At 66.4% G+C, this 46,476-nt stretch carries 42 protein-coding genes and 1 other RNA gene; 26 read left to right on the top strand and 17 right to left on the bottom strand.

The annotated features are described in order from the left end of the window. The first annotated feature begins 47 nt into the window (after positions 1 to 47). The 5 genes from pufB to pufC all read left to right on the top strand — a co-directional run bounded on the left by pufB (position 48) and on the right by pufC (position 3,438). Positions 48 to 272 carry a light-harvesting antenna LH1, beta subunit gene (gene pufB / locus P8X75_04295; protein ID MEJ1994422.1) on the top strand — a complete coding sequence of 75 codons (225 nt, stop codon included), beginning with the start codon at positions 48 to 50 and terminating at the stop codon, positions 270 to 272. 12 nt (positions 273 to 284) lie between these two features. Continuing rightward, positions 285 to 467 (top strand): light-harvesting antenna LH1, alpha subunit, encoded by a 183-nt coding sequence (gene pufA / locus P8X75_04300; protein ID MEJ1994423.1) that lies wholly within the window; start codon positions 285 to 287, stop codon positions 465 to 467. A 130-nt stretch (positions 468 to 597) separates the two neighbouring features. Continuing rightward, on the top strand, positions 598 to 1,422 hold the full coding sequence (gene pufL / locus P8X75_04305; GenBank protein ID MEJ1994424.1) for a photosynthetic reaction center subunit L: 825 nt from the start codon (positions 598 to 600) through the stop codon (positions 1,420 to 1,422). A gap of 13 nt (positions 1,423 to 1,435) precedes the next feature. Continuing rightward, positions 1,436 to 2,413, top strand: a complete 978-nt coding sequence (pufM, locus tag P8X75_04310) for a photosynthetic reaction center subunit M (GenBank protein ID MEJ1994425.1) — start codon at positions 1,436 to 1,438, stop codon at positions 2,411 to 2,413. Next, on the top strand, positions 2,410 to 3,438 hold the full coding sequence (gene pufC, locus P8X75_04315) for a photosynthetic reaction center cytochrome PufC (GenBank protein ID MEJ1994426.1): 1,029 nt from the start codon (positions 2,410 to 2,412) through the stop codon (positions 3,436 to 3,438). The genes pufM and pufC overlap by 4 nt, the downstream gene beginning before the upstream one ends. Before the next feature lie 168 nt (positions 3,439 to 3,606). Here the strand turns inward: pufC and idi are convergent, their stop codons facing one another. The 15 genes from idi to bchF all read right to left on the bottom strand — a co-directional run bounded on the left by idi (position 3,607) and on the right by bchF (position 20,895). Then, positions 3,607 to 4,182, bottom strand: a complete 576-nt coding sequence (gene idi, locus P8X75_04320; protein ID MEJ1994427.1) for an isopentenyl-diphosphate Delta-isomerase — start codon at positions 4,180 to 4,182, stop codon at positions 3,607 to 3,609. Further along, positions 4,179 to 5,390, bottom strand: a complete 1,212-nt coding sequence (hemA, locus tag P8X75_04325; GenBank protein ID MEJ1994428.1) for a 5-aminolevulinate synthase — start codon at positions 5,388 to 5,390, stop codon at positions 4,179 to 4,181. The genes idi and hemA overlap by 4 nt, the downstream gene beginning before the upstream one ends. A gap of 97 nt (positions 5,391 to 5,487) precedes the next feature. Further along, complete coding sequence (gene puhE / locus P8X75_04330; GenBank protein ID MEJ1994429.1) at positions 5,488 to 7,263, bottom strand: putative photosynthetic complex assembly protein PuhE; 1,776 nt, start codon at positions 7,261 to 7,263, stop codon at positions 5,488 to 5,490. Between the two features lie 32 nt (positions 7,264 to 7,295). Further along, positions 7,296 to 8,360 (bottom strand): magnesium-protoporphyrin IX monomethyl ester (oxidative) cyclase, encoded by a 1,065-nt coding sequence (gene acsF / locus P8X75_04335; GenBank protein ID MEJ1994430.1) that lies wholly within the window; start codon positions 8,358 to 8,360, stop codon positions 7,296 to 7,298. Continuing rightward, the gene (locus P8X75_04340) at positions 8,357 to 8,680 is read right to left on the bottom strand and encodes a hypothetical protein (protein ID MEJ1994431.1); all 324 of its coding nucleotides are present in this window, start codon (positions 8,678 to 8,680) and stop codon (positions 8,357 to 8,359) included. Before P8X75_04340 ends, acsF begins: the two co-directional genes overlap by 4 nt. Continuing rightward, positions 8,677 to 9,150, bottom strand: a complete 474-nt coding sequence (gene puhC, locus P8X75_04345) for a photosynthetic complex assembly protein PuhC (GenBank protein ID MEJ1994432.1) — start codon at positions 9,148 to 9,150, stop codon at positions 8,677 to 8,679. The genes P8X75_04340 and puhC overlap by 4 nt, the downstream gene beginning before the upstream one ends. A 27-nt stretch (positions 9,151 to 9,177) precedes the next feature. Continuing rightward, positions 9,178 to 9,897: a photosynthetic complex putative assembly protein PuhB gene (gene puhB / locus P8X75_04350; protein ID MEJ1994433.1), complete on the bottom strand. Its 720-nt coding sequence runs from the start codon at positions 9,895 to 9,897 to the stop codon at positions 9,178 to 9,180. Next, a complete protein-coding gene (gene puhA, locus P8X75_04355; protein MEJ1994434.1) occupies positions 9,894 to 10,667 on the bottom strand; it encodes a photosynthetic reaction center subunit H in 774 nt (257 codons plus the stop codon). Before puhA ends, puhB begins: the two co-directional genes overlap by 4 nt. 19 nt (positions 10,668 to 10,686) lie before the next feature. Next, entirely contained in the window at positions 10,687 to 12,132 is a 1,446-nt protein-coding gene (locus P8X75_04360) for a BCD family MFS transporter (GenBank protein MEJ1994435.1), read from the bottom strand. Further along, the gene (gene bchM, locus P8X75_04365) at positions 12,129 to 12,830 is read right to left on the bottom strand and encodes a magnesium protoporphyrin IX methyltransferase (protein MEJ1994436.1); all 702 of its coding nucleotides are present in this window, start codon (positions 12,828 to 12,830) and stop codon (positions 12,129 to 12,131) included. Before bchM ends, P8X75_04360 begins: the two co-directional genes overlap by 4 nt. Positions 12,831 to 12,855: 25 nt before the next feature. Then, positions 12,856 to 13,767, bottom strand: a complete 912-nt coding sequence (bchL, locus tag P8X75_04370) for a ferredoxin:protochlorophyllide reductase (ATP-dependent) iron-sulfur ATP-binding protein (protein ID MEJ1994437.1) — start codon at positions 13,765 to 13,767, stop codon at positions 12,856 to 12,858. Continuing rightward, positions 13,764 to 17,507, bottom strand: a complete 3,744-nt coding sequence (locus P8X75_04375) for a magnesium chelatase subunit H (protein ID MEJ1994438.1) — start codon at positions 17,505 to 17,507, stop codon at positions 13,764 to 13,766. The genes bchL and P8X75_04375 overlap by 4 nt, the downstream gene beginning before the upstream one ends. Next, positions 17,482 to 19,074, bottom strand: a complete 1,593-nt coding sequence (gene bchB / locus P8X75_04380; GenBank protein MEJ1994439.1) for a ferredoxin:protochlorophyllide reductase (ATP-dependent) subunit B — start codon at positions 19,072 to 19,074, stop codon at positions 17,482 to 17,484. The genes P8X75_04375 and bchB overlap by 26 nt, the downstream gene beginning before the upstream one ends. A 4-nt stretch (positions 19,075 to 19,078) precedes the next feature. Continuing rightward, on the bottom strand, positions 19,079 to 20,389 hold the full coding sequence (locus P8X75_04385) for a ferredoxin:protochlorophyllide reductase (ATP-dependent) subunit N (GenBank protein ID MEJ1994440.1): 1,311 nt from the start codon (positions 20,387 to 20,389) through the stop codon (positions 19,079 to 19,081). Next, positions 20,386 to 20,895 carry a 2-vinyl bacteriochlorophyllide hydratase gene (gene bchF, locus P8X75_04390; GenBank protein ID MEJ1994441.1) on the bottom strand — a complete coding sequence of 170 codons (510 nt, stop codon included), beginning with the start codon at positions 20,893 to 20,895 and terminating at the stop codon, positions 20,386 to 20,388. Before bchF ends, P8X75_04385 begins: the two co-directional genes overlap by 4 nt. A gap of 397 nt (positions 20,896 to 21,292) precedes the next feature. Here bchF and P8X75_04395 point away from each other — a divergent pair, with 397 nt between their 5' ends. From P8X75_04395 to P8X75_04445, 11 genes are all read left to right on the top strand, one after another. Continuing rightward, entirely contained in the window at positions 21,293 to 22,273 is a 981-nt protein-coding gene (locus tag P8X75_04395) for a cobalamin B12-binding domain-containing protein (GenBank protein ID MEJ1994442.1), read from the top strand. Positions 22,274 to 22,300: 27 nt separating this feature from the next. Beyond that, on the top strand, positions 22,301 to 23,719 hold the full coding sequence (gene ppsR, locus P8X75_04400) for a transcriptional regulator PpsR (protein ID MEJ1994443.1): 1,419 nt from the start codon (positions 22,301 to 22,303) through the stop codon (positions 23,717 to 23,719). Positions 23,720 to 23,828: 109 nt separating this feature from the next. Then, the gene (gene chlG / locus P8X75_04405) at positions 23,829 to 24,743 is read left to right on the top strand and encodes a chlorophyll synthase ChlG (GenBank protein ID MEJ1994444.1); all 915 of its coding nucleotides are present in this window, start codon (positions 23,829 to 23,831) and stop codon (positions 24,741 to 24,743) included. A 14-nt stretch (positions 24,744 to 24,757) separates the two neighbouring features. Then, positions 24,758 to 26,155 carry a BCD family MFS transporter gene (locus tag P8X75_04410; GenBank protein ID MEJ1994445.1) on the top strand — a complete coding sequence of 466 codons (1,398 nt, stop codon included), beginning with the start codon at positions 24,758 to 24,760 and terminating at the stop codon, positions 26,153 to 26,155. A gap of 4 nt (positions 26,156 to 26,159) precedes the next feature. Continuing rightward, complete coding sequence (locus tag P8X75_04415) at positions 26,160 to 27,368, top strand: geranylgeranyl diphosphate reductase (GenBank protein MEJ1994446.1); 1,209 nt, start codon at positions 26,160 to 26,162, stop codon at positions 27,366 to 27,368. Positions 27,369 to 27,392: 24 nt separating this feature from the next. Continuing rightward, the gene (locus tag P8X75_04420; GenBank protein ID MEJ1994447.1) at positions 27,393 to 27,659 is read left to right on the top strand and encodes a hypothetical protein; all 267 of its coding nucleotides are present in this window, start codon (positions 27,393 to 27,395) and stop codon (positions 27,657 to 27,659) included. A 228-nt stretch (positions 27,660 to 27,887) separates the two neighbouring features. Then, positions 27,888 to 29,477 (top strand): ABC transporter substrate-binding protein, encoded by a 1,590-nt coding sequence (locus P8X75_04425; GenBank protein MEJ1994448.1) that lies wholly within the window; start codon positions 27,888 to 27,890, stop codon positions 29,475 to 29,477. Between the two features lie 75 nt (positions 29,478 to 29,552). Continuing rightward, a complete protein-coding gene (locus P8X75_04430; protein MEJ1994449.1) occupies positions 29,553 to 30,566 on the top strand; it encodes an ABC transporter permease subunit in 1,014 nt (337 codons plus the stop codon). A gap of 4 nt (positions 30,567 to 30,570) precedes the next feature. Then, positions 30,571 to 31,476, top strand: a complete 906-nt coding sequence (locus tag P8X75_04435; protein ID MEJ1994450.1) for an ABC transporter permease subunit — start codon at positions 30,571 to 30,573, stop codon at positions 31,474 to 31,476. A gap of 16 nt (positions 31,477 to 31,492) precedes the next feature. Then, the gene (locus P8X75_04440; protein MEJ1994451.1) at positions 31,493 to 32,473 is read left to right on the top strand and encodes an ABC transporter ATP-binding protein; all 981 of its coding nucleotides are present in this window, start codon (positions 31,493 to 31,495) and stop codon (positions 32,471 to 32,473) included. Further along, the gene (locus P8X75_04445; GenBank protein ID MEJ1994452.1) at positions 32,466 to 33,473 is read left to right on the top strand and encodes an ABC transporter ATP-binding protein; all 1,008 of its coding nucleotides are present in this window, start codon (positions 32,466 to 32,468) and stop codon (positions 33,471 to 33,473) included. Before P8X75_04440 ends, P8X75_04445 begins: the two co-directional genes overlap by 8 nt. Before the next feature lie 10 nt (positions 33,474 to 33,483). Here the strand turns inward: P8X75_04445 and P8X75_04450 are convergent, their stop codons facing one another. Further along, a complete protein-coding gene (locus P8X75_04450) occupies positions 33,484 to 33,864 on the bottom strand; it encodes a carboxymuconolactone decarboxylase family protein (protein MEJ1994453.1) in 381 nt (126 codons plus the stop codon). A 197-nt stretch (positions 33,865 to 34,061) separates the two neighbouring features. Further along, complete coding sequence (locus P8X75_04455) at positions 34,062 to 34,442, bottom strand: DUF1127 domain-containing protein (protein MEJ1994454.1); 381 nt, start codon at positions 34,440 to 34,442, stop codon at positions 34,062 to 34,064. A gap of 272 nt (positions 34,443 to 34,714) precedes the next feature. Between P8X75_04455 and P8X75_04460 the strand changes: the two genes are divergently transcribed. The 10 genes from P8X75_04460 to mraY all read left to right on the top strand — a co-directional run. After that, positions 34,715 to 36,751 (top strand): aminopeptidase P family protein, encoded by a 2,037-nt coding sequence (locus P8X75_04460; GenBank protein MEJ1994455.1) that lies wholly within the window; start codon positions 34,715 to 34,717, stop codon positions 36,749 to 36,751. A 657-nt stretch (positions 36,752 to 37,408) separates the two neighbouring features. Continuing rightward, on the top strand, positions 37,409 to 37,882 hold the full coding sequence (locus P8X75_04465; GenBank protein ID MEJ1994456.1) for an autotransporter outer membrane beta-barrel domain-containing protein: 474 nt from the start codon (positions 37,409 to 37,411) through the stop codon (positions 37,880 to 37,882). Positions 37,883 to 37,943: 61 nt separating this feature from the next. Further along, an RNA gene (rnpB, locus tag P8X75_04470) (RNase P RNA component class A) lies at positions 37,944 to 38,333 on the top strand. A gap of 470 nt (positions 38,334 to 38,803) precedes the next feature. Further along, positions 38,804 to 39,271: a division/cell wall cluster transcriptional repressor MraZ gene (gene mraZ / locus P8X75_04475; protein ID MEJ1994457.1), complete on the top strand. Its 468-nt coding sequence runs from the start codon at positions 38,804 to 38,806 to the stop codon at positions 39,269 to 39,271. Next, entirely contained in the window at positions 39,268 to 40,233 is a 966-nt protein-coding gene (gene rsmH / locus P8X75_04480; GenBank protein MEJ1994458.1) for a 16S rRNA (cytosine(1402)-N(4))-methyltransferase RsmH, read from the top strand. Before mraZ ends, rsmH begins: the two co-directional genes overlap by 4 nt. Beyond that, positions 40,230 to 40,781: a hypothetical protein gene (locus P8X75_04485; protein ID MEJ1994459.1), complete on the top strand. Its 552-nt coding sequence runs from the start codon at positions 40,230 to 40,232 to the stop codon at positions 40,779 to 40,781. The genes rsmH and P8X75_04485 overlap by 4 nt, the downstream gene beginning before the upstream one ends. Next, on the top strand, positions 40,778 to 42,544 hold the full coding sequence (locus P8X75_04490) for a penicillin-binding protein 2 (protein MEJ1994460.1): 1,767 nt from the start codon (positions 40,778 to 40,780) through the stop codon (positions 42,542 to 42,544). The genes P8X75_04485 and P8X75_04490 overlap by 4 nt, the downstream gene beginning before the upstream one ends. Further along, entirely contained in the window at positions 42,525 to 44,006 is a 1,482-nt protein-coding gene (locus tag P8X75_04495) for a UDP-N-acetylmuramoyl-L-alanyl-D-glutamate--2,6-diaminopimelate ligase (GenBank protein MEJ1994461.1), read from the top strand. Before P8X75_04490 ends, P8X75_04495 begins: the two co-directional genes overlap by 20 nt. Next, positions 44,003 to 45,436 carry a UDP-N-acetylmuramoylalanyl-D-glutamyl-2,6-diaminopimelate--D-alanyl-D-alanine ligase gene (locus P8X75_04500; GenBank protein MEJ1994462.1) on the top strand — a complete coding sequence of 478 codons (1,434 nt, stop codon included), beginning with the start codon at positions 44,003 to 44,005 and terminating at the stop codon, positions 45,434 to 45,436. Before P8X75_04495 ends, P8X75_04500 begins: the two co-directional genes overlap by 4 nt. Positions 45,437 to 45,452: 16 nt before the next feature. Continuing rightward, a partial coding sequence (gene mraY, locus P8X75_04505; GenBank protein ID MEJ1994463.1) for a phospho-N-acetylmuramoyl-pentapeptide-transferase occupies positions 45,453 to 46,476 on the top strand: 1,024 nt, incomplete at its 3' end.

The raw sequence follows: 46,476 nt of genomic DNA on the forward strand, positions 1-46,476 counted from the left end.
GGGAAGATCGCGGTAACTGCCGGAAGGCAATAGCGGAGGTAGAGCCTATGGCCGACAACCGCTCCGAGACCCTTAGCGGTCTCACGGCAGATGAAGCCCAAGCATTCCACAAGTACTTCATGCAGGGTTTCATCATTTTCACGGTGGTCGCAGTCGTGGCCCATATCCTTGCTTGGATGTGGCGTCCCTGGCTGCCGTCCGTCGATGGCTACGCATCCTACATGGATGGCGTGAACAGTGCGCTGACCAGCGTGCAATCGTTCCTGGCTTAAGGAGGAAAGAAGATGTGGAGGATTTGGCTTCTCTTCGATCCCCGCAGGATGCTGGTTGCAATGGCGGCGTTCCTGTTTGTGCTGGCATTGCTGATTCATTTCATCTTGCTCAGCACGGATCGTTTCAACTGGATCGAAGGCCCGATGGCGAGCGCCACCGAGGTCCAGACTCAGCTGGACACCATGACGGGCTAACCACGCCCGTGACACGGTAGTGGGCACGGGGCGCGGTCCCCGACAAGGGACTAACTCCCGTGCCCTCCACCTCTCTAATTCGTTGCCCGGCGCATTGTGCGCGGGCGCTTACCGGACGGAGGATGAAGCGATGGTGATGCTGAGCTTCGAGAGGAGATATCGCGTGAGGGGTGGAACCCTGATCGGCGGCGATCTCTTCGATTTCTGGATCGGGCCGTTCTACGTCGGCTTCTTCGGGGTCACCACGATCTTCTTTGCCACGCTAGGTACGGCCTTGATCGTCTATGGCGCTGCACTGGGACCCACCTGGAATCTGTGGCAGATATCCATCGCTCCCCCCGACCTGAAATACGGCCTGGGACTGGCGCCCCTCAAGGAGGGCGGGCTGTGGCAGATCATAACGATCTGCGCCATCGGCGCGTTCGTGTCCTGGGCGCTGAGGGAAGTGGAGATCTGCAGGAAGCTGGGCATTCAATATCACGTGCCCTTCGCTTTCGGCTTTGCGATCTTCGCCTACGTGACGCTGGTGGTCATCCGCCCGCTGCTGCTGGGCGCCTGGGGCCACGGTTTCCCCTACGGCATCTTCAGTCACCTGGACTGGGTGTCGAACGTCGGATACCAGTTCCTGCACTTCCACTACAATCCGGCGCACATGCTGGGGGTGACCTTCTTCTTCACCACCACGCTGGCGCTCTCGCTGCACGGTTCGCTGGTGCTCTCCGCGGTCAACCCCGCCAAGGGCCACAGCGTCAAGACGCCGGAGCACGAGGACACCTACTTCCGCGACTTCATCGGCTACTCCATCGGCACGCTCGGCATCCACCGCCTGGGTCTCTTCCTGGCGCTGTCGGCGGGTTTCTGGAGTGCTGTGTGCATCGTGATCAGCGGACCCTTCTGGGATCGCGGCTGGCCGGAATGGTGGGGTTGGTGGCTCAACCTGCCGATCTGGTCTTAAGGGAGGGCGCGTCATGGCGAACTACCAGAATATATTCACGCAAGTCCAAGTCAGGGGCGCGCCGGAACTCGGCATTCCCCTCGGCAGGGGCGAAGGCGAGCGCATCGGCACGCCGGGCTTCAGTTACTGGATCGGTAAGATCGGCAACGCCCAGCTCGGCCCCATCTATCTGGGCTGGACCGGCGTCATCTCGCTGATCTTCGGGTTCATCGCGATCGAGATCATCGGCCTCAACATGTGGGCCTCGGTCGGCTGGGACCCTGTCGAGTTCGTCCGCCAGCTTCCCTGGCTGGCGCTGGAGCCGCCGCCGGCGGAGTACGGCCTCAAGGTTCTGCCCCCTCTCGCCGAAGGCGGCTGGTGGCTGATCGCGGGCTTCTTCCTGACGGCCTCCATCCTGCTCTGGTGGGTGCGCAGCTACCGCCGGGCGCTCGCGCTCGGCATGGGAACCCATGTCGCCTGGGCTTTCGCCTCGGCCATCTGGCTCTATCTGGTGCTGGGCTTCATCCGCCCGATTCTGATGGGGACCTGGTCGGAAGCGGTGCCCTTCGGCATCTTCCCGCACCTCGATTGGACCACGGCCTTCTCGATCCAGTACGGGAACCTCTATTACAACCCGTTCCACTGTCTCTCGATCGTGTTCCTCTACGGCTCGACCCTGCTGTTCGCCATGCACGGCGCGACGATCCTCGCGGTCAGCCGCTATGGCGGCGAGCGTGAAATCGAGCAGATCACCGACCGTGGCACGGCCTCGGAGCGCGCCGCTCTCTTCTGGCGCTGGACCATGGGCTTCAACGCCTCCATGGAATCCATCCACCGCTGGGCCTGGTGGTTCGCGGTCCTGACCCCGCTCACCGGCGGCATCGGCATCCTCCTGACCGGCACGGTCGTGGATGACTGGTACCTCTGGGCGCAGAAGCATGGGGTGGTGCCGGGCTATCCGGACATCTATCCGGGCGTGACCGATCCCAGCATGGGAGGAGCAGCACAATGAAACCCTATGTAATTGCAGGGCTGGCGGTCGTTGGCTCGCTACTGACCATCGCCATGGTCTTCACCTCCGGCTGGAACCTTCCGCCCGCGGAAAGCAGCCAGCTCGGCTACCGTGGCGTCGGCCTGGTCGAGACGGTGGACAAGGGCGGCAACGCCGCCACCGTGGCCGCCAACATGGCCCCGGAGCCGATCTACCCCTACGAGCCGATCGCCGACGAACCGCTGGCCAAGGACGTCTATGAGAACGTCCAGGTGCTGGGGGATCTGCCGGACTCTCAGTTCACGCGGCTGATGGCCCACATCACCGAGTGGGTCGCCCCGGAAGAGGGCTGCGGCTACTGCCACAATCTGGAGAACCTGGCCGACGACAGCCTTTACACCAAGGTCGTCTCACGCCGGATGATCCAGATGACCCAGCACATCAACGTGGACTGGACCGACCACGTCGCGGACACGGGTGTGACCTGTTACACCTGTCACCGCGGCCAGAACGTCCCGGCCGAGATCTGGTTCTCGGGCGACGGTCCGAAGGGCGCCAAGGGCATGGCGGGCTATCGCGGCGAGGGTCAGAACGTGGCCGGCGTCAACGTGGGCCTGACCTCGCTCAACTACGATCCCTTCACACCGCTGCTGCTCGAGGACGGACAGATCCGTGTCGCGACCGGGTCGGCTCTGCCGGCCGGCGCCAACACCTCGATCCAGCTCACCGAACGGACCTATTCCCTCATGATCCACATGTCAGAGGGGTTGGGCGTCAACTGCGCCTACTGCCACAACTCGCGCAACTTCGCGGATTGGGGTCAGAGCTCGCCGGCGCGCATGACCGCCTGGCATGGCATCCAGATGGTGCGGGATCTCAACAATGAATACTTGGTGCCGCTCGGCACGACCCTTCCGGAAAACCGTCTCGGCCCGGCTGGGGACGCGCCCAAGGCCTACTGCACGACCTGCCACAACGGGGTCAACAAGCCTCTGAACGGCACCAAGATGGTAGAGGACTTCCCCTCGCTCCGCCCGGCCAACTAGCTGGAAGGAGCGAACCAAACTCCGACCCTCACCGGAGTTCACCACCCATAGAGGAGGCCAAGAATCGGCCTCCTCTCTTTTTGCCTGGAATCCGGAAGAGGCGGAATAACGCAGCCGCCGCTAAGGCGGCGGTGGCGAAGCTCGATACTAAGGAGGAAAAGCGCCGCCCTAGCGGCCGATGTCGAGGTCGGGCCAGCGGCTGAGGTAGATGCGGAACCAGGGGGCGAGACCCTCGGGGGCTTCCGACAGCTCCCTGTGCAGTTCCTGGGCGTTGGCCCAGCGTGTCTCGCTGACCTCTTCGGGGTTTGGGGCCATGCGCGGGCTTTCGCTCTCCAGCCGTCCGACGAAGAGGTGGACGTGTTCGTTCTCGATCAGGCCGCCGCCGACCTCGGCTCGGTAGCGGGTCTCCCCGACCGCGCGCAGCGGCGCTGAGACGCCCAGTTCCTCGCGCAGACGGCGGTGGGCGCAGCGCTGCGGCTCTTCCTCCCAGTGGGGATGGGAACAGCAGGTGTTGGCCCAAAGACCGGGACAGTGGTACTTGCCGGCCGCCCTGCGTTGCAGCAGCAGCTTGTCTTCATGGAACAGGAAGATGGATACCGCCTGGTGGAGCTGGCCGCGCTCATGCGCCTCCAGCTTGCCCATCGGGTAGAAGCTGCCGTCCTCGGCGATGGCCGGGATCTTGGCCGTCAAGGAGCGGTCGAGACCGCCGTCCCGGGCCCGCTCGCCCGGTTTCGTGCGGATCATGCAGCGCGCTCCAGCCCCAACTCTCCCCAAATCATGGAGAGCGCGGTGACCAGCTTGTCCACGTCGGCGTCGCTGTGAACCGGCGAGGGGGTGATGCGCAGGCGCTCTGTCCCACGCGGCACGGTCGGATAATTGATCGGCTGGACATAGATCGCAAAGCGCGCCAGCAGTTCATCGCTGATCTGCTTGCAGAGCGTCGGATCGCCGACCATGACCGGCACGATGTGACTGGGGTTGTCCATCAGCGGGATGCCGGCGGCCATCAGGCGGCGGCGCACCAGCGCCACCCGCTCACCCTGGCGAAGGCGCTCAGCGGAGCTCTCCTTCAAGTGGCGGATCGAGGCGGTCGCGCCCGCGGCCACTGCTGGGGGAAGGGCGGTGGTGAAGATGAAGCCGGAGCAGAAGCTGCGCAGGAAGTCGCAGATCGCGGCCGAGCCGGTCACATAGCCGCCGACCACGCCGAAGGCCTTGCCCAGCGTGCCCTGGATCACGGTCAGTCGCTCGGCCACGCCCTCGCGCTCCGAGATGCCGCCGCCGCGCCGGCCATAGAGGCCGACCGCGTGGACTTCGTCCAGATAGGTCATGGCGCCATGCGCCTCGGCCACGTCGCAGATCTCGGCGATCGGGGAGATGTCGCCGTCCATGGAGTAGACGGACTCGAAAGCCACCAGCTTCGGGCGATCGGGGTCCAGCTCACCCAGTTGGCGGTCGAGGTCTTCCGGGTCGTTGTGCTTGAAGAGGGTCTTCTCGGCCCGGGAGTGGCGGATGCCTTCGATCATGGAGGCGTGGTTCAACTCGTCGGACAACACGACGCAGCCGGGCATCTGCGCTGCCAGGGTGGAGAGCGCCGTCCAGTTGGAGACGTAGCCAGAGGTGAAGAGCAGCGCTGCTTCCTTGTCGTGCAGATCGGCCAGCTCGCGCTCCAGCAGCACATGGTGGTGGTTGGTGCCGGAGATGTTGCGCGTGCCGCCGGCGCCCGCTCCGCAGCGGTCGAGAGCGGCGTGCATCGCGCTCAGGACCTTGGGGTGCTGGCCCATGCCGAGGTAGTCGTTGGAGCACCAGACCGTGACCTCGCGCTCGCCATCCTCGCAGTATTGGCAGGCTTTCGGGAAAGCGCCGTTGTGGCGTTCGAGCTCGGCGAAGATGCGATAACGCCCTTCGTCGCGGATCTGATCCAGCCGTGCCTGGAAGAAAGCTTCGTATTCCATGGTCCGTCTCCCCGTGGGTATTGGTCTTAAAACCTCGTTTCCCGTTCAAGCGGAGCTTTGCCGGCGTCCCCCGACGCCATTTGAAAGCCTCCGCCCCCTACTCGGCGGCCTGCAGCGCGCAGGCCTCCAAATCGCTTTTCAGGCGCTCGGGCGCGGTGATCTTGCCGATCGCCATGACCCTTGCGCGTTCTTCGCCCTGCGGCGCGAAGGCGGTCATGTAGCTGCGCCCTCCCGCCAGTTCGAAAAGAATCCAGCCCTCGCCGCTGTGGGCCAGGCCCTTGAGGCGGCGAATCTCGCCATAATCGCCGCGCGCCGCCGATGACAGCAGGCGCTCCAGGCTCTCGGCCTCATAGAAGCCGGACAGCGTCGTGCTCCAGGAGGTGAAGCCCAGCGTCTGCTCCAGGTCGTGATGATGCGCGTGGTCTTCGTGATGTTTGCCCGCCCCGTGGTCCTCGGCGTGGTCGCGGGCGTTGTCCTGGTCCTCTTCGGCCTTGGCGGCCGTCATCAGCGCGACCAGCGCGCGGTCGGGGTCCAGCGCTTCGTCCATCATGGAAAAGCGCGCGGTGACCACGTGGGCCCGGGGGTTCAGCATGCTGAGCGTCGAGCTGACCGTGGCCAATTCCGCCGAGCCCACCAGATCGGTCTTGTTGATCACGAAGACCGGCGCCACCTCGGCCTGCATCTCGAAGTAGTCGGGCAGGTTGGCGTAGTCCTTCAGGAAGGCCGCCGCGTCGATCAGGGTGTAGAGATGCAACTGGCCCAGCAGGGGGCGGATGTCCGGACGGTTCAGGACCGCCAGCAGAGAGGTCACGTCGGCCACGCCGCTGGGCTCGATCAGGATGCGCTCGGGCTGATAGCGCTTCATCACCTTCACCAGTTGCTTGGCGAGGTCGCCGCGCAGCGAGCAGCAGATGCAGCCGTTCGGCAGTTCCACGACCTCCGCGCCCCGGTTGCCCAGACGCGAGGCGTCGATCCCCATCTCGCCGAAATCGTTGACCAGGGCCACCGTGCGGCGCTCTCCCGCGCCCTGCATCAGGCGGCGCAGGAAGGTGGTCTTGCCCGCGCCCAGGAAGCCGGCGGCGATGGTGACGTCCACGGGCTTGCTGGCCTGTTCGCCGCGCGATTTCAGGCCCCAGTGCCACAGCTTGGCGGCGGGCAGCGGCACCACCAGGAACCAGTGCTCCAGGATCGCGAGGATCATCATGGTGGAGAGCAGGATCATGGCGACCGACTCGAAGGAACCGGCGGGCGCTGCGATCACGCTTTCGACCATCATGCCGGCGATCACGGTGGAGACCGTGACCGAGACCGGGAACAGCAGGTTCATGGACTTCTTCTTCAAGAAGCCGCGCAGGAACTGAAGGTGCTCGGGCAGGAACTCCTCGTTCAGGTTGCGCACGCCCAGGAAGACGTTGAGCTTGGCGCTCTGATGCATCCACCAGAGCACGATGAAGGTCCAGGTGCCGACCTGATTGGGCGCGCCCCAGGTCAGCCAGACCACGACAGCGCCGCTCGCGATGATCGCCAGCTCGTGATAGAGGCTGGTGCCGATGGCGTGCAGGAAGTGGCGCCAGCCGCTGCAACCCTCCTGGCAGACGGTCTTCCGCGGGCCGGTGACATAGCCCATGTAGAAGGAGATCTCCTGCCAGCCCCAGGCCAGAAGCCCGAAGGTGAAGGCCCAGTAAGCGCCGCTGACGCTGGCGTCCTGCGCGGTCGCGTGAAGGCCGTAGAGAGAGGCGGTGAGGATCGCCGTCGCGCCCAGCATCGACCATTTGAAGGTCTTTCTGGGCAGGCCGTCCAAATAGATGATCGCCCCGGTGGAGAACCACCAGACGAAGAGGGCGAAAAGGATCGGCGCGGCGTAGTCCCACATGGGATTATCGGTCCTTATTCAGTCGCCAGCCCTTACCAGGCCGGGCTCAGCCGGCTTTCCTCCGGCAGTTCGTTGCTCTTGGCGGGCAGGATGTAGAGCCGCCCGAAAACGGCGGCGGCGGCCAGCGCCAGCCCGCCCTGCTTCAGCTTGCCGAGGACCCCGCCCTGTTCCTGGGCGCGGCTCATGGCCTCGTTGATGCGGCGCAGGCGCTCCAGCCCCTTGGCGAAGCGCGGGTCGTCGAGGTCGAGCAGCACCGGGAAGACCTGCTTGGAAATCTCGGAGGTGATGCGGAAGACCTGCATGTCGTAGGCGGTCGGATCCAGGCCAAGCGCCTTGTGGAACTCCGGCCGGGCGTGGTCGCGCACGTACATGGTCGCGTAGACGGCCAGCTGGAAGAAGCGCACCCAGAGCTTGTTGTGGCCCTGGAGCAGCTTGGGGTTGGCGCGCATCAGCAGCGCGAAGGCCTCGCCATGGCGGAACTCGTCGTTACACCACTGCTCGAACCAGATGAAGATCGGGTGGAAGCGCAGCTCCGGATGCCGCTCAAGCTGGCGGTAGATGGAGATGTAGCGCGCATAGCCGATCTTCTCCGACAGGTAGGTGGCGTAGAAGATGAACTTGGGCTTGAAGTAGTGATAGCGCTTGGACTTGGTCAGATAACCCAGGTCCACGCCCATGCCATAGTCCTTCAGGGCGTCGTTGATGAAGCCGGCATGGCGCGATTCATCGCGGGCCATGTACTTGAAGAGCGCGCAGATGTCCGGGTTGGTGCCGCGCTTCTTCATCTCCGCGTAGAGCACGCAGCCGGAGAACTCGGCCGTCAGGGAGGAGACCAGGAAGTCGGTGAACTCCCGGCGCAGGCCGTCGGGCAGGTCCTCCAGCCGGGGCTGATCCCACTTATCGTTGCGCTTGAAGTGATGCTTGTTGGTGTCGGCTTCCAGCTCGGCGATCAGCACGTCCCATTCCTTGCGGACGGGCGTTACGTCCATCGCGTCCAGCTCGTCGAAATCGGTGGTGTAGAAGCGCGGGCTGAGAACCGTGTTCTCCTGCGCCATTTCCGTGGTTTCGCTTTTGAGCGAGAGCTGTTCGATGGTCATAGCTTCCTCCCGGAAGAAAAGCTCACCTCGAGGAGTTCGAGGGGTTGCATGTGGCCCGCCAGGCGGGCGAAGAGGCGCTCGAGCGCGCTTGCGAGCCGCACGTCCGCGCGGCGCGTGAAACTGGCGCTCTCGCCGTAAGGCACGGCGATCGGCTCGCCGTGAACGTGAATGCTGTCGCCGGGGCGCAGGGCGATCGGCTCATCGAGCTCGACGTGCGCCGCCAGGCTTTCGAACTTGTTGACCACTTCGATCCGGCAGCCGACTTCCAGGCTGCGTCCAAAGAGGGTCTGCATCAGGTTTGAGTGTGTCCGTTCGGTCATGGCTTCACCTGCGGGGTTCCCAGGAAGCGGGCGAAGACGCGGGCGTTGGTCACGCCGAAGGCGCCGAGCGCCACTTCCTGTCCGGTCACCGGGTCGATCAGCGACAGGCCGCCGTTCTCCCAGAGTTTCAAGTCGAAGGCGGCCTCCGGACCGGCGCCGGCCTTTTTGCGCTCCCCGGCCAGGCCGCGCATGGTCGCGCGCAGGAAGCCGTTGCTGGTCGGCTCCAGAATCTCGATCTCCTCGCCGCTCTTGGCGTCGCGCACGATGACCTCGCCGCTCTTGCCGTCTTCGAACTGGATGGAGCGGCTCATCACCTCGACGCGGTTCTCGGGCCTCTGACCTGCGTCGATCACCTCCAGGCGCACCAGGGTGGTGAAGAGAAGGGCGAGACCCACGACAGCGCCCGCGCCGATAAGGACGGGCTTGGGAAAGCGCTCCAGCTGCGGGTTATCGTGGGTTTCTGCCGTCATCTCTTCACCTATCCTCTGGGGTTCGCGTCAGCCGGCGGCCGCGCCGTAGCCCTCGCCCAGGTGGGCCGGACCGCGCTGCGGCTTTTCCTTGGCCGGGCCTTTGGCCTCGGTCGTGACGCTCTCACCTGTCTCTTCGGCCTGGGCGAGCAGCGTCTCCTTGGTCAGCGCCTCGGTCAGCAACTCGGCCACCGGGTCGACCTCGTCCAGCGCGCGCAGCATCGGCTCCGGCTTGGCCAGGTGCCAGGGACGCACGTTGGGCCAGAGCAGGCTGTAGTAGACGCGCTGCTCGGGATCGACCTTCATGGCGAGATCGCCGCTGCCGTCGGCGTTGCGGTTGAGGCGCGCGGCCTGGATCAGCTTCAAGGGGATGTTGATCGTGACCGGCAAGGCGACGCCGGTCCGGATGATGATCCGCTTGTTGGTGAGCGTGTAGATGGTCGCGCGCGCCATGGCCCAGGCGACCAGGGCGATGATGCCGAGGCCCGTGGCGCTCATGGTCAGGATCCAGGTGGCGCTGGAGAAGACCTCCGCGGGTGCGGCGCCCTCCAGGACCCGTGCCCCGACCTGCCAGACGAACAGAAGGGCGAAGTAAACGGCGATCTTCCGGATGTGGAAGGCGCGCCGCGCAAGACGGCTCCAGGCCGGTGCGCCCCGCCAGAGGATCTTCTCCTCCGGCGGCAGGCGCTTTGGCAGCCCGGGGATGGGCTCGAACGCAAAGTCGTCGTGCTGATGGTCCCTGGGGCTCATAGCAGCGACTCTGTGCGCTGGCGCGAGGCGTAGAGGGTGCCGGCGCCGTAGTAGGCGGTGATCCGGTCTTCCTCCAGCAGCGTCACCTGATCCGGGTTGGCGAGCGCGGGAACGCCGCCGAACTGATCGGAGAAGAGGGCGCTGACATGCACCTTGCCGCGACGGCCGTCGACCTTCGAGAAGGTCACCGGCAGCAGCACCGTGCCGCCCGCCTCGCCCCCGAGCTTCACCTCGAAGTAGCGGGCCAGCATCTCCATACGGTCGACCCAGACGTCGGTGATCTCACCGGCGACCTTGCCGTCGGCGCCGACCACCTTCATGCCGCGCGGATCGTGATCCTCTTCGGCGACCGAGAAGGACCCGGCGCTGCGCAGCGGCGCGATGCGGGGCTGACCGTGCAGGTCGGCGTCCGGCTTGTTGGACCGCTGGGCGTAGGAGCCCGGGCCGACACCGGCGCTGAGCGGGTCGCCGTTCGGCACGTAGGGCGCGCCGGACCAGACCGCCGTGCGGGTGGCGTTGATCTGCCGCTCCGGCTCGGGCGAGGGCGCCTGCTTGGTGCTGCCGTCGGGCAGATGGAAGGTCTTGGGATCGGGGATCAGAAGGCGGCTCGGCTTCGCCGGACGGCCGGTCTGAACGTCGTTCTCCAAGGGATAGCCTTCGCGGCGGTCTTCCTTGCGGATGTAGAAGATCAGCAGGAAGAAGAAGACCCAAAAGGCGTAGAGCGTCAGCTGAGCGACGTCGATGTAGTCATTAATAGCTCCGGTTTCCATTTTTCCCTCCGAAAGCTTGTTAATTCGGCATGTCCGCGAGGCCGAAACCCCGCTGCCGCCGGTCCAAAGCGCGCCCGTCGTTGTCCCGCTCCTGGTGGCGCGCCAAGGGCCCGATCGCAATAAGCGTCAGGAAGAGCAGGATGATCTCGATGTGATAGACCGCCGCGTAACCGGCGACGGAGTTCTGCAGGGCTTCGCCCAGATGTCCTTTGACGGCCAGGCCCGCGATCAGGTCGCGAAGGGCGCCGCCCAGCAGGAAGCCGAGGCCGGTCGCCGTGGCCTGCACCGCGCCCCAGGCGCCCAGCGCCAGGCCGCTGAAGCCCTCGCTGGCCAGCGCCATGACGGCGGTCAGGGTGCCGACGGCGAAGAGCCCGCCGCCAAAGCCGATCAGGAAGCTGCCGATGCGGAACAGCAGGGCCGATTCCACGGTGCCCGCGAAGATGACGGCTGAGAAGGCCCAGATTCCGGCCAGCAGCCCGATGGCCGCCAAACGGTGCGGCTCCGCCCCCGCCGAAAGCCGCCGGGCGGCCAGCATGAAGCCCAGAAGCGCACCACCGGCCAGGAAGGCGGTCAGCGCCGTGGTCTCGCCCACGGTCATGCCCAGGACCTCGCCGCCATAGGGCTCCAGCAGGACGTCCTGCATGGAAAAGGCGGCGCTGCCCAGGCCGATGGCCAGCAGCAGGCGGGTCGGATTGGACTTGCCCCGGAACTCGGCCCAGGCCTCGAAAAGGCTGGGACGCTGCGGTGCCTCGCCCCGCAGGGGAATGCGCGGCTCCTGCTTCCAGAGCGCGATCACGTTGAGGATCATGGTGAGGGCTGCGGCACCCTGGATCACCTGGATCAGGCGCTTGGGCGAGAAGGAGTCGAGCAGCAGGCCGAAGATCAGCGCGCTCGCCACCATGCCGACCAGCAGCATGACGTAGAGCAGCGCGACCACCCGGGGGCGGTCTTCCTCCGGCGCCAGATCGTTGGCCAGCGCAAGGCCGGCGGTCTGGGCGGTGTGCAGTCCCGCGCCCGCCAGCAGGAAGGCGAGCCCGGCGCCCAGCGTGCCCGCGAGCACGTTCTGGGTCGGGCCCTCGCCCAGCACCAGCAGGGCGAAGGGCATGATGGCGAAGCCGCCGAACTGAAGCAGCGTGCCGAGCCAGATGTAGGGCACCCGCTTCCAGCCCAGCACCGAGTGGTGATGGTCGGAGCGGTGGCCGATCAGGGCGCGGAAGGGCGCCGTCACCAGCGGCAGGGAGATCATCAGCGCGACCAGCCAGGCCGGGACGCTCATCTCCAGGATCATGACGCGGTTCAGCGTGCCGCTCAGCAGCACCACCGCCATGCCGACGGAAATCTGGAACAGCGAGAGGCGCAGGAGCCGGCCCAGCGGCAACTGCTCGCTCGCGGCGTCCGCGAACGGCAGGAAGCGCAGGCCCACCCGCGTCCAAAGATTGCTGACCCTGATCGGCGCGTCGGTCATCTCGGTAGAAGCTCCTCCGCGTGAGACATGTAAAATCCGGTCGTGATCCGGTGGTTGCGCGCGCAGCGCCAACCCGCGAGATCCGGCGAGGCCTCGATCAGGCCGCGCAGCTTGGTCTCCGCGATGGGCTCGATCGCCGGTGCGCGGTTGCCGCGCGGAAAGGCGCGTCCAACCGTGTGCATGACGGTCAGGGCCGGGGTGCGCGGCGCGAAGGTGAAGATCAGGGAGCCGCGGGTCCGCTCGGCCAGCCGCGCCAGCATCCCGGTCATATCCGCGGCGCGGTAGTGGATCAGGGAGTCCATGGCCACCACGTGGTCGAAGTGGCCCAGCTCCGGGTTCAACATGTCGCCCGCCAGGAAGGTGATCTTCGCACCCGGCAGGCGCTCGGCGGCGCGCTCACGCGCAAGGCCGACGAGAGTGGGGGAGATGTCGACCGCCACCACTTCCGCGCCGCGCGCGGCGGCTTCCATGGCCAGCGCACCCGTGCCGCAACCCGCGTCCAGCAGGCGCAGGCCCTTCATGTCGTCGGGCAGCCAGGACAGCAGGGTGGTGCGCATCTCGTCGCGCCCGGCGCGCACCGTGGCGCGGATGCCGCTGACCGGGGCGCTGGAGGTCAGACGCGCCCAGGCCTCGGCCGCGGTGCGGTCGAAGTAGGTCTCCAGTTCCTGGCGTCGAGTCTGATAGCTGGCGCTCTGCATGGCGGCTGTCCGTCTCCTTCCGGTCTTAGTCGAAGCCGAGGAAATCGAAGATCTCCCGGTCCTTCATGGGGGTGGCGTTCAGCTCTTCGGTGCCGGCCCAGAGGGTGGCGGCGAGCTTCATGTACTCGTTGCGGACCTGCTCCACCTCCGGCGAATCCTCCATCTCGAAGAGGGTGCACTTCTTGAGGCGGCTGCGCCGGATGGCGTCCACGTCCTGCAGGTGCGCGAGGCGCTTCAGGCCGACCGCCTCATTGAAGCGGTCGATCTCGTCGGTGTCCTTGCTGCGGTTGGCGATCACGCCGCCCAGGCGCACGTCGTAGTTCTTCGCCTTGGCCTGGATGGCCGCGACGATGCGGTTCATGGCGAAGATCGAATCGAAGTCGTTGGCGGCCACGATCACCGCGCGCTCGGCATGCTGGAGAGGCGAGGCGAAGCCGCCGCAGACCACGTCGCCCAGCACGTCGAACAGCACCACGTCGCTGTCTTCCAGCAGGTGATGCTCCTTCAGCAGCTTCACGGTCTGTCCGACCACGTAGCCGCCGCACCCGGTGCCCGCGGGCGGGCCACCGGCTTCAACGCACATCACGCCGTTGTAGCCTTCGTAGACGAAGTCCTCGGTGCGCAGCTCCTCGGTATGGAAGTCCACCGTCTCCAGGACGTCGATCACGGTCGGCACCAGCCGGCCGGTCAGGGTGAAGGTCGAATCGTGCTTGGGATCGCAGCCGATCTGCAGGACACGCTTGCCCAGCTTCGAGAAGGCCGCCGAGAGGTTCGAGGAGGTCGTGGACTTCCCGATGCCGCCCTTGCCGTAGATCGCGAAAACCTTCGCGCCGTCCACTTCCATGGGCACTTCCGAATGGACCTGGACGCTGCCTTCGCCGTCTTCGCGGCCGCTCTTGCCCGCTGCTGCGCGCAGTCTCTGGCTCATGTAGTTCATGCCGCTACCTCTCCGTTGATTCCTTCGACCCGGTCTTCCAGCTCCTCACCCGCTTCCTGCAGAGAGGCCTGCGTGGCCTCGTCCGGTTGCCAGTAGCGGCGCTCACTCGCCTCAAGAAGGCGATTGGCCAGACGAGCAGACGCGACCGGGTTCAGCGCCGCCATGCGTTTGCGCATGTCCTCGTCCAGTAAGAATTTCTCGGTCACCTTCTCGTAGACCCAGGGGGCCACGGCGTCGGCGGTCGCCGACCAGCCGAAGGTGTTCGTGATGTGGGCTTCGATCTGGCGCACGCCCTCGTGGCCGTGGCTCAGCATCGACTCGTACCACTTGGGGTTCAGGATCCGCGTGCGGGTCTCCAGCGCGACCTGCTCGGACAGGGTCCGCACCTTGCCGTCGCTGGTGTTCTGGTCGCCGACATAGACGTCCGGCGCTTTCCCGCGGGCCCGCGCCACGGAGCGGCTGATGCCGCCCAGCGTATCGAAGTAGTAGTCCAGCGAGGTGACCCCCAGCTCGACCGACTCCAGGTTCTGGTAGGCCAGATCGACGGAGGAGAAGAGGTCGGACATCAGCTCGCGCTGGCAGAGCGGCTTGCCGCCCATGCCGTAGGCGAAGGACTTGCGGGTCATGAAGGCGTTGGAGAGCTCGTCCTCCTCGTCCCAGGCGCCGCTGTCGATCAGATGGTTGACGTTCGCGCCGTAGGCGCCCTCGGCGTTGGAGAAGATGCGCAGCGCGGCGGTTTCCAGGCTGCAGCCCTCGTGCTTGGCCATGTAGGCCAGCGCGTGCTTGCGCACGAAGTTCTGCTCCTCGGGCTCCTCCGCGGCGGCGGCCAGATAGAAGGCCTCGGCCAGCAGCTTGGTCTGAAGCGGCAGCAGGTCGCGGAAGATGCCCGAAAGCGTCACCACCGCGTCGATGCGCGGGCGGCCAAGGCTCTCCAGCGGCAGCAGCTCCGCGCCGACCAGCCGCTTGTAGCCGTCGAAGCGCGGCTTGGCCCCGACCAGCGCCAGGGCGATGCCGATGGGCGTGCCTTCCGACTTCAGGTTGTCGGTGCCCCAGAGCACCAGCGCCACCGACTCCGGCAGGCTCTTGCCCTCGTCCAGGTGGCGCTGAAGGATGCGCTCGGCCTGACGCGCGCCCTGCGCGACGGAGAAGGCGCTGGGCAGGCCGTAGGGGTCGAAGGCGTTGATGTTGCGGCCCGTCGGCATGATCTCCGGCTTGCGCAGCAGGTCGCCGCCCGGCGCGGGGCGGACGAACCCGCCGTCCAGCGCATGCATCAGGGAGGGAATCTCACGGTTCTCGGCCAGCAGGCCGGAGATATGCGCCAACGCGGCCAACCGCTCGCGGTCACCCGCGCCGCCGCATTCCAGATCCTTCCGGCGCGCGGCTTCCAGGCCGCCGCCGTCGACCAGGATTTCCAGCGCGGCGCGTGACACATGGGCGTTCCGCCCCGGCTCGCCGCCCGGCTCTTCCAGGGCGTCCAGCAGCTCGATGCGCTGCTCGCGGGCGAAGGGCTCGCCCAGGGTGTGCATGTCATAGGGGATCAGGGTTTCTTCCAGCTCTCGCAGCTTGGCGCGCAGCAGGTCGATTCCGGCCTCGGGGTCCCCGGCCCAGTCTTCCCCGGCCCAGTCTTCTCCCGCCGGGACCAGGTCCAGCCCGGCGGCCTGTTCGGCGATCAGCGCGGCCAGCTCGGCCAACTCCTCGCTCTGCGTGGGCTTCAGGTGGCGGCGCGTCTCGATGGAGGCCTTCAGGTCTTCCAGTTCCTTGTAGAGCCCCGCCTTGGCGACCGGCGGCGTCAGGTAGCTGACCAGCGTCGCGCCGGACCGGCGCTTGGCGATCGCACCCTCAGAGGGATTGTTGGCGGCGTAGAGGTAGAAGTTCGGCAGGCTGCCGATCAGGCGGTCGGGCCAGCAAGCGCCGGAAAGCGCGGTCTGCTTGCCCGGCATGAACTCCAGCGCGCCGTGGGTGCCGAAGTGCAGCACGGCGTCCGCGCCGAAGTCCTCGCGCAGGTAGTCGTAGAAGGCGGCGAAGGCATGGGTCGGGGCCATGCCCCCTTCGAACAGCAGGCGCATCGGGTCGCCCTCGTAGCCGAAGGCGGGCTGCACGCCGACCACGACCTTACCGAAGGACGCGCCCAGCACGTGGATGGAAGCGCCGTCGCTGTTGTGCTTGCCGGGGGCCGGGCCCCAGGCGGCCTCGATCTCCTTCAGCCAGGGCTGGCGGCGCAGGTGGGTGTCGGTCGGAATACGCTCCAGCACGTTGGCGTCCGCGCCGAAGGTGGCCGCGTTGCCCTTCAGGATGGTCTGGCGCAGCGCGTCCAGGGACTCCGGCAGATCGACGTCATAACCCTCCGCCTTCAAGGCTTTCAGGGTGTTCATCAGGGAGGCGAAGACAGAGAGGTAGGCCGCCGTGCCGGTCGAGCCGGAGTTGGGCGGGAAGTTGAACAGCACGATGGCGAGCTTGCGCTCGGCCTTGGGCGTCTTGCGTAGCCGGACCATCGCTTCGATGCGCGCGGCCAGCTTCTCGGCGCGCTCCTCGTGGACCGTCATGTCGCGGCTGCGGCCGTCCGCCGCGGCATCGCTGCGCCCACCGAAGATCATCGGCGAGATCGCGCCGTCGAGCTCGGGGATCGCGACCATCATGGTGGCCTCGACCGGGGTCAGGCCGTGGGTCGACTGGTCCCAGGTCTCCAGGCTCTGGAACTCCAAGGCGTGGGCGGCGACGTAGGGAACGTCCAGCCCGGCGAGCGCTTCCTCGGCGGCCTGCTTGTCGTTGTAGGCGGGGCCGCCGACCAGCGAGAAACCGGTGAGCGAGAGCAGCGCATCGACCGTCGCCTTGCCGTCCTTCATGAAGAAGCGTTCGATCGCCGGGCGTGCGTCCAGACCGCTGGCGAAGGCGGGCACGACCTTCAGGCCGCGCGCCTCCAGGGCGGCGATGACGCCGTCGTAGTGCTTGGAGTTACCGGCCAGCACGTAGGAACGCATGATCAGCAGCCCGACCGTGCCCTTGAGCGGGCCCTTGGGCTTGGGCAGATCGGAAAGGCGTTCGGTGATGCGCGCCTTGCAGCGCGGGTGATATAGCCCCGTGTCCGGCCAGATCTGCGGTTCGCCGGCGTTCAGCGCGCCCTTGAAGTGCGCGCGCTCGCCCGCGGCGTAGCGGTTCAGCAGGAAGCGGACCATGTTGGCCACGTCCTCGTCGCTGCCCGACATCCAATATTGCAGCGTCAGGAAGTAGGCGCGCAGGTCCTGGGCGGTGCCGGGGATGTAACGCAGGATCTTGGGCAGGCGGCGCAGCATGGCGACCTGCTGGGCGCCGGCGCCGCCGCCCTTCTTCTTGGCGCCGCGCAGGCGCTTCAGCAGGCCGACGATGCCCTTGGCCTCGCCGTCCATCCTGAGGTCGCCCAGACGGGTCAGCTTGATGACGTCGCCCGCCGACATGCAGGCGACCATGGCATCGCAGCTGTCCCGGCGGGCTTGGAGCGCGGGCAGGACCGACTGGATGTGGTCCTCCATGAACAGCATGGTCGCCAGCACGATGTCGGCCTTTTCGATGTCCTCCAGGCAGCGCTCGCGCGCGTCGGGATCGCCGCTCCATTCCGCCAGGGCGTGCAGACGCAGCTCAAGGCCCGGCAGCTCGCGGCGCAGCAGGCGCTCGGCGCGCTGCACGGCGCTCGCCAGGTGACCGTCCAGGGTCACGATGGCGACGCGTACCTTTGTCGCGTCAGCGGCTGAAGTGGGCCTTGGCATCGTACAGCGTCTCTACGGTTATGAGGTTCACGCCCTGATCGGCGGCGAATCGTTCGGTGTTGCGGCGCGCCTTTCCGCGCACGAAGAAGGGGATGCGGCCCAGCTCGCGCTCGGCCTCCTTGTCCCAGGAAAGCGCGCCTTCCGAGGGTTCGGACGGCGCTTCCTTGGGCTGTGTTTCTTCAGACTGAGTTTCTTCCCGCTTGGCGCTCGCAACGGCGCGGCCATGCTCGCTCGCCAGGTGGGAGGGCGCGGCGCCGTCGGTGAACTCGAAGTCCTCCTGGAACATGCGCAGAAGGTGTTCTTCCAGGCCCATCATCAGAGGGTGGACCCAGGTGTCGAAGATCACGTTCGCGCCTTCGAAGCCGGCCTGCGGCGAATAGCGGGCGGGGAAGTCCTGCACGTGCACGGGGCTGGAAATCACCGCGCAGGGCACGCCCTGGCGCTTGGCGATGTGGCGTTCCATCTGCGTGCCCAAGAGCAACTCGGGCTGCAACTCGGCGACCGCCGCCTCGACCTCCAGATAATCGTCGGTGATCAGCGCCTCCAGGCCCAGAGCCTCGGCGGCTTCGCGCACTTCGCGGGCCTGTTCGCGGCTGTAGGTGCCGAGGCCCACCACCTCGAAGCCCATCTCCTCGTGCGCGATGCGCGCAGCGGCCAGGGCATGGGTGGCGTCGGCGAAGATGAAGACCCGCTTGCCGGTCAGGTAGGTCGAGTCGATGGAGCGCGAGTACCAGGGCAGGCGCGAGTCCAGCTCGTCGCTCGGCGCGTCGATCCCGGCCAGCTCGCAGACCTCCTTGATGAAGTCGCGGGTGGCCCCGACGCCGATCGGCACGGTCTTGGTCATGGGCTGGTGGAAGTTGCGCTCCAGCCAGCGTGCCGCCGTGGCCGCGATCTCGGGATAGAGCACGACGTTGAAGTCGGCCTCGCCGATATGGGTCAGGTCCTCGGGGCTGGCGCCCAGCGGGGCGATCAGGTTGATCTCGACGCCCAGACGCTCCAGCAGCTTCACCACTTCCGTGACATCGTCGCGGTTGCGAAAGCCGAGCGAGGTGGGGCCCAGGACGTTGCAGCGCGCCCGCGTTCCCGGCTGGCGCTCCGGGCGCTTCTCGCCCGGCGCCGGGCGGAAGGGCGAGGCCAGGGTGCGGATCAGCTGATAGAAGGTCTCCGAGGCGCCCCAGTTCTCCTTGCGCTGGTAGGCCAGAAGTTCCACGCCGACCACCGGAATCTCAAGGTCCAGCGCCTTGGCGAGCCCCATGGGGTCGTCCTGGATCAACTCGGCGGTGCAGGAGGCGGCGACCAGCAGGGCGGAGGGCTTGAAGCGCTCATAGGCCTCCTGACAGGAGGACTTGAAGATGCTGGCGGTGTCGGAACCCAGGTCGCGGGCCTGGAAGGTGGTGTAGGTCACCGGCGGGCGCTTTTCGTTGCGCTCGATCATGGTGAAGAGAAGGTCGGCGTAGGTATCGCCCTGCGGCGCATGCAGCACGAAGTGCAGGTCGCGCATGGAATTGGCGATCCGCATGGCCCCGACGTGGGGCGGTCCTTCGTATGTCCACAAGGTCAGCTGCATTCCTCTAGACCCTCAAAAGCGTCTGCCGGTGCAGCGGGCGCACGAAAAGCTCGGCGAGGTCGCCGGCCTGGTCGTAGCCTTGCGTGGGCGTGAACAGCAGCTCGATGGACCACTTGGTGCGCAGGCCCTCGGCCTCGAGCGGGTTGGCGAGCCCCAGGCCGCAGACGGCCAGATCGGGGGCCGCTGCGCGGCAACGGTCGAGCTGCCTGTCGACGTGCTGGCCCTCGCTGAGCTGCAGGCTCTTGGGCAGCAGCGAAAGCTCCTGCGCCAGCAGCTGGCGGTTCAGATAAGGGGTGCCGACCTCGATCGGCTCCATCTCCATCTCGCGCTGAAGAAAACGCGCCAGCGGCACTTCCAGCTGTGAATCGGGGAAGAAGAAGATGCGCTTGCCGGAGAGCGCCGCGCGGTGGCGTTCCAGGCTGCGGCGAGCGCGCTCTCGGCCCGCGGCGGTGGCCTCCACGAAGGTCTCGTCGGAAACGCCGAACGCCTTGGCGGCGGCGCGCAACCACTCGGTCGTGCCTTCCTCGCCATAGGGGAAGAGCGCGGGGATGTGCTCGGCGCCGCGCTCGTCCAGCACCCGCTGGGTGTCGCCCAGGAAGGGCTGGACCATCAGGTAACGGGTGCCGGGCCCGATCGCCGGCATCTCGGAGGAGCGGCGCGGCGGAAGGAAATCCACCTTCTCGATCCCCATCTTGGCGAAGAGGCGGCGGAACTGCTCCTCCACCACATCGGCGAGACAGCCGACCACCAGGAGCGACTCGGCGCTGTCCTGCTTTTCGGGGGCCTCGGGGACCAGCGCGGCAAGGCAGGCGTCCTCGCCTTGGGTGAAGGTGGTCTCGATGCCGCTGCCCGAATAGTGCAGGACGCGGCAGTCCGGGGTGAACTGCTTGGAAAGGCGCTGGGCGGCGCGGCCCAGGTCGAGCTTGATCACTTCGGAGGGGCAGGAGCCGACCAGGAACAGCAGCTTGATGTCCGGGCGGCGCTCCAGCAGGCGGGCCACCTCGCGGTCCAACTCCTCGTTCACGTCGGCCATGCCGGCCAGGTCTCGCTCTCCCAGGATCGCGGTCGCAAAGCGCGGCTCGGCGAAGATCATCACGCCCGCCGCCGACTGGATCAGATGCGCGCAGGTGCGCGAGCCGACCACCAGGAAGAAGGCGTCTTGAATCTTGCGGTGGAGCCATACGATGCCGGTCAGGCCGCAGAAGACCTCGCGCTGGCCGCGTTCGCGCAGGACCGGGCGTCCGGTCTCGACCGGGCTCTCGGCGCTGTCGGTCAGGTCGGCGTAACCGCCGGGGTTGAGGTCGTCAGGCGTCATGAGCGGCTCGGCTCCATCAGGCCGGGGCTGGAGGCCGGGCGGTCGCGCCGGGCCATGCGGAACTTGATCAGGAACTGGGCGGCATTGACGGCGTAGGCGGCATAGGCCGCCAGCGCGATGGCCATCTGCATCTCGGGCGTGAACCAGCCGAGCGCGAAGGCGGCCAGGTAGAGCGTGTGCAGCGCCAGCACCAGCATGGAAACCATGTCTTCCCAGAAGAAGGCAGGCGCGAAGAGGTAGCGGCCAAAGACCTTTTTCTCCCAGATCGAGCCGGTAACCATGATGACGTAGAGGATCAGGGTCTTGGCGACGATCGAGAGGGAGGCTGCGAGGAATCCCTCTCCGCTCATCAGATAACGGAGCACCAGAGCCAAGCTGACCAGGAACACCACGAACTGAATCGGCGCCAGAATGCCCTGAACCAAGGTCCAGGGCGTCTCGTCTCTGCGTTGCCGCTCCGCCTCGCTGTAGAGGCCGCCTTGGAGCGCTGTGCCGGGATCTTGCAATGTCTTTCCCCGTTCCTGCCGGACTTTCCGCTCTCCGCCGCCGTTTCGACCCATCGAAGGGCGGCTTTCGAATGCGCGGGAGCCGGCATAAGAATTAAAGACTCTGGGAAAGGGGTCTGTCAATCAAACTTGACGTCATTCTAGATTTACAAATGATGGCGAAGCGGTCATGCTGAAAGTTCTCAGCGGTACCGTGGAAAGCCGTGTACAGTAGAGAGCATGTTTCCGGATCGGCGGTTTGAAAGGTTCCGCGGACCCGGCGGAAGGTAAGGACCTGATACTCGGATATATCGAGGCTCCTGATAAATCTTGGCACCTGGTCCTCATGGAAGAAGACGCCTGCTAAAGAGCAATAAGCAGAACGGGAGGCGTCTCGGTTCTCAAGGGAGGGACCAACATGCCCAAGCTAAGGGAAACGGAGAAATCCAAGGGTTCCGGCAGGTATGTCGCTAACAAGACCCCGGCGGGGAAGACGATCCGCCCGAAGAATCCAACGCCGCCAGAGCCCGCTGAGGGCAGGGCGCTAACCACAGGGGGCAAGGAAGCCGGATCGAAACCGATCGAGGGCTTCCTGAAACTCATAGAGGGCGAGATCATCCCTCGACTGATGCTGGCGCATCGTACGCGCCGGCTTGATCAGGACCCCGGGGAGGGTAGTGGAGTGATTGTCGGCGAAGACGAGGTGGAACGACTAACGAACTTGACACTTGGTTCGAGTTACGAGACTTGCTTTGAGTTCGTCATGCGCCTAAGACGGCGCGGCGCGGAGAGCGACCAGTTGCTGATGCATCTCCTCGCCCCGGTCGCCCGGCGTCTCGGCGAACTGTGGGAAACGGACGAAAGCGATTTCGTCTCGGTCACGGTCGGTCTTGGACACCTGCAGACCATCATGCGCGAGTTGGGCCGCATGGCCGCGCCGCCGATGGTCAAGACGGGCGCAAAGCGCCGGGCGTTGCTTTCGACCGTGCCCGGAGAACAGCACACCTTCGGCCTGTTGGTCATCGAGGATCATCTGAGGCGCGGGGGCTGGGAAGTGGAAGGCGCCATGGCCACGGCTTATGCCGAGGAGCTGGTCGCCAGAGTGAAGAAGGAGTGGTTCGCGGTAATCGGCCTATCGATGAGCGACAGCCGCTGGCGCGACTCGGCGCGCTCGGGCGTTCTGGCGCTCAGAAGAGCATCACGGAACCGGGATATCTTCGTGCTCGTCGGCGGCCTCGCCTTCCAGAAAGAACCCGATCTGATCGAAGAGGTTGGCGCCGACGCCGCCGCGCAAGGCGGCCCCGAGGCGGTCTACCTCGCTGAGAAATACCTTGCGGGCGCTGGCCACGTCGACTACCAAGGCGCGCTAGGTAAGCAAATGGGAAACCAAATTAATTAGCCTTCTCTTAAATTTCTTGGAGCGACTGTGAAGCACTTCAATGCCCCTGAATCGTCGTTAGGCGATATTGACGCGGAAAAGGCTGCCGCTCTGCTGGCCGCCGCCTCGGACATATCGCTGATCATCGATCAGGAAGGCATCGTGCGCGACCTGGCGATCAGCAACGACGGGCTGGACATAGCCGGGTGCCAGGAGTGGGTGGGCAAGCCCTGGATCGACACCGTCACCACGGAAAGCAAGCCGAAGATCGAGATGCTGATGCGCGATGCGGGGCAGCCCGATCTGCGCAAATGGCGGCAGGTCAACTACGCCTCGAACGAAGGGGCCGACACGCCGATCATCTATTCCGCCGTCCGGCTTTCGCCCGATAATCAGATCGTTGCCTTCGGGCGCGACCTCCGCTCCCTGGCGGCCTTGCAGCAGCGCCTCCTGCAGGCGCAGTACGCGATCGAGCGCGACTACGCGCGCCTGCGCCATCTTGAGACGCGCTACCGTCTGCTGTTCCACGTCGCCGGCGAGGCCGTGCTGATCGTGGACGCGGGCAGCCGCCGCATCATCGACGCCAACCCAGCCGCGGTCGCCGCCCTCGGCAAGAACAACAACCGCCTGGTCGGCTCCACCTTCCCGCGCGAATTCGAGAAGGCGGACAACGAGGCGATCCGGACCATGATGGACCGGCTCTCGGCCACGGGCACCTCCCAGAAGCTCAACGTCCTGGGCGTGGACAAGAAGACCCGTTACGCTCTTTCCGCCTCCCTGTTCCGTCAGGACAGCGACGTCTTCTTCCTGATCCGCCTGGAAGAGATGGAAGGTGCGGGCGAGGGGGCGCCCAAGACCACGGAAGAGACCTCGCGCCTCTTGAGCGTGCTCGAACAATCCAGCGACGCCCTGGTGATCACCGATCCGTCGGGCGTCGTTCAGTCGGCCAACCCGGCCTTCCTGGAGATGTCTCAGTGCGCCACCATGTCCCAGGTCATCGGCCAGTCGCTGTCGCGCTGGCTGGGGCGGCCCGGCGTCGATCTCAACCTCGCGCTCTCCAACCTTCAGGAGCGGGGAAGTCTCAGGCTCTACCGCTCCACCTTGAGCGGTGAGCTGGACAGCGAGCGCGAAGTCGAGATGTCGGCCGTCTTCGTTCAGAACGGCGAGCAGTCCTGCATCGGCTTCCTGATCCGCGATGTCAGTCAGCGCCTGCTGAGCGAACCCAGGAGCGAAGTCGGCATTACCCGCTCGGCCAACGAACTCGCCAATCTTGTGGGCCGTGTGCCCTTGAAGCAGATCGTCCAGGAGACGACCGAGGTGATCGAGCGGCTCTGCATCGAGACGGCGCTGACGCTGACCAGCAACAACCGCGCGCTCGCCGCGGAAATGCTGGGCGTCAGCCGCCAGGGTCTCTACATGAAGCTGCACCGTCACGGCATCAGCGAGAGCGAAGCCAACGACGATTGAGCCGAACGGCTCCCCGGGCCCTCGAGCGCGGACTTCCGGCCTCCCAAAATACGCCTGCTAAGTGTCAACAAAAGTTGACGCTACCTCCTGTCGTGTCTAAGATTTTCCGATGGTGAACACGGTCGGAACTGCTGGTCGTTCAACGCGCGCCTCCCCTGGCGTCGTGCTGGAACTCTTGAAGCCGATCACCTGGTTCGCCCCCATGTGGGCCTACGCCTGCGGTGTCATTTCTTCTGGACAGTCTTTGAGCATCCACTGGATGGGCGCGATCGGCGGCGTGATCCTCGCGGGCCCCTTGATCTGTGGCTGCAGTCAGGCGGTCAACGACTGGTTCGACCGTCACGTGGACGCGATCAACGAGCCGCAGAGGCCCATTCCCTCGGGCCGCATCCCAGGCCGCTGGGGGCTTTACATCGCGCTGATCTGGACCTTGCTGTCGGCAGGCTTCGCCTGGCTTCTGGGGCCGTGGGTCTTCGTGGCCGGACTGGTCGGCCTGGCGCTCGCCTGGGCCTACAGCGCGCCGCCCTTGCGCTTGAAGATGAATGGCTGGTGGGGCAACGCCGCCGTCGGCGCCTGCTATGAAGGGCTGCCCTGGTTCACCGGCGCCGCCGCGGTCAGCGCCGCGCTGCCCGATCCCAAGATCATCACGCTCGCGGTTCTCTATTCCATCGGCGCGCACGGCATCATGACCTTGAACGACTTCAAGGCGGTCGAGGGCGACCGGCAGCTCGGCATCCGCTCCCTGCCCGCTGCGCTCGGGGTCGAGCGCGCGGCCTGGGTGGCCTGCGTCGTCATGGCCCTGCCGCAGGTGGTGGTGGTCGGGCTGCTGCTGTCCTGGGACCGGCTCTGGTTCGCCGGAGGCGTCGGCGTCCTGCTCGCCGCGCAGATCGCCTTGATGCCCTGGCTCATGGCCAAGCCGAAGGAGCGCGCCGCGCCCTACAACGGCACGGGCGTCCTGTTCTACGTTCTCGGCATGCTGGTCAGCGCCTTTGCGGTGCGCGGCCTCATGACCGGCGGATACTGAAGGGGGCGGGGTCCATGGCGTCTGCGCTGACTTCCGCGCCTCCCCTCGGCTGGGTCGGCATCTTTCGCCTGGGTCTGGTGCAGACCGCCCTGGGCGCGATCGTCGTGCTCACCACCTCGACCATGAACCGCGTCATGGTGGTGGAGTTGGGTCTGGCCGCCTCGCTTCCCGGTTTTCTCGTCGCTTTCCACTACGCCGTTCAGATGCTGCGGCCCCGCTGGGGACATGGCGCGGACGTCGGCGGGCGGCGCTCGGTCTGGATCCTGGGCGGCATGGCGGTCCTGGCCCTGGGCGGCGTCGGCGCTTCGCTCGGCACCGCGATGATGGGCGAGATGCAGGCGACTGGCATCGCGGTCGCGGTGGTTAGTTTCTTCCTGATCGGCGTCGGAGTCGGGGCCGCCGGCACCAACCTCCTGGCGCTTCTGGCAACGCGGGTCGAGGCCAAGCGGCGCGCACCGGCGGCCACGGTGGTCTGGCTGATGATGATCGCGGGCTTTGCGGTCACCGCCGGACTGGCGGGCCATTTCCTGGATCCCTATTCGCCGGAGCGGCTTGTCATGGTGACAGCGGTCACCGCGGCCGGCGCGCTCACCCTGACGGTCCTGGCGCTTTGGCGGGTCGAAGGACGCGCCCCGGTGGCAAGCGCTGCTGTGAATAGCGCAGAAACCAGGCAGCGCCCGGCCTTCGCCGACGTCCTCAAGGAGGTCTGGGGGGAGGAGCATTCGCGCCGCTTCACGGTCTTCGTCTTCCTGTCGATGCTGGCCTACAGCGCTCAGGACTTGATCCTCGAACCCTTCGCGGGTTTGCGCTTTGGCATGACGCCGGGCGAGTCGACCCAGCTCTCCGGCGTGCAGCATGGCGGCGTTTTCGTCGGCATGATCCTGGCGGCGGTGCTCGCGACCCGCTTCGGGCAGGGCCGGGCGGAGGTCTTGCGTCTCTGGACGGCCGGCGGTTGCCTCGCCTCCGCCGTCGCGCTCTATCTGCTCGCCACCGGCGGGGTCATGAGCGGGGCCTGGCCGCTTAAGACCAACGTATTCTTCTTGGGCGCGGCCAACGGCGCCTTCGCCGTCGCCGCGATCTCCTCGATGATGGCGCTGGCCGGACGCGGCGGTAGGCGCCGGGAGGGTCTGCGCATGGGCCTCTGGGGCGCGGCCCAGGCGATCGCCTTCGGGCTCGGCGGGTTTCTGGGCGCGGCGAGCGTCGACCTCGCGCGCCAGTTCCTGCTGGCGCCCGGCGAGGCCTATGCCATCGTCTTCGCGCTGGAGGCGACGCTCTTCCTGTTCTCCGCCCGGCTCGCCCTCAAGCTGACCCGCCCTTCGCCTGCCACGCCGGAGCCCGAAGCGGAGACCGGCACACTCCTTCCCAGCGGTCCGTCCGGCGCAGCCGCGCCCGCCGCGCAGCAGAGGTTGTAGCCCCATGCCGAAACTAGCCCGTTATGACGTCGTGGTGGTCGGCGGCGGCCCCTCTGGCGCCACAGCCGCCGCCCTGCTCGCGGAACAGGGCCACAGCGTGTTGCTGCTGGACAGGGCCGGGCGCATCAAGCCCTGCGGGGGCGCCGTGCCGCCGCGCCTGATCCATGACTTCGCGATACCCGAAGAACAGGTGGTCGCGCGCATCCGCTCGGCGCGCATCGTCTCGCCGACCGCCCGCTCGGTCGACATGCCGATCCAGGAAGGCGGCTATGTCGGCATGGTGGACCGCGAGACCTTCGACGAATACCTGCGTGAGCGTGCGGCTGGGAAGGGCGCTGAGCGCCTGACCGGCAGCTTCGTCTCCCTGGAACGGGACCGCGAGGGGGGAGCCGTGATCCGCTACCGCGCCGGAGGTGGGGACAAGGATGCGGTTGAGGAGGTCGCTGCGCGGCTCGTGATCGGCGCGGACGGCGCCCGCTCCAAGCTGGCGCGCCAGGCCTTCAAGGAACCCGAGCCGCCCTCGGTCTTCGCCTACCACGAGATCGTGCGGTCCCCCGAGGGGCAGTCAGCGGCGAGGCCGGGGCTGTTCGACGCGGAACGCTGCGACGTTTACTACCAGGGGCGCATCTCGCCCGATTTCTATGGCTGGATCTTCCCGCACGGCGGCGTCACCTCGGTCGGCGTCGGTTCCGCGGAGAAGGGCTTTTCCCTGCGCGGCGCGGTCGATGCGCTGCGGGCGGAAGCGGATCTCTCCGGCTGCGAGACCCTCCGCCGTGAAGGCGCGCCCATCCCGCTCAGGGCCCGCAAGCGCTGGGACAACGGACGTGACCTGCTGCTGGCGGGCGATGCCGCCGGGGTCGTGGCGCCGGCCTCCGGTGAGGGCATCTACTACGCGATGCTGAGTGGCGAGCTGGCCGCCGAGGCGGTGGCCGAGTGCCTCAGGAGCGGCAACCCCAAGGCCCTGGCGGGCGCGCGCAAGCGTTTCATGCGCGACCATGCCAGCACCTTCTGGATCCTGGGCGCGATGCAGAACTACTGGTACCGCACGGATGGCCGCCGGGAGCGTTTCGTCAGCATCTGCGGCGATCCCGATGTGCAGCACCTGACCTGGGATTCCTACATGAACAAGCGCCTGAGCTTCTCCAATCCGATGGCGCATCTGCGCATCTTCTTCAAGGACCTGGCCCACATGACGGGACTGGTCGCCCCTTAAAGTCGCTTGAAAGGGAGGGCGGGGATGGAGACCCTCAAATCCTCCGCCTGGATGGTCGATCTCGTCCTGGCGATGATCGTCGCGGAGGCCTTGGCCGTTGCCCTTTATCTCTGGACGCGCGGGCGTCTGCGCCAGGGCGCTTCGCTGCTGGCGACCTTGGCGTCGGGTTTCAGCCTGGCTCTGGCGCTGCGTCTTGCGCTGGCGGACTCATCGCTCGCGATCATGGCGCTTTGCCTTCTGGCGGGGCTGCTCTGTCATCTCGGCGATCTGGTCTTGAGGCTGCGGCGCTGAGGCGGGCTGACGACGTCGAAGCGGGAAGGGCTCAATTCGCTTACAAAAGATTGCGTATTTTCCATTGTTTCGCGCCCCGGCTGGAACTTATCCGCTGAGCTTGACACCATAGGAATAAGAAGAGCTAAGCTGTGGACCGTTGGGAGAACGATTGAGCCGGTCCGGAAGAAGATCGGGAAGAAACGCTGGGATTATTCAAAATAAACCAAACACTTGGGAGTACTTCCGTTGAAAAAAACCTTACTCGCCGCTTCGCTCGGCGTACTCGCCTCTGCCGCGCTGATCAGCGTCGCGTCGGCGAAAACTCTGGTCTACTGCTCCGAGGGCAGCCCCGAGGGCTTCAACCCCTCGCTCTACACCGCGGGCACGACCTTCGACGCCTCGTCGCGTCAGATCTATAACCGCCTTGTCGAGTTCGAGCGCGGCACCACCAAGATCGTGCCTGCGCTGGCGGAATCCTGGGACGTCTCCGACGACGGCCTGACCTACACCTTCAACCTGCGCCGCGGCGTCAAGTTCCAGTCGACCTCGGATTTCACCCCGTCGCGCGACTTCAACGCCGATGACGTGATCTACAGCTTCGAGCGTCAGCGCGATCCCGACCATCCCTACCACATGGTGTCGGGCGGTCAGTACGAGTACTTCCAGGCCATGGACATGCCCGGCCTGATCAAGGAAGTGAAGAAGGTCGACGACTACACCGTTCAGTTCATCCTGAACCGTCCGGAAGCGCCCTTCATCGCCAACATGGGCATGGACTTCGCCTCGGTCCTCTCGGCTGAGTACGCCGATCAGATGATGAAGGCGGGCACCCCGGAGAAGGTCGACCTGAACCCGGTCGGCACCGGCCCCTTCCAGCGCGTCATGTATCAGAAGGACGCGGTGATCCGCTACAAGGCCCACCCCGGTTACTGGAAGGGCAAGGCCCCGATCGACGACCTGATTTTCGCCATCACCCCCGACGCTTCCGTCCGCTGGCAGAAGCTCCAGGCCGGTGAGTGCCACGTCATGCCCTATCCGAATCCCGCGGATCTGGAGGACATGGCGGCGCATGACGAGATCAACCTGATGGAACAGGAAGGCCTCAACGTCGGCTATCTCGCCTTCAACACGGAAAAAGAGCCCTTCACGGACAAGCGCGTCCGTCAGGCGCTGAACATGGCCGTGAACAAGCAGGCGATCATCGACGTGGTGTTCCAGGGCGCCGGCAAGGCGGCCAAGAACCCCATCCCGCCGACGATCTGGTCCTACAACGATGACGTGCAGGACTACCCCTACGATCCGGAGAAGGCCAAGGCGATGCTGGCCGAGGCGGGCGTTTCCGGCCTCAAGACCAACATCTGGGCCATGCCCGTGCAGCGTCCCTACAACCCGAACGCCAAGCGCATGGCCGAGCTGATCCAGGCCGACTGGGCCAAGGTCGGCGTCGAGGCGGAGATCGTGTCCTTCGAGTGGGGCGAGTACCTGAAGCGCTCCAAGGACGGCGAGCACGAGACCGTGCTGCTGGGCTGGACCGGCGACAACGGCGATCCGGACAACTTCCTCTTCGTCCTTCTGGGCTGTGAGGCGGCGTCCGGGGCGAACCGCGCGCGCTGGTGCTATCGTCCCTTCGACGACCTGCTGGTCGAGGCCAAGCAGACCGCCGACGTGGCGGAGCGGACCCGTCTCTACGAGGAAGCTCAGGTGATCTTCAAGGAGGAAGCGCCTTGGATCACCATCGCCCACTCCGTGGTCTTCAAGCCGGTTCGTAAGGAGGTCAAGGACTTCCGGATCGATCCCTTCGGCGGCCACGTCTTCTATGGCGTCGACATCGAGTAGTTGACGGGCCCAAGGGCCAATGGGATAGGGACGGGTGAGCGCTTCGCCCGTCCCTAGTTCCTTTTAAGGGGTTCCATGTTCCGGTTTCTCGTCTCCCGACTGGCGATGCTCGTACCGACCTTCCTGGGCGTCACGGTCATCTCCTTCATGCTCATCCGGGCGATTCCCGGAGACCCCATCGAGCTGCTTTCGGGCGAGCGCGGCATGGATCCCGAACGGCATGCCGAACTGATGAAGCAGTTCGGTTTCGACCGGCCGCTCTACGAGCAGTATTTCAGCTATCTGGTCGGCATCTTCCAGGGCGACCTCGGCAATTCCATCACCACCAAGCAGCCGGTCCTGAACGAGTTCCTGACGCTGTTCCCGGCGACGCTGGAGCTCTCTCTCTTCGCCATCGTCTTCGCCATTGCGCTGGGCTTGCCCATCGGCGTGCTGGCCGCGGTGCGGCGGGGCTCGGCCTTCGACCACTCCTCCATGACCTTCGCGCTGGCCGGATACTCCATGCCGATCTTCTGGTGGGGCATCCTCTTGATCATGGTCTCCTCCACCTGGTTGGGCCTGACCCCGGTTTCCGGGCGCAGCGACCTGATCCGTTTCTATTACGAGAACGTCACCGGCTTCATGGTGATCGACGCCTATCTCTCCGGGCAGGACGGCGCGGTCCTGGATGCGCTGCATCACCTGGTCCTGCCGACCATCGTGCTTGGCACCATTCCCATGGCCGTGATCGCGCGGCAGACGCGCTCGGCCATGATGAACGTCCTGAACGAGGACTATGTCCGCACCGCGCGCGCCAAGGGACTGTCCGGCTGGCGCGTCATCGGTCTGCACGCGCTGAGGAATGCCTTGATCACCGTGGTCACGGTGATCGGTCTTCAGGTCGGCGTGCTGCTGGCCGGGGCGATCCTGACCGAGACGATCTTCGCCTGGCCGGGAGTCGGCAAGTGGATGGTCGATTCCATCAGCCGCCGCGACTACCCCTCGGTCCAGGGCGGGCTGCTGCTGATCGCCACGCTGGTCATGGTGGTCAATCTCATCGTGGACCTGCTCTACGGCCTCATTAACCCCAGAATCCGGCACGCGAGGTAGCGGCATGGCGCAAGCGAGCGAAACCGCGGGCGGCGCCGCCGTCAAACCGGTCCACCCCATCGCCGAGTTCTGGTTTTACTTCCGCGAGAACAAGGGCGCGGTGGTCGGGCTTGGCTATCTGGTCTTTCTGGTCTTCGTCGCCCTCTTCGCGAACGTCGTGGCCCCTCACGATCCCATCGAGCAGTACCGCGACGCGCTTCAGCTGCCGCCCTTCTGGGTCGAAGGCGGTCGCGCGGAGTACCTGCTGGGCACCGACGCCACGGGCCGCGATATCCTCTCGCGCATCATCCACGGCTCGCGCTATTCGCTTTTGATCGGCTTCATCGTGGCCGGCATCTGTCTGAGCAGCGGGATCGTCCTGGGCCTGCTGGCCGCCTTCTTGAAGGGCGTATTCGACACCATCATCACGCGCGTCATGGACATCATCCTGGCCGTGCCCAGCCTGCTGCTGGCGCTGGTCGTGGTGGCGATCATCGGCCCGGGGCTGGAGAACGTGATGATGGCCGTCGCCATCGTCTACATCCCCCACTTCGTGCGCCTGACGCGCGCCTCGGCCATGAGCGAGCTGTCGCGAGACTACGTGACGGCCAGCCGGGTGGCGGGGGCGGGCCCGCTGCGGGTCATGTTCATCGTGGTGCTGCCCAACTGCATGGCGCCCCTGATCGTGCAGGCGACGCTGGCCTTCTCCACCGCGATCCTGGACGCCGCGGCGCTCGGCTTCCTGGGGCTTGGCGCCCAGCCGCCGCTGCCCGAATGGGGCTCTATGCTGGCCGACTCGCGAGAGTTCATCACAAGCGCCTGGTGGATCGTCACCTTCCCCGGCCTGGCGATCCTGATCACTGTGCTGGCGATCAATCTCATGGGCGACGGGCTGCGCGATGCGCTCGACCCGCGCCTGAAGCGCAGTTGAGCGGGGAGGGACGGTCATGGCGCTTTTCGAGATACGCAATCTGACGGTCGAGTTCCCGACCTCCGCCGGTCCCTTCAAGGCGGTGGACGGCATCGATCTGACCGTGAACGCCGGCGAGGTTCTGGGCGTGGTCGGCGAGTCCGGATCGGGCAAGTCGGTCACCATGCTGGCCGCCATGGGCTTGCTGCCGCCCATCGCGAAGGTCAGCGCCGACCGCCTGACCTTCGACGGCAAGGAACTTTTGGGGTTGAGCGCCAAGGCGCGGCGGAACATCGTCGGCAAGGACCTGGCGATGATCTTCCAGGAGCCCATGACCAGCCTCAATCCCTGCTTCACCATCGGCTTTCAGGTGGGCGAGGCCATGAAGGCGCACATGGGCCTCTCGCGCAAGGAGCGGCGGGCGCGCACGCTGGACCTTTTGGACCTGGTCGGCATTCCCGATCCCGAGCGCCGCATCGACAACTTCCCACACCAGATGTCGGGCGGCATGAACCAGCGCGTGATGATCGCCATGGCGATCTCCTGCGATCCCAAGCTGTTGATCGCCGACGAGCCGACGACGGCCCTGGACGTCACCATCCAGGCGCAGATCCTTGACCTGCTGGTGCGCCTGCAACGCGAGCGCGACATGGCGCTGGTTCTGATCACCCACGACATGGCGGTGGTGGCCGAGACGGCTCAGCGCATCTCGGTCATGTACGCCGGCCAGCAGATGGAGGAGCAGAGCGTGGAGCGGCTCTTCAACCGGCCGAGCCATCCCTACACCGCCGCCCTGCTGGACGCCCTGCCCGAACGCGCGGGCGACGCCCGCCGCCTGCCGACCATCCCGGGGGTCGTGCCCGGCGCGGGCGACCGGCCAAAGGGCTGCCTCTTCAGTCCCAGATGCAGTCACGCGATCCAACGCTGCCGGGAAGAGCGGCCCGCGCTCAGCGAGCACGAGATCGGCAAGCTGCGCTGCTTTTGCCCCCTGAACGACATGGAGCGGGCCGATGGGTGAGATGATCCTGAAGGCGCGGGAACTGGCCCGCCATTACGAGGTCCGCAAGGGCTTCCTCGCCGGTTCTGCCACCCTGAAGGCGCTCTCCAGCGCCAGCTTCGAGCTGGAGACCGGGCGCACCCTCGCCGTGGTCGGGGAGTCCGGCTGCGGCAAGTCGACCCTGGCGCGTCTCGTCACCCAGATCGAGCCGCCCACCTCGGGCATCCTGGAGATCGACGGCGAGGACGTGGCCGGCGCGGATAAGAAAACCCGTGAGCGTCTGCGCGAGGAAGTGCAGATCGTCTTCCAGGACCCCTACGGATCGCTCAACCCGCGCAAGAAGGTCGGTACGATCCTGGAAGAGCCGCTGGTCATCAACCGCAAGCTCTCGGCGGCCGAGCGGCGCGAGCAGGCGCAGGAGATGCTGTCCCTGGTCGGTCTCAGGGCCGAGCACTACAACCGCTATCCCCACATGTTCTCCGGCGGGCAGCGCCAGCGCATCGCCATTGCCCGCGCGCTGATGCTGCGCCCGCGCATCCTGGTCGCCGACGAGCCGGTCTCGGCCCTGGACGTCTCGGTCCAGGCGCAGGTGCTGAACCTTCTGATGGACCTTCAGGAGAAGTTCGATCTCGCCTACCTCTTCATCTCCCACGACCTGAGCGTGGTGCGCCACATCGCCGACGAGGTCATGGTGATGTACCTGGGCCGCGTGGTGGAAAAGGGGGAGAAGGAGGCGGTCTTCAGTCAGCCGACCCATCCCTACACCCGTGCGCTGCTTGCCTCGACCCCGGCGGTCGATCCCGCGCACCGCCACGAAAAGGTGCCGCTGAAGGGCGAGTTGCCTTCACCGCTCAACCCGCCTTCGGGCTGCGCCTTCCACCGCCGCTGCCCCTTCGCCACCGAACGCTGCTCCGCCGAGCGCCCCGAACTACGCGAGATCGGCGGCCACCTGGTCGCCTGCCACCACGGCGAAGGCGTACTGGACGGCACGGCGGCGAAGAAGGTGGAAGAGCTGGCGTGACGGACGCGGCTTAGAGTTCGCCCGCTTCTTCCAGGACCTTGCGGGCCACCCGGAAGCACTCCAGGGACTGGGGCACGCCGCAGTAGATCGCGACCACGTGGATGGCGGCGCGGATCTGTTCCTTTGTGACGCCGTTCCTGAGCGCGCCGCGGCAGTGGATTTCCCACTCATGCATCTTGCCGAGCGCACCGATCATGGTCAGGTTCATCAGGCTGCGGGTCTTGGGGTCCAGGGACTCGTCGCCCCAGCCGAAGCCCCAGCACCACTCGGTCATCATCTCCTGGAAGGGGCGGGTGAAGTCGTCGGCCGCCGCCAGGTTCTTTTCCACGTACTCAGCGCCCAGGGTCGCCTTGCGCTGGGCCAGGCCGGTTTCGAAGCGTTCCTTGTCCATCGGTCTTCTGCTCCTTCGTCGATGAGATCAAAAAGGGCCCCGATGGTCGTCCGCCCGCTGCTTTCCGGCAAGCTGAAACGACAAACGGCCCCGCCTGGGAGGAAGGGGCGGGGCCGTTTGCATTTCACGAGGGGCGCTTCTCTGGGAGGAGGGGAGGCGCGCCCCCCGTGGGTTCTTGGTTTCGGTGGGCCTTGTCCTTAGGCGGCCTTGCGGCTGCCGTCGTTCGAGTTGGCGGCCAGGGCCTCCACGGTGATGGGCGAGCCCATCGCCTGTGCGCTGGTCAGGAAGCTGGGGCGTTCCACGCCGCGCTTTTCCTGATCGAAGGCATGGTCAGCGGCGGCGTAGGCGGCGCGGCGCAGCGAACCGGGATGCAGTCCGATGTCGGACAGCACGCGCGGGTCCAGCTGCTCAAGCGCGGCGAGGGTGCGGCGGCGCTGGTAGTAGCGGCGCAGGCCCTCGGGCAGCGTCTTGGTCAGCAGAGCACCGAAGCCGGTCAGGGTTTCACGAATCATCTGGCCGCGCATGTAGCGGGCCTCGAGGATGTACTTGTCCACCTGCATTTCAGACAGGGTCGTCATTTGGTCACCTTTAGGTTTTGCTCTGGGCTCCAGGAGCCGTCAGAATTACTTCCATAATTGGCGGTGGGTCTTTGGCGTCGCATAACTGGCGTCATAGGCTCTCGCCGCCGCTCACGATGGAGAAGATGGCGCTGCCCCTTCACCGGAAGAAGAGCCAATGCTGCACCGCAGCAATGCATGGCGAGCATGGCTCATAAAGTACTGTTTTTGAACCAGTTCTAGGAAACAAAAGAAGCTTGCACAGGGCTTATGGCGGGAAGAGAGAGGCAAATATGAACGAGCTTGCTGGCGCGGATGACCGGGCCCTGGACAGCCTTCTGGCGGCTGAGGCCCCCGGCTTCGACCGCGCCGCGCTGGACGCGCTGATCGAGGGCGTGCTGGCCGCGCCGGAGCCCTCGGACCCGGCCGCCTGGATGGCGCTGGTCGCGGAGAGACCCTCACCGGCCCTGGCCGAGGCGCTGGGCGAGCGCAAGCGGGCGCTGGCGGCGGCGCGCGCTCCAGCGCCGCAGCTCTCTGCGGCGGAGCGGCTTTCGCGGCTGCGCGGCGAGCTTGAGCGGCAAGGCGTCCAAGGTTTCGTGGTACCGCGCGGCGACGAGCATCAAGGGGAGTACGTTCCGGCGAACGCCGAGCGGCTCGCCTGGCTGACCGGGTTCACCGGGTCGGCGGGCACGGCCATCGTTCTGTCGGGGCGGGCAGCGGTCTTCTCGGATGGCCGCTATACCCTGCAGCTCCAGAACCAGGTGCCCGGCGACCACTTCGACCGGCGCCACATCACCGAGGAGCCGATCGGCGAGTGGCTGGCCGAGCATCTGAAAAAGGGCGAGCGCCTGGGCTTCGATCCGCGCCTGCACGCGCCCTTGCAGGCGCGCCAGCTCAAGACCTGGGCCGAGGCCGCCGGAGCGGAACTCGTCGCCCTTGAAGAGAACCCCCTGGATGCGGTCTGGGAGGGGCGCCCGCCTGCGCCGCTCTCTCCGGCGGTGCCGCATTCCCTCGACTACGCGGGCGAGGCCAGCGAGGAGAAGCGCGCGCGGCTGGCCGACGACCTGAAGAAGAAAGGGTTGGCCGCCGCCGTGCTCACCCTGCCGGAGTCCATTGCCTGGCTCTTGAACCTGCGCGGCGGGGACGTGCCGCACACGCCCTTCACGCTCTCCTACGCGATCTTGAAGGCGGATGGCTCGCTCGACTGGTTCGTGGATCAGCGGAAGGTGACCCCGGCGCTGAAGCGCGCCCTGGGCAACAGCGTGACGATTTCGGCGCCGGAGAGTCTCGGCGATGCCTTGAGAGCCTTGGGGGCGGGCGGTCGTAAGGTGCTGGCGGATCCCTCCAGCGCAGGGGTCTGGGTTTTCGACCGGCTGGAGGAGGGCGGCGCAACGCTGGAGCGTGCGCAGGATCCCTGCCTGCTGCCCAAGGCGACCAAGAACCCCATAGAGGTAGAGGGCGCGCGCGCCGCCCACCGCCGCGACGGTCCGGCGGTCGCAAGCCTTCTGGCCTGGCTCGACCGCGAAGCGCTCGCGCGCCACGCGGCGGGGGATCCGGTGACGGAGATGGAAGTCTCCGAGCGGCTCTTCGGCCTGCGCCGGGCACTGCCAATGTTTCGCGACCTGAGCTTTGCCTCCATCACCGGGGCCGGGCCCAACGGCGCCATCATGCACTACCGCGTCACCGAGGAGAGCAGCCGCGCGCTGGGCCCCGGCGAACTCTTCCTCTTGGACAGCGGCGGCCAGTTCCCCGACGGCACCACCGACATCACCCGCACGGTCGCCATCGGCGAGCCGAGCGAGGAGATGCGGACGCGCTACACCTTGGTTCTGAAGGGGCATCTTGCCCTCAGCCTGCTGCGCTTTCCCAAGGGCACGACCGGAAGCCAGATCGATGCGCTGGCCCGCCAGCCGCTCTGGCAGGCGGGGTTGGACTTCGACCACGGCACCGGTCATGGCGTCGGCAGCTACCTCTCGGTGCACGAGGGGCCGCAGCGCATATCGAAGGTCCCCAACAGCGTCGCGCTCAAGCCGGGAATGATTCTCTCCAACGAGCCCGGCTACTACAAGCCCGGGGCCTATGGCATCCGCATCGAGAACCTGGTGACCGTCACCGAGGCGCGGCCCCTGGAGGGGCAGGACCGGGAGATGCTCTGCTTCGAAACGCTCACCCTCTGCCCCTATGACCGGCGCTTGATCGTCACAGGGATGCTGAGCGAAGAGGAGCGGTCCTGGGTCGATTCATATCATGCGATGGTATTCAAAGCCCTCTCTCCACAGATGCCTGAAGAGGATCAGGGTTGGTTGAAGGAAATGACTGCCAGCCTTTAGTTTCCGCACGTGTCGGTTGACACGAAGTATAAATCAATCGGAAAAAAATCAACAAATGAGTGCATATGCCTGTTGTGCGGCGTATGCCGATTCACTAAACTCCGCGCTGCAACCAGAGCGGCCATAGAGTCGCATGAGTTTATATCCTTGAGCGCGGCTCTATGGCCGCGTCTTGACGGGAAGAAGAGTTTGGGGGCCAGGACATGGCGCGACGGAATCGCGCCCGCTATTTGGCGGGCGCCTCTTTCTTAGCTTTATCTCTCACCATGGGGACACAGGCTGGCGCCGCGCTGCAGGATGCCGCCCCCGATGGTGAAAAGCGCAGCGACCCCAAGGGCCTCGTTAAGGAGAATAAGCAGCAGCTGCCGGCGGTCGCTCCCTTTCGCGACCTGCTGACCGTCGCCGAGAGCACCCCGACGCTCGAAGGCGTTATCGCCCAGTCCGTCGACAGCTTGAAAGTAGAGACCCTGGCGGTCGCGCCGCTCTCCTCTCTGACCGCCTTGCCGCGCGTGGCCGCCAACTACAACGACGCCACGGTCGCCAACCTGATCGTCAATGCGCCTCCCGGCAAGTCCGATCCCGTTGGGATCGACGCCAGGAATTCCGGTGGCGGCTATTTGCAGATCAATTCTCAAGGCGTAACCGGCACGGCCAGCGATGGTATTTACACCATACGCCTTCGACGTGGGCGGTGGCTTCTCCATCGTGCCGCGCGGCTCTCTTGCCTACCTCACGGTGCACCGCGACGGTTATACCGAGACCGGCCTGGGCGCCAGCAACCTGACGGTCGGCGATACGACGGCAGACGCCCTCCGGGCGGGCGGTGAGATCGCGCTGGAGTACCAGACGGAGGTCAGCTTCGGCGGCGGCATGCGCACCTTCTCCTCGGAGATCCGGGGCGGCGCGCAGCAGGAGTTCGCCCTCGACGACCGGACGGTCGGCGTTTCCAACCCGCTCCTCGGCACCGCCGCGGTGCAGGGCGCCGACGACGACGAGACGCAGCTGACCCTCGGTGCGGGCATGAGCCTCGAGGTCAGCGACAGCGCCGTGCTCTTCATGGGCTACGACGCGGAGATCGGCGGCGACCAGCGCTCGCACATGGTGAACCTCGGCGTGCGCTTCTCCTGGTAAGAGGCAATGCGCCCCGGGCCTCTTGCGGCCCGGGGCAGCTCTCTCTACCTTCTCGAACGGGTCAGACGGCCGGATGACCGCTGCCGCCGCCTTTGCGCGGCGGGGGAGGAAAGTCCGGGCTCCACGGAAACAGGGTGCCGGGTAATTCCCGGCGAGGGCGACCTTAGGGAAAGTGCCACAGAAAGCAAACCGCCCGGCATGGCTTCGGCCCGCCGGGTAAGGGTGAAAGGGTGCGGTAAGAGCGCACCGCGCTTCCGGCAACGGCGGCGGCAAGGCAAACCCCACCCGGAGCAAGACCAAGTAGGAGCGGCTGGGCTTCGCGCCCAAGGTGTGTTTCCGCACCGCCGTTCGGGTCGGTCGCGCGAGGCGTCCGGTAACGGGCGTCCCAGATGAATGGTCATCCCCAGGCCTCGGCCTGGGACAGAACCCGGCTTACAGGCCGTCTGACCCCTTCTTCCCACCGTTCGATGCAGCGGACGGCAGCCTTTGCTCCGCCTCTGTCCAGCGACCTATCGTCGTAGGGCTTTTCAGGAAACACGCTTGCCGTGCTGAAAGTCTCATTCCCTTCAAATAGAACGTAAGTAGAACAAACAAGAGGCCTCCAGGCTAAACCCCTGGCTTGCCGCGGCTTTGCCATTTTCCCATCGCTCCATCGGCATAAAGCCGCCGACTTCATCCTTTACTTTAAGTTCGATCCTCTAGTAGGGCCGGTGATTCCTCTGGCAAAGGTTACCCAATCATTAATAAAGCCTTGCTCCACCTAGCTTTTTTACTTCAGTTTCGATTGACGCCCATGGTTTCCCATGATATCCCATGTAATCCCAATAAGGCTTATGCCGGGGATATTGCGTTAGTGCGCCCGTCCGAAGGGCGTCATCTGGGGAGTAGCAGCGCGTCGAAAGACGCAAGGGGAGCAAGGCGTTGGCCACCTTTCTCGGGACCTACGAGAACAGGATCGACAGCAAGGGGCGGATCTCCGTGCCCTCGCTGTTCCGCGCGCAGCTGCCCGAGCTGAACGGCATGAGTGTCGTGCTGTTCCCCTCCTACCGCGCGAACGCGGTCGAAGGCGCGGGCATGGACTTCATCGAGCAGCTCGGCGAGCGGGTCAACGAGATCGACCTCTTCTCCGACGAGCAGGACGACATCGCCACCTCGCTCTTCTCGGACTGCCAGCCGCTCTCCATGGACAAGGAGGGGCGGGTGGTCCTGCCCTCCAGCCTGATGGCCCACGCCGGCATCACAGACAAGGCCTGCTTCGTCGGCAAGGGCCCGCTGTTTCAGATTTGGGAGCCGACGGCTCTCGCCGCTCACAAGAGCGAGGCGCGTCAGCGCGCTAAGACCAAAGGATTGACCCTCCCCGTGAAGCCGCGCGGCGGAGGTGAGAGATGACCCACCAAGCGAAGAAGGTCATGAGCCCGCATCTCCCCGTCATGCTGAACGAGGTCCTCGAGACTCTCGCTCCGCATGACGGCGGGCTTTACTTGGACGGCACCTTCGGCGCGGGTGGTTACACCAAAGGCATCCTGGAGGCGGCCGACTGCCGCGTGATCGCCATCGACCGCGATCCCGAGGCCGTCGCGCGTGGCCGCGAGCTGGCTGAGGATTACGAAGGCCGGCTGGTCATGCTCGAAGGCCGCTTCGGCGACATGGAGCAGCTGCTGGAGAGTGCGGGCGAAGGCCCGCTCGACGGCGTGGCGCTCGACATCGGCGTTTCCTCCATGCAGATCGACGAGGCCGCTCGCGGCTTCTCCTTCCAGAAGGACGGCCCGCTCGACATGCGCATGGGCGGCGAGGGGCCGAGCGCCGCCGAGGTGGTCAACGAGACCGAAGAGGGCGCTCTCGCCGACATTATCTACCGCTACGGCGAGGAGCGGCAGTCGCGCCGCGTCGCCCGCGCCATCGTGCGCGCCCGCGCCGAAGAGCCCATCACCCGCACCCTGCAGCTTGCCGAGATCGTGCGCGGCGCGATCAAGGGCGCAGCGGCCCAGTCCATCGATCCGGCGACCCGCACCTTTCAGGCGCTGCGCATCTACGTGAACGACGAGCTGGGCGAGTTGGAGCGCGGGCTGGAAGCAGCCGAGCGTCTGCTGGCCCCCGAGGGCCGCTTGGTCGTGGTCGCCTTCCACTCCCTGGAAGACCGCATCGTGAAGGCCTTCTTCAAGCGGGAATCCGGCGGCGAGGGCACCTCGCGCCATTTGCCGGTCGCGCAAGCCGCCCCGGCCAGCCTGGCGCTGCTCTTCAAGGGCGCCATGAAGCCGGGCGAGCAAGAGATCCGCGTCAACCCGCGCGCCCGCTCCGCGCGTCTGCGCGCCGCCCGCAAGCTGTCCAGTGAAATGGGGGGCGCGTCATGATCCGCTTGGCCGCCTGCATCTGGTCCGTCGTCGCCATCGTCCTGGCCCTGACCGTCTTTCAGATCAAGTTCGCGGTTCAGGAGCTGGAAGGCGAGCTCGCCGGCGTCAACGCGGAGATCGTCCGCGATCAGGAAGCGATCCACGTTCTGCGCGCCGAGTGGAGCTATCTGAACCGGCCCGACCGCATCGCCGGTCTGGCCGAGCGCTTCCTCGGCCTCGATCCTGCGGTCGAGCCGCAGCTCGTCAGCCTCAAGGATCTGGACAAGCTGCCCTTGCGTCTGGAGGGCGTCGTGATCCGCCCGGCCGACGCCGGTCCGCTGTTGCCGAGAGAAAAGCCGGACGGCCTGCTTTACGCCAGCGCGCCCGCCGCGCCGGAAGAAGAGAGCGAGGCCTTGCAGGCTGTCGTCCGCGTGGAGCCTGCCGCGCCGCCCCCAGGCGCGCCCAAGGCCGAGAACGTCTCGACAGGCGTCGCCAGCGCCACATCGGGCGGCACGGCTCCCTTCGATCCCATCGCCGCCACCCTCATCAAGTATGGAGGGGCGCAATGATCCGCAGGCTCCTGGGGCTCCGCCCCAAGGTAAAGGTGTCTTCCTGCCCGCCGCTCGGTTGCGACATGCAAGCCGGGCGGCAGCCCGCTGTGGTGGTGGGCTCGCGCCGCAAGCAGAGCCTCGACATGGGCCGCACGCGCCTGATGGTCGCGGGCGCCGTTTTCGCGCTGGCCTTCCTCGTCGTCGGGGGCCGCGTCGTCGAGCTGGCCGTCTTCAAGCCGGCCGGCGAGCCGCGCATCGCTTCCGCGGGTCACGCCGAGGCCTTCCAGATCGGCCGCGCCGACATCGTCGACCGCAACGGCATCGTGCTGGCCACGACCCTGCCGACCGCCTCGCTCTACGCCAACGCGCGGCAGGTCGACAATCCGGGACGCGTCGCCGCCAAGCTGGCCACGGTGCTCAACGGCGTCAGCCAGCCGCATCTTGAGGCGCTGCTGAGCCGCGACCGCGCTTTCGTCTACCTGAAGCGCGACCTGACGCCGCGCGAGCAGTTCGAGATCAACGCGCTCGGCGAACCCGGCCTCTACTTCCAGAAAGAGAGCAAGCGGGTCTATCCGCAAGGTCCTCTCATGTCCCACATCGTCGGTTTCACCGACATCGACGGCCGCGGCCTCTCCGGCATGGAGCGCTCCTTCGACGACAGCCTCGGCGGCTCCAGCGAGCCCTTGCAGCTTTCCCTCGACCTGCGCCTCCAGCATGTGCTGAGCGAGGAGCTTGCCGCTTCCATGACCGAGTTCAGCGGCATCGGCGCCGCCGGCCTGGTGATGGACGTGAAGACCGGCGAGGTGCTGGCCATGGTGTCGCTGCCCAGCTTCGATCCCAAGGACGCGGGCACCGCCGACAAGGATGCGCGTTTCAACCGCGCCACGCTCGGCACCTACGAGATGGGCTCGGTCTTCAAGCTGCTGACCGCCGCCATGGCGCTGGACAGCGGCGTGGTCGAGCTGACCGAAAGCTTCAACGTGGCAAAGCCGATCCGCGTCGGCGGCTTCACCATCAACGACTATAAGCCCAAGGGCGACACCCTGACGGTGCCGGAGGTGATGATCCACTCCTCCAACATCGGCACGGTCCATATGATCGAGCGGGTCGGCAAGGAGTTGCAGCAGCGCTATCTCGGCGACTTCGGACTGCTGGAGGCCGCCTCCATCGAGTTGCCGGAGGTTGGCTCCCCGCTGGTGCCGCGCCCCTGGCGCGAGATCAACATGATGACGGTCTCCTACGGTCACGGCCTCTCGGTCTCTCCCTTGCAGCTCGTGACCGCCATGTCGGCCGTGGTGAACGGCGGCCAGCTGAAGACCGCGACGCTCCTGAAGCGTCCGGAGAACCAGCCGGTCGGCGGCGAGCGCGTGATCAGCCCGGAGACCTCCGAGACCGTGAGCTGGCTGATGCGCCAGGTGGTGACCCAAGGGACCGGCAAGTTCGCCAACGCCAAGGGCTACCTGGTGGGCGGCAAGACCGGCACCGCCGACAAGCTGATCAACGGGCGCTATTCCGACAACGCGCGCATCGCCTCCTTCATCGGGGCCTTTCCGATGGACGATCCGCGCTACGTGATCTTCGCCATGGTGGACGAGCCCAAGGGGCTGAAGCGCACCTACGGCTACGCCACGGGCGGCTGGGTCGCCGCGCCGGTGGTGGGCCGCGTGGTGGAGCGCATCGCGCCGCTTCTGGGCGTGTCCCGCCGTACTTACGAGGTGGCCGCACCGCCGGCCGCCGGACTGATGCTGGAGGCCTCCGCCAATGGCGCGACGGCTCATTGATTTGACGGAAGGACTGGAGGTTACGGTGGACAAGGCCGACACGGCTGGGGGGATCGAAATCGGGGGACTGACGGCGGACAGCCGGCAGGTCGGCCCGGGCGACCTCTTCGCCGCGCTGCCCGGCAGCAAGGCCGACGGCCGTGACTTCATCGACCAGGCGATCGAGATGGGCGCCGCCGCCATCCTGGCCCCCGAGGGCACGCGGCTTAAGAAGCAGAGCCGGACTGTCGGCCTGGTCACGGCGCGCGAGCCCCGCGCCGTCCTGGCCCGCATGGCCGCGCGCTTCTTCGACGAGCAGCCGCGCCACATCGCCGCCGTCACCGGCACCAGCGGCAAGACCTCGGTCGCGGACTTCACGCGCCAGCTCTGGGAGCTGACCGGCGAGCGCGCCGCCAGCCTCGGGACCCTGGGGCTCATCCCCAAGACCGCCGCGCGCAAGGCGCCGCCCTACCTGACCACGCCCGACCCGGTGGCGCTGCACGCCTGTCTGGCCGAGATTTCGCTGTCCGGCTACGACCACCTGGCGATCGAAGCGTCCAGCCACGGCCTCGACCAGCACCGGCTCGACGGCCTGAAGGTGGAGGCAGCCGCCTTCACCAACCTGTCCCAGGATCATCTGGACTATCACAAGGACATGGAGAGCTACTTCCGCTCCAAGCTGCGGCTCTTTGCGGAGCTGTTGCAGCCGGGCGGGACGGCGGTGCTCAACGCCGATGTCCCCGAATACGCCGCCCTCGCCGAGAGCTGCCGGGCGCATGGCCAGAAGGTACACTCCTACGGCCTGCGCGGCCGGGCGCTGAAGCTGCTGGCCGTGCGGCCCTTGAGCCACGGCATCGCCTTGGAGATGGAGATCGACGGCCGCCGGAGCGAGGCCGAGCTGGCGCTGATCGGCGCTTATCAGGGTCACAACGCCCTGGCCGCTCTCGGTCTTGCCCAGGCGACGGAAAGCGATATCGATGCCCTGCTCGCGGCCCTGCCCAAGCTGAAGGGCGTGCCGGGCCGCCTGGAGCTGGTCGCCAGCAGCCCGAAGGGCGCGGGCGTCTTCGTCGACTACGCACACAAGCCGGGCGCCTTGGAGGCGGCCATCGCCGCGCTGCGCCCGCACACCGACGGCAAGCTGATCTGCGTCTTCGGCGCGGGCGGCGATCGCGACCGCGGCAAGCGCCCGCAGATGGGCGAGATCGCAACGCGTCTGGCCGACAGCGTCATCGTGACCGACGACAATCCCCGCAGCGAAAGCCCGGCGGCGATCCGTGCAGAGATCATGGCGGCGGCCCCCGGCGCGCGCGAGATCGGTGACCGCGCGGAGGCCATTGCCGCCGCGCTGGAAGAAGCGGGCCAGGGCGACCTCGTGCTGATCGCCGGCAAGGGGCATGAGACCGGACAGATCGTGGGCGATCAGGTGATCCCCTTCGACGACGCCGAGGTGGCGCGCCGCCTCTGCGGGGGAGGGATGGAGTGACGCAAGCGCTCTGGACCCGCGATGAAGTTCTGAAGGCGCTGGGCGGGACCGCGCGCGGCCAGGGCGGCAACTGGGAGGCCTCGGGCGTCTCCATTGACAGTCGCAGCCTGGCCAAGGGCGACCTCTTCATCGCGCTGGAAGGACCCAACAACGACGGCCATGACCACGTCGCTTCCGCGCTTGAGAAGGGCGCGGCGGCCGCCTTGGTCCACAAGATTCCCGAAGGCATCGGACAGGACGCGCCGCTGATCGTCGCGGAAGACAGCTTCAAGGGGCTGGAGGCGCTGGGCGCGGCTGCACGCGCGCGGGCGCAGGGCCGCATCGTCGCGGTGACCGGCAGCGTCGGCAAGACCGGCACAAAGGAAGCCCTGCGGGTCATGCTCTCGGCCTTCGGCAGCGTCAGCGCCTCGGCCTCCAGCTTCAACAATCATTGGGGCGTGCCGCTCTCGCTGGCGCGCATGCCGCGCGACGCCGACTTCGGCGTCTTCGAACTCGGCATGAACCATGCCGGCGAGATCCGCGAACTGGTCAAACAGGTCCGTCCGGAAGTCGCCATCATCACCACCATCGCCACCGCCCATCTGGAATTCTTCAAGAACGGCGCGGAAATCGCCGCCGCCAAGGCTGAGATCTTCGAAGGGCTGGTGAGCGGTGGCACGGCGATCATCAACGCCGACAACGAGTACTTCGGATTGCTGCGCGCCAAGGCCCAGGCGCAAGGCGTGACCCGTATCGTCGGCTTCGGGCGTCATCCCGAAGCTCAGTTGCGCCTTCTCTCCAGCGAACTCTATGCGCGCTGCTCGGCCGTCACCGCCATGATCGGCGGCAAGGCTGTGGACTACTGCCTGTCCATGCCGGGTCTGCACTGGGTGATGAATTCCCTGGCCGTGCTCGGCGTCGCCAAGGCCCTGGGCCTGGACATGACCGAGGCGGCCGCGCAGATGTCGCGCCTCAGCCCCCTGAAGGGGCGCGGCGCGTCGGAGTTGGTTCAGCTTCCCGACGGCGCCTTCGAGCTGATCGACGAGAGCTACAACGCCAACCCTGAATCCGTGCGCGCCGCCATTGCGGTGCTCGCTGCCTCCAAGCCCCGCGAGCCGGGCCGCCGCATCGCGGTTCTGGGCGACATGCTGGAGCTGGGCCCGGAGAGCCGCGCGTTCCATGCGGGTCTCGCCGGGCCGCTGCGCGACGCGGGCATTGATCTCGTCTTCACCTGCGGCCCGGAGATGGCGGCGCTGCACAAGGCGCTGCCCGAGGCGCAGCGCGGCGAGCACGCCGCCGACTCCCTCGACCTCTCGGAAATCCTTCATGACCGGGTCCGCCCGGGCGACGTGGTGATGGTCAAGGGGTCTCTGGGCAGCCGCATGGCCCATGTCGTCGAGACGCTGAGAGCGCTCGGCCAATCGTCGCTCAAAGCGGCCAACGGAAGCTAGAGGGGGGCGAAAAGGCATGCTTTATCTCCTGCTCACGCCCCTGGCCGAAGAGGTGATCTTCTTCAACCTGTTCCGCTATCTGACCTTTCGCAGCGGCGGGGCGGTGCTGACGGCGCTCCTCATCGCCTTCGTGCTCGGCCCCAGCGTGATCAACTGGTTGAAGAAAAAGCAGAAAGAGGGCCAGCCGATCCGTGAGGACGGACCCGAAGGCCACCTGCTGACCAAGAAGGGCACGCCCACCATGGGCGGCGTTCTGATTCTGCTCGCGGTCGCCATTTCGACCCTGCTCTGGGCCGATCTTTCGAACCACTACGTCTGGATCGTGCTGATGGTGACCGGCGGCTTCGGCATGATCGGATTCGTCGACGACTACAAGAAGCTGACCTCCCGTTCACACCACGGCTTGCCGGGACGCCTGCGTCTCGCGCTGGAGATCACGATTTCCCTCGTGGCCGCGGTCTGGCTGACGGCGGTCAGCCCGGAATCGCTTCAGTACCAGATGGCCCTGCCGGTCCTGAAGGACGTGCTGATCTATCTCTCCTGGGGCTTCCTGGGCCTGGCCGTCTTCGTGATCGTGGGTTCGGCCAACTCGGTCAACCTGACGGACGGCTTGGACGGCCTCGCCATCGTTCCGGTGATGATCGCCGCGGGCTGTTTTGGCTTCATCTCCTATCTGGTCGGCAACGCCGTCTTCGCCGATTACCTCGGCCTTCACGGTGTGCCCGGCGCCGGCGAGCTCGCCGTCTTCTGCGCAGCACTGGTCGGGGCCAGCCTCGGCTTTCTCTGGTTCAACGCGCCGCCGGCCATGGTCTTCATGGGCGACACAGGCTCGCTTTCCTGTGGCGGCGCGCTCGGCTCCATAGCGGTGATCACGCGCCATGAACTGGTGCTCGCCATCATCGGCGGCCTCTTCGTGCTGGAGACGGTCTCGGTGATCGTGCAGGTCGCTTCCTTCAAGCTGACCGGCAAGCGGGTCTTCCGCATGGCCCCGCTGCACCACCACTTCGAAAAGAAGGGCTGGGCCGAGCCCACCATCGTGA

It is taken from the genome of Limibacillus sp. (assembly GCA_037379885.1).
Taxonomy (GTDB): domain Bacteria; phylum Pseudomonadota; class Alphaproteobacteria; order Kiloniellales; family CECT-8803; genus JARRJC01.

Excerpts from the sequence above, each read along its gene's own strand:
- pufB (MEJ1994422.1), top strand. The coding sequence starts at position 48 with ATGGCCGACAACCGCTCCGAGACCCTTAGCGGTCTCACGGCAGATGAA.
- pufA (MEJ1994423.1), top strand. The coding sequence starts at position 285 with ATGTGGAGGATTTGGCTTCTCTTCGATCCCCGCAGGATGCTGGTTGCA.
- pufL (MEJ1994424.1), top strand. The coding sequence starts at position 598 with ATGGTGATGCTGAGCTTCGAGAGGAGATATCGCGTGAGGGGTGGAACC.
- pufM (MEJ1994425.1), top strand. The coding sequence starts at position 1,436 with ATGGCGAACTACCAGAATATATTCACGCAAGTCCAAGTCAGGGGCGCG.
- pufC (MEJ1994426.1), top strand. The coding sequence starts at position 2,410 with ATGAAACCCTATGTAATTGCAGGGCTGGCGGTCGTTGGCTCGCTACTG.
- idi (MEJ1994427.1), bottom strand. The coding sequence starts at position 4,182 with ATGATCCGCACGAAACCGGGCGAGCGGGCCCGGGACGGCGGTCTCGAC.
- hemA (MEJ1994428.1), bottom strand. The coding sequence starts at position 5,390 with ATGGAATACGAAGCTTTCTTCCAGGCACGGCTGGATCAGATCCGCGAC.
- puhE (MEJ1994429.1), bottom strand. The coding sequence starts at position 7,263 with ATGTGGGACTACGCCGCGCCGATCCTTTTCGCCCTCTTCGTCTGGTGG.
- acsF (MEJ1994430.1), bottom strand. The coding sequence starts at position 8,360 with ATGACCATCGAACAGCTCTCGCTCAAAAGCGAAACCACGGAAATGGCG.
- P8X75_04340 (MEJ1994431.1), bottom strand. The coding sequence starts at position 8,680 with ATGACCGAACGGACACACTCAAACCTGATGCAGACCCTCTTTGGACGC.
- puhC (MEJ1994432.1), bottom strand. The coding sequence starts at position 9,150 with ATGACGGCAGAAACCCACGATAACCCGCAGCTGGAGCGCTTTCCCAAG.
- puhB (MEJ1994433.1), bottom strand. The coding sequence starts at position 9,897 with ATGAGCCCCAGGGACCATCAGCACGACGACTTTGCGTTCGAGCCCATC.
- puhA (MEJ1994434.1), bottom strand. The coding sequence starts at position 10,667 with ATGGAAACCGGAGCTATTAATGACTACATCGACGTCGCTCAGCTGACG.
- P8X75_04360 (MEJ1994435.1), bottom strand. The coding sequence starts at position 12,132 with ATGACCGACGCGCCGATCAGGGTCAGCAATCTTTGGACGCGGGTGGGC.
- bchM (MEJ1994436.1), bottom strand. The coding sequence starts at position 12,830 with ATGCAGAGCGCCAGCTATCAGACTCGACGCCAGGAACTGGAGACCTAC.
- bchL (MEJ1994437.1), bottom strand. The coding sequence starts at position 13,767 with ATGAACTACATGAGCCAGAGACTGCGCGCAGCAGCGGGCAAGAGCGGC.
- P8X75_04375 (MEJ1994438.1), bottom strand. The coding sequence starts at position 17,507 with ATGCCAAGGCCCACTTCAGCCGCTGACGCGACAAAGGTACGCGTCGCC.
- bchB (MEJ1994439.1), bottom strand. The coding sequence starts at position 19,074 with ATGCAGCTGACCTTGTGGACATACGAAGGACCGCCCCACGTCGGGGCC.
- P8X75_04385 (MEJ1994440.1), bottom strand. The coding sequence starts at position 20,389 with ATGACGCCTGACGACCTCAACCCCGGCGGTTACGCCGACCTGACCGAC.
- P8X75_04395 (MEJ1994442.1), top strand. The coding sequence starts at position 21,293 with ATGCCCAAGCTAAGGGAAACGGAGAAATCCAAGGGTTCCGGCAGGTAT.
- chlG (MEJ1994444.1), top strand. The coding sequence starts at position 23,829 with ATGGTGAACACGGTCGGAACTGCTGGTCGTTCAACGCGCGCCTCCCCT.
- P8X75_04410 (MEJ1994445.1), top strand. The coding sequence starts at position 24,758 with ATGGCGTCTGCGCTGACTTCCGCGCCTCCCCTCGGCTGGGTCGGCATC.
- P8X75_04415 (MEJ1994446.1), top strand. The coding sequence starts at position 26,160 with ATGCCGAAACTAGCCCGTTATGACGTCGTGGTGGTCGGCGGCGGCCCC.
- P8X75_04420 (MEJ1994447.1), top strand. The coding sequence starts at position 27,393 with ATGGAGACCCTCAAATCCTCCGCCTGGATGGTCGATCTCGTCCTGGCG.
- P8X75_04430 (MEJ1994449.1), top strand. The coding sequence starts at position 29,553 with ATGTTCCGGTTTCTCGTCTCCCGACTGGCGATGCTCGTACCGACCTTC.
- P8X75_04435 (MEJ1994450.1), top strand. The coding sequence starts at position 30,571 with ATGGCGCAAGCGAGCGAAACCGCGGGCGGCGCCGCCGTCAAACCGGTC.
- P8X75_04440 (MEJ1994451.1), top strand. The coding sequence starts at position 31,493 with ATGGCGCTTTTCGAGATACGCAATCTGACGGTCGAGTTCCCGACCTCC.
- P8X75_04445 (MEJ1994452.1), top strand. The coding sequence starts at position 32,466 with ATGGGTGAGATGATCCTGAAGGCGCGGGAACTGGCCCGCCATTACGAG.
- P8X75_04450 (MEJ1994453.1), bottom strand. The coding sequence starts at position 33,864 with ATGGACAAGGAACGCTTCGAAACCGGCCTGGCCCAGCGCAAGGCGACC.
- P8X75_04455 (MEJ1994454.1), bottom strand. The coding sequence starts at position 34,442 with ATGACGACCCTGTCTGAAATGCAGGTGGACAAGTACATCCTCGAGGCC.
- P8X75_04460 (MEJ1994455.1), top strand. The coding sequence starts at position 34,715 with ATGAACGAGCTTGCTGGCGCGGATGACCGGGCCCTGGACAGCCTTCTG.
- P8X75_04465 (MEJ1994456.1), top strand. The coding sequence starts at position 37,409 with ATGGTATTTACACCATACGCCTTCGACGTGGGCGGTGGCTTCTCCATC.
- rsmH (MEJ1994458.1), top strand. The coding sequence starts at position 39,268 with ATGACCCACCAAGCGAAGAAGGTCATGAGCCCGCATCTCCCCGTCATG.
- P8X75_04485 (MEJ1994459.1), top strand. The coding sequence starts at position 40,230 with ATGATCCGCTTGGCCGCCTGCATCTGGTCCGTCGTCGCCATCGTCCTG.
- P8X75_04490 (MEJ1994460.1), top strand. The coding sequence starts at position 40,778 with ATGATCCGCAGGCTCCTGGGGCTCCGCCCCAAGGTAAAGGTGTCTTCC.
- P8X75_04495 (MEJ1994461.1), top strand. The coding sequence starts at position 42,525 with ATGGCGCGACGGCTCATTGATTTGACGGAAGGACTGGAGGTTACGGTG.